Raw genomic sequence first — 55,165 nt, forward strand, 5'->3', positions numbered from 1 at the left:
CTGAGTTCGGCCCAGATACGTTCCTGCGGCCAGGCGGCCGGGTCCGTTCCGGGCTCGCACTGGAGGTAGTAGCGGGTGATCCGGTCGGTGCGGGCCATGTGCCCGGCGAAGCCGTGGGGGTGGACGGCGTAGCCGACGGCGTCCAGGCTCGGCGGGGCCTCGGCGAGCAGGGCCAGCCAGCTGACGCCGTGGTCGCGGCGATGGTGCCGGACGGTGGGGCCGAGCGCCCGGCGCCCGGCCCCGTGCCGGCCGTCGCAGGCGGCCACGTACCGACCCTGCCAGCGCACCGGCCGGCCCTCGGCGGCCCGGGCGGTGACGGTGGGGGCGTCGGTGTCCGTACCGTGTACGGCCAGCGCCTCGGTGTCGAAGGCGATCCGGCCGCCCGCCGCCAGGTAGGTGTCGAGCAGGTCGGCGACCAGTTGCTGCTGCGGGTAGACGGTGTGCGCCTCGCCTCGGCCGAGCTGGTCGTAGTCGAGCCGGAACCGGCCGTCCTCGGTGCGGAACTCGCAGCTGCCGTGCGAGCTGCCGCCGCGTGACAGGCCCTCGGCCAGGCCGTGCCGCTGCAGCGTGCGGACGGTGTCGGGGGCGAGGTAGCCGGCCCGGGCCCGGTCGGCCAGGGTGGCTCGGCCGGCTCGTTCCAGGATCACGCAGTCGATGCCCTCGCGGTGCAGCAGGTTGCCCAGGAGCAGGCCCGCCGGGCCCGCGCCGAGGATCAACACCTGGGCACTGCCGCCGTTCTGATCTTCTGTCACGAGTAGTGGATCTTAGACATGGTCCAGCTGCCGCCCCGGCCCGATTCACCCGTATGCACTAGATCTTGAGGTCGGTGTAACCGTGGGTACGCCAACGGCCCCCGGTGACCGTGGAGGTCACCGGGGGCCGCGGAGTGGGCAACCCGGGTGGGTCAGTGGGCCATCACCGGGATGGCGTCCTCGGCGGAGGCGTCGGCCGAGGTCTGGCTGGAGCCCTGGTGCGGGGCGTTGATCAGGACGGCCGCGACCAGGCCGGCCAGGATCAGGATGCCGAAGGACCACCAGATGGCCGTGGTGTAGCTGTGCACCATGACCTCCAGCTTGAAGAGGCCGATCTGCGCCTGCGAACCACCGGAGGGGTGGTGCGACTTGGCGAAGGCGGTGGCGGCGCTGTTGGCCACGGTGGCCAGCAGGGCGGTGCCGATCGCGCCGCCGACCTGCTGCGAGGTGTTGACCATCGCGGAGGCGACACCCGCGTCGCGCGGCTCGACCCCGTAGGTGGCCAGGCTCATGGCCGGCATGAAGGCGGTACCCATGCCGAGGCCCATCAGCACCAGGCCGGGCAGGATCAGCGTCGGGTAGTCGCCGTCCACCTTGATGTTGGTCAGGATCAGCAGGCCGAGCGAGGCGACCAGGAAGCCGGGGGCCATCAGGAAGCGGGCCGGGACCCGGGTCATCAGGCGGGCGCCGATCTGGGTCGAGCCGGTGATCATGCCCGCCACCATCGGCAGGAAGGCCAGGCCGGTCTTGACCGGGCTGTAGCCCAGCACGACCTGCAGGTAGTAGGTGAGGAAGAGGAACAGGCCGAACATGCCGATCACGGCGAGACCGAGCGAGAGGTAGACCCCGCCGCGGTTGCGGTTCCACAGCACGCGCAGCGGCAGCAGCGGCGCCTTGACCTTGCTCTCCACGATGCCGAAGGCGATCAGCAGCACGGCGGCGGCGGCGAACAGGCCGAGGGTGATGCCGGCCGTCCAGCCGTCGGTCTCGGCGCGGGTGAAGCCGTAGACCAGCGAGACCAGGCCGGTGGAGACCAGCAGCACGCCGGGGATGTCGAGCTTGTTGCGGTTGCGGCTGCCGGCCGGCTCCCGGATGACCAGGACGGCACCGGTGATCGCGACCACGGCGAACGGGATGTTGACGAAGAAGGTCCAGCGCCAGTTCATGTACTCGGTGAGCAGGCCGCCGAGGATCAGACCGATCGCGCCACCGCCACCGGCGATCGCACCGTAGATGCCGAAGGCCTTGGCCCGCTCCTTGGCCTCGGTGAACATCACCGCGAGCAGCGAGAGGGCGGCCGGGGCGAGCAGCGCGCCGAAGACGCCCTGGAGGGCGCGGGCGCCCAGCAGCATAGCGGTGTTGGCGGCGGCGCCACCCAGCGCCGAGGCGAGCGCGAAGCCGCTCAGGCCGACGATGAAGGTGCGCTTGCGGCCCCAGAGGTCGGCGATCCGGCCGCCGAAGAGCAGCAGGCCACCGAAGGCCAGCGCGTAGGCGGTGATGACCCACTGGCGGTTGGCGTCGGATATGCCGAGGTCGGCCTGGGCCGAGGGCAGGGCGATGTTCACGATGGTCGCGTCGAGCACGACCATCAGCTGGGCGAGGCCGATGAAGGCCAGGGCCTTCCAGCGCCGCGGATCGGGCAGCAGGGAGGTTTCGGACATGGGGATACCCACTAACGTGTGTTCAGGGCGTGCGTGGTCAGCTTCGTGGCGTCGTCGGTACTGCGTGAAGTCTCAGGTGGGACAGTCGTGGGGTGCGGCCGTCACAGGTGGCGGCGCAGGTCCTCCAGGGTGGTGGCCCGGCCGGGCAGTTCGGTGGCCGCCGGGGCCCGCAGGCCGTCCAGCAGCAGCTGGAGGTAGCGGTGGGCGTACGGTTCGAGGTCGAGGCAGGCGGAGCCCGGGAGCGGGCGGGTCAGCTGGGCGAGGGCGACCACCAGGTCACCGGCGCCCACGTCGGCCCGCAACTGCCCGCTGGCGTGGGCGCGCGAGACCAGCTCGGTGACCGCCGCGTCCAACCGGTCCTTGGCGGCCTGGATGTCGGGCGCCGAGTGGTCGACGTGGTCGTTGATCATCGGGCAGAGCGCGCCGATCCGCTCGTCGGCGGCGGCGTGCACGAAGCGGCTGAGCGCCGCGAAGCTGTCGGGCTCCTCGGCTGCCGCCTTGTCGGCCTGGTCGGCGACACTGGTCATGACGGCCAGGGTCACGTGGTGGGCCAGGTCGCGGCGGTCCGCGAAGTTCCGGTACAGCGTCGCGTTGCCGACGCCGGCCCGGCGGGCGATCTCGTCGAAGGGCACCTCGGCGCCCTGCTCCACGAAGATCTCCCGGGCGGCGGTGATGATCCGCTCCCGGTTACGGCACGCGTCCGCGCGCAGCCGGGGGGTCTTGGCGGCCTTCGCCGCCTTGAGGTCCGTCTTGAGCCCCGCTTCAGCGGGGGCGGCAGCGCCTGCTTGAGTCGCCGTGGCGGTATCGGTGCTGGTCACTGGTGGTCTCCTCTCCGCCACGTACCGGGGAACCCTTCCCCGCTTAAGCCATAGTAGCTAAACGGACAGACTTTCCCCGGATATTTCTCGGGCCATGGTGACCTGGGTCACACCGTCTATGTCACCATGAGTGACATGACCACCACGTACCCACGGGCCGAGCGGGCCGCCCGGGCCCGGCTCGCCGCCGCCGAGCTGGCCGCCGACGGGATCGACGGGGTGGTGTTCGGCTGGGTCGACAACGCCGGGCTCACCCGGGTCAAGTCCGTCCCGCTGGCCCAGCTCGAGCACGCCGCCGAGTACGGGGTCGGCGCCGCCCCCTGCTTCGACGTCTTCCTGGTCGACGACTCGATCACCAGCGCCCCCGGCGGCACCGGCCCGGTCGGTGACCTGCGGCTCGTCCCCGACCTCGACCGGCTCACCCGGCTCGCCGCCCAGCCCGGCTGGGCCTGGGCCCCCGCCGACCGGTACACCCAGGCCGGCACCCCGCACCCCGGCTGCCAGCGCCGGTTCGCCCGCCGGGCCACCGACGCGCTGGCCCGGCGCGGGCTGACCGTGCGGGCCGGCATCGAGGTGGAGTGGGTGGTGGCCCGGGCGGACGGTACACCGGCCACCACCGGGCCCGCGTACGGGATGACCCGGTTCGTCGAGCACTCCGACTACCTGCGGGAGGTGCTGCGCGCCCTCACCGCCCAGGGCCTGGCCGTGCTCCAGCTCCACCCCGAGTACGCCGCCGGGCAGTTCGAGGTCTCGGTGGCCCCCGAGGGCCCGGTCGAGGCGGCCGACACCGCCCTCCTGGTCCGCCACACCATCCGGGCCGTCTCGGCCCGGCACGGCCTGCGGGTCTCCTATGCCCCCGTCTTCACCGAGGGCTCGGTCGGCAACGGCGGCCACCTCCACCTCAGCCTCTGGCGCGACGGCCTGGGCCTCGCCGCCGGCGGCCCCGGCCGGCACGGCCTGCACCCCGAGGCCGAGCACTTCCTGGCCGGCCTGCTCGCCGAACTCCCCGCCCTGCTGGCCCTCGGCGCCCCCAGCGTCGCCTCCTACCTGCGCCTGGTCCCCTCGCACTGGGCCGGCTCCTACCGCTGCTGGGGCCTGGAGAACCGCGAGGCGGCGCTGCGCCTGATCACCGGCTCCGCCGCCGGCCAGGCCAACGCCGAGCTCAAGTGCTTCGACGCCACCGCGAACCCCTACCTCGCCCTCGGCGGCGTCCTGGCCGCCGGCCTGGCCGGCCTCGACGCCGCCCACCCCCTCCCGCCCGAGACCACCACCGACCCCGCCGACCTCGATACCGCCGAACGCCTCCCCTCCTCCCTCGCCGAGGCCGTCGACGCCTTCGAGAAGTCCACCCTGCTGCGCGAGGCCCTCGGCCCCGAGCTGTACGAAGCCGTCCTCGCCGTCCGGCGGGCGGAGGCCGAGCTGTTCGCGATGCACACGGACGCGGAGGTGGTGGAGGCGGTGCGCTGGCGCTACTGACCTCCGGTCAGGAGCCGTAACCGGCCCGCCCGGCCCGCCCGGCCCGCCCGTCCGCCCGTCCGTCGCGCCCGTCCGGCCCGCCCGTAGGTTGGCCCGATGCAGCAGCTCGCGCTCTTCGACCTCGACAACACGCTCCTCGACCGGGACGCCGCCTTCGCCCGCTGGCTCGACGAGTTCGCCGCCGACCGCCGGCTCGACGACTCCGCCCGGGCCTGGCTGGCCGCCGCCGACCGGCTGCACAGCGGGCCGATGGAGGGTTGGTTCCGGCTGGTCCGGGCGGAGTTCGGGCTGGCCGAGCCGGTGGCGGAGCTCTGGGCGCAGTACCGGCGCCGGATGCCCAGGCTCGCGGTCTGCCGGGCGGAGGACCTGGCGGCGCTCGGCGCGCTGCGGGCGGCCGGCTGGCGGACGGCGATCGTCACCAACGGGATGACCGACAGCCAGCGGGCCAAGATCCGCCGCACGGGCCTCGCGGAGCTGGTCGACGGCTGGTGCATCTCCGCCGAGGTCGGCATCCGCAAGCCCGACCGGGGCATCTTCGAACTGGCCGCCCGCCGCTGCGGCGCCCGCCTCGCCGAAGGCGGCTGGATGACCGGTGACAACCTCCTCCAGGACATCGCCGGCGCCCGCTCGGCCGGGCTCCGCACGATCTGGCTCCACCACGGCCGCCCCCGGCCCGAGGCCGGTGCGGCTGCCCCGGACCACACCGTCTCCACCGTCGCCGAGGCCGTCTCCCTGCTGCTCGGCGCCCCGGCCGCCTGAACGCCGCTCGGCGCACTCCTCAGTGCACGGTGCCGGTCAGCTGCTGGGCGGCGACGTACGTGTCGAAGAAGGGCGTGCAGCGCAGCCTGGGGTAGGCGCCGGGGAGGGAGTCAGCGACGCCGCGCAGCACCGTCAGGTGGGTCTGGTCCTTGCTGCCCAGGGCCTTCAGCCGCGTCGCCGCGCCGTGGACCGCGTCTTCGAGGGGCTGGACCTGCTCCAGGCAGTGCGCCGCCAGCGCGGTCAGGGCCCGGTCGTAGGCGGCGACGGGCTCGGCCGCGCTGCTCGCCGCCTGGTCGTACGCGTACAGGTGCTGGGCGCCGGCGGAGACGGAGGCCGACGGGGCCGGCGGCGGGACGCTGACCTTGACCTGGTAGCCGTTGCCCTCGCTGCCGCACCCGGTCAGGAGCCACAGGGCGGCCAGCGCGGTCGCCGGCGCCAGGGCCAATCGCTGATGATTCGTCATGTCGGCTGACGCTAGCCCGTGTTGAAGCCGGCCGTAAGGGCGTCGGCTCAGCCGGATCTCAGCCGGATCTCAGCCGGATCGCCGGGCCGTCCGGTCCGGGACGTGCTGGAGCCAGGCCGGGCGGCCGGCGCGGGTGGCGGCGGCGCGTTCGGCGGCCTCGGCCTTGAGTTGGGCGGGGGAGGAGAAGTCGGCGGGGAGCCAGTGGGCGGAGCCGGCCGCGCGGGCGGCCAGGTGGTGGACGTACGCCTCGCGGACGTGCTCGACGGAGTCGAAGCCCGGTTCGTCGGCCAGCCAGGCGTCCGGGACGAGGGCGACCACCTCGCGCAGCAGCTCGGCCGTCACCTGCGGGGCCAGCTCGGCGTCGGCTGCGGCCACGTCGGGTGCGTAGCCGCCGAGCGCGTGGTCGCGCAGGTCGTAGGCCTTGAGCAGCGAGGCGTGGGCGCCGGACCAGCGGTGGTGGAAGATCAGGCCGGCGCCGTTGTCGATCAGCCAGAGCGCGCCGTGCCAGACCATCAGGTTCGGGTTGGCGCAGCTGCGGTCCACGTTGCCGGTCAGCGCGTCCAGCCAGACCACCCGCCCGGCCTCGGCCGGCGAGACCTCGATCATGCCCGCCTTGAAGTCCCGCGACCCCGGCAGGTAGTCCATCCCGAGGTTGACCCCGGCGCTGGCCCGCAGCAGGTCCTGGATCTCCTGGTCCGGCTCGTGCGCGGCGACCCCGGGGTCGAAGTCCACCAGCACCAGCTCCGGCACCCGCAGCCCCAGCCGCCGCCCCAGCTCCCCGACCACCACCTCGGCGATCAACGCCTTGTGCCCCTGCGCGGCCCCGGTGAACTTCACCACGTACGTCCCCAGATCGTCCGCCTCGACGATCCCGGGCACCGACCCACCCGCCCGCAGCGGGTCCACATACCTGAGAGCCCTCACCTCGTTCAGCACACCGGCCACCCTAATCCGTCACCCAGTCAACCGTTCGGTTGAACCGCGGTTACCACTCCAGCCCGTCCCCCGCGCCGGCAGGAGGACGCGAGCGCCCGTCAGTGGCGGCCAGGATGCGTACATCACTCCCCGTCAGAGAGGCCTCCGCTTCATGTCCAGCTTCCTCAGCAGGCGACGCGTCCTCACCGCCGGCGCCGCCGCAGGCGCCGCCATCGGGATCGGCGCGCTGGGCGCCGGCCCCGCGCAGGCCACCACCGGGTCCGAGGAGACCAGGACCCTCGACGAGCTGTACCGGGCCGCCCTCGCCGAGGGCGGGAGGCTCGTCGTCTACGCCGGTGGGGACACCCCGACCCAGCAGGACTCCACCAAGGCGGCGTTCCTCGAGCGTTTCCCGCTCATCGACCTGACCCTGGTCGTGGACTACAGCAAGTACCACGATGTCCGCGTCGACAACCAGCTCGCCACCGGCACCCTCGTCCCCGACGTCGTGCAGCTCCAGACCCTCCAGGACTTCACGCGCTGGGGGCAGCAGGGGCAGCTGCTGCGGTACAAGCCGGCCGGATTCTCCAAGGTGTACGACAAGTTCAAGGACCCGGAGGGTGCGTGGGTCGCCATCGGAGCGATCGGCTTCAGCTTCATGTACGGCCCGGCCGCGGTAGGCTCCGAGGCTCCGCGGACTCCGCTGGACCTGGTCGACCCGAAGTGGAGGGGGAAGATCGCCTCCTCCTACCCGCACGACGACGACGCGGTCCTCTACCTCTACTCGCTCTACGTGCAGAAGTACGGCTGGGAGTGGGTGGCCGGGCTCGCCGCCCAGGACGTGCGATTCGCGCGCGGCAGCAACTCCCCCGGCGACGCGGTCCGGGGCGGCACCCACGCGATCGGCGTCGGCGGCTCGGGCGCGCCGCTCTCCACCGGGCCCGTGCGGTGGGTCGTCCCCTACAGCGCCCCGTTCATGGCCTGGGGTCAGCGCGCCGCGATCCTGGAGCAGGCCGCGAACAAGACCGCTGCCAAGCTGTACCTCAACTGGCAGCTGTCGCTCGCCACGCAGCAGAGGTCCTTCAACGGCTGGTCCGTCCGCACCGACGCCACGCCCCCGACGGGCCTGAAGCCGGTCTGGGAGTACCCCAACGCGCACCTCGACGGCTTCCCCCGCTTCATGGCCGACCGTGCGGCGATCGAGCGCTGGAAGCAGACCTTCGCCCTGTACTTCGGCGAGGTGAAGGGTGACCCCACGCCCGGCTGGCTGGGGCTGCACCCGGGCGCGTAGCGCACGGTTCCTCATCCAGGTCATACCGAGACCCCGATAGACTCGGACGCTTCCAAGTGGATCAGTCCGTCCAAGGGGATCTGCCGTGACCGACCGCGCTCCCGCCCACGGCGTCCGACGTGCCCTGGAGCACGCCCCGCACTACGTGTTCTTCCTGGTCGTCGGTGCCGCCGTCGTCCGGCTCGTGGCACTGGACAGCCCGCTCTGCTGGCACATGGTCGGCGTCAGCGGGCTGTTGGCCGTGGTGTACGGGGCCGGTCTGGGGCTGTGGAGCCGGCTCGGTCCGGCCGTCCGGCTCGGCTGGATCACCACGCTGGTGGGTCTCTGGGGCGTCCTCGTGCTCCTCGCTCCGGCGCCGCTGACCTCGGCGTACGCCTGGTGCGGGGTGCCGCTCGCCTGCGCGGCCCTGCGGGCTCTCGGACGGTGGGCGGCGCTGGTCGCGGTGGGGGCGATCTCCGTGGTGCTGGGCTGGCGGCTGGTCGGCTCCACCGGCCGGCTCGACCTGGAGATGACGCTGATCCCGGTCGCGGCCGTCTGGGGCACCGCGGCCCTCTACCGGGCCCAGCAGCGGGAGGCCGCCGAACGCCAGCGTCTCCTGGAGGAGTTGCGGAGCACCCGGGACGATCTGGCGGAACAGCGGCTCCGGGCCGGTGTGTCGGCCGAGCGCACCCGGATCGCCCGCGACCTGCACGACACGCTGGCCCAGGAGCTCGCGGGCAGCCTGATGCTGCTCCAGGCGGCCGAGCGGGACTGGGACCAGCGGCCGGACGCGGCCCGCACCAGAGTCCGCGCGGTGGCCGACGGCCTGGACGGCAATCTCGCCGAGACCCGCCGGATCATCCACGACCTCACACCGTCCGCCGTCGCCGAGGCCGGGCTGGAGGGCTCGCTGCGGCTGCTGTGCGCGCAGGTGGAGCGGGAGGGGGCCGCGGCCCGGGTGAGGTTCCGCTCCGTCGGGGAGCCCCGTCCCGTCCTGGACGAGCAGGCGGCGGCCACCCTGTTCCGCCTCGCGCAGGGCATCCTGGCGAACGTGCGCGAGCACGCCCGCGCGGTGAACGTGCTGGTCACCCTCCGCCATGAGGAGGACCGGATCGAACTCGACGTCCAGGACGACGGGGTGGGCTTCGAACCGACCGGGACCACCCCTCGGCAGAGTCGCGGCTTCGGCCTCCCGGCGGCCCGTGCCCGGCTCCGCGAGTGCGGCGGCGACCTGTGGCTGACCAGCGCACCGGGTCGGGGCACCCGGGTGCGGGCCGTGCTCCCGGCGACGGCCCCCCGGCTGACCTCTGCGACCGTTGGATGACCGTACGTCTGTTGGTCGCGGACGACCACGCCCTCGTACGGGCCGGCTTGCGGGCCCTGCTGGCGGGGGAACCGGACCTCGAGGTGGTCGGGGAGGCGGGCAGCGGCGAGGAGGCTGTGCGGCTCGCCGTCCGGCTGGAGCCCGATGTCGTCCTGATGGACCTCCGGTTCGCCGGGGCCGGCATCGACGGTGTCGAGGCCGTCCGCCGGCTCGCCGTCGAGGCCCCGGCCGTGCCGGTGCTGATGCTGACGAGCTTCTCCGGGCGGGCCGACATCGTGCGGGCGCTGGCGGCGGGAGCCCGCGGATACGCGCTGAAGGCGGGGCCGCCCGAGGAGCTCTTCCGGGCCGTCCGTGGCGCCGCCGCCGGTGCCACGGCCCTCGCCCCCGAGGTCGTCGGGGAGCTGGTCGGCCAAGTGGTGCGCCCCGACGCGGACCTGACCGAGCGCGAGGTCGAGGTCATCCGGCTGGCGGCCGAGGGCTTGGGCAACCGGGCGATCGCGGAGGCGCTGTTCCTCAGCGAGGCGACGGTGAAGACCCACCTCGTGCGCATCTACCGCAAGCTGAAGGCCGAGAACCGCGCAGCCGCCGTGGCGGAGGCGGCGCGCCGGGGGCTCATCCGGCTCGACCACTCAGGCTGAACCCGCTCCGGACCACCGGTGGCGGGAGTACGGCCCCGGGGGCCGGTTTGGCCCGGGTGTAAGGCGGTGGTTGGCTTGGGGGACACGGCTGCGCAGGTAGCTGTACGTACTTCGAGGAGAGTCACCATGGGACAGGTCCACGCTGCCACCGAGCGGGATTACCAGGCGAGCCCGCAGCGGGTGTTCGAGGCGCTGGCCGACTATGCGGTGACCCGGCCGAAGCTGCTGCCGGCGCAGTACAGCGAGTACGAGGTGCGGGCCGGTGGGGTGGGGGCCGGGACGCAGGTGCACTGGAAGCTCCAGGCCACCGAGAAGCGGACCCGGGACTGCCTCTTCACCGTCACCTCGCCGAGCCCGCTCACGCTGGTCGAGACGGACGCCAACTCCTCGATGGTGATCACCTGGACGGTGAGCGGGAGCGGCGAGCAGGCCAAGGTGGTCATCGAGACCACCTGGCAGGGCGCGACCGGCATCGGCGGCTTCTTCGAGCGCACCTTCGCCCCCAAGGGCCTCAACCGGATCCACGACGCGGTGCTCGCCCGCCTCGCCGACGAGCTCTGACCCGAGAGCAGCTCTGACCCGAGCAGCTCTGACCCGGCCGGCCCTGCCCAGGGCCGTCCGCGCCCCTCGAACGAGTGACAGAGCTCCCCGGGGCGAGTGAAAGCGCGCCTTCCACGGCCGCGGGCCGACCTAGGCTCGCGGCCGTGCGCATGACGATCCTTCACGTCTCCCAGCCCGTCGACGGCGGCGTCGCCCGCGTCGTGGTGGACCTCGTCCGGGGCCAGCGGGAGGCCGGCTGCCGGGTGCTGGTGGCCTGCCCGCAGGGCGGCAGGCTGGCCGAGGAGGCCGCCACCGCCGGGGCGCTGGTGCTGGACTGGCCGGCCACCAGGTCGCCGGGCGGCGGGACGGTCGCGGAGGCGTACCGGCTGCGCCGGATCGTGCGGGCGGCCAAGCCGGACGTGCTGCACCTGCACAGCGCGAAGGCGGGCCTGGCCGGCCGGCTGGCGGTGCGGGGCAAGCTGCCGACGGTGTTCCAGCCGCACGCCTGGTCCTTCGCGGCCGTCGAGGGCCCGGTCGCGGCGGCGACCCTGCGCTGGGAGCGGTACGCGACGCGCTGGGCGAAGGCGGTGCTCTGCGTCAGCGAGCAGGAGCGCCGGGACGGCGAGGAGCTGGGGCTGCGCGCCGCCTGGCACGTGGTGCCGAACGGGGTGGACGTGCGCCACCACGCCCCGGCGGATTCGGCGGCCCGCCGGGCGGCCCGGATGTCGCTGGGCCTGGAGCTGGACGCGCCGCTGGCGGTCTGCGTCGGGCGGCTCTGCCGGCAGAAGGGGCAGGACGTGCTGCTGGACGCCTGGGCCGAAGTGCTGGCGGAGCTGCCGCAGGCCAGGCTGGCGCTGGTCGGCGACGGGCCGGACGCGCACGCGGTGGCCGACCGGGTGCGGGAGCTGCCGGAGCCGGCCCGGGTGCGGCTGGCGGGGGACGTGGCCGATCCGCGGCCCTGGCTGGCGGCGGCCGACCTGGTGGTGCTGCCCTCGCGCTGGGAGGGGATGGCGCTGGCCCCGCTGGAGGCGATGGCCACCGCCCGGCCGGTGCTGCTCTCGGACGTGCCGGGGGCCCGGGAATGCCTGCCGCCGGGGCAGGCCGCGCACTCCTTGGTGGAGCCGGAGAATCCCGCCCGGCTGGCCCGGGCGCTGATCGCGGCGCTGTCGGATCCGATCGAATGCGAACGTCGCGGAGCGGCGGCCCGCGAACACCTGATCGGGCGACATGACGTTCGGAACACGGTCGCCCAGGTGGACGCGGTCTATCGAAATCTCCTGCGAACGGAGGGCTCGGCGCGACCGCCCCGACAGCGGGGGGTGCACCGCCGGAGCCGTGTCCCTGGGCGGCTCTGATCGTTTCTCAGACCGTGAATGCTCGCCGCGAGGGTGCTGCCGTGTTCGCATCTGGACCGGTGCCAGCTGAGGATTCAAAATCCGAAAGTCTGATTAATGGGCAGGTGGAATGAAATGGCAAGTCAGCTTCCTGGAATCAAGCCGGCGTTCGGTATTGTCTGATTTTACCTGCTTCTTCACTATTTCCGGTCAGGGGAGTGCCATAACCCTTTCCGGGGAATGTTCGAATGCCACTCACGGCATGCCACTCACGGCAGCAGGTGCCACCTGGACCGCAGCCACCGGGCCGGGTCGCAGGGTCGGCTCGCCCCGGCCCCCGGCGGCCCGGTGCGGGGGCTACCCAGCAGGGGAGTTCGCGCGCTGATGACCATTGACCACGAGAGTGTGCCTCGGCCGGGCCGACCTCTGCCGCCCTCCCGGCGGTTCGCCACGGGTCTGCTCGACCGTCCCGCCGCCGCGGCGCAGAGCCGGCCCTCACCGCCGGTCGGCCGCCACCGCCGGGGCCTGAGCTCCCGGGTGGCGCTGCCGGCCGCCCTGGTCAGCACCGATGCGCTCGCCGTCTTCGTCGCCGCCGCGTTCACCACCCTGGCCACCGAGGGCCGCCCGCACTCCCTGCTCGGCTCGGCCGCCGTGCTGCCGCTGCTGCTGCCGCTCAACCTGGCCGGCGGCCTCTACCGCACCCGCCTCACCCCCTCCGCCCTGGACGAGGTGCCCGCCCTCGCCGCCCGCGCCGCCGTGGCCACCGCCTTCGCCGTCACCCTGGCCGCCTGCCTCGGCGCCTGGCCGGTCGGCGCCCCCGAGACCCCGCTACGGCTGGCCGCCCAACTGACCCTCTTCCTGCTGCTCGCCGCCACCGGCCGGGCCCTCTGCTACCGCGCGCTGCGCCGGGCCCGCCGCCGCCGTCCGAGCCCGGTGCTGGTGCTCGGCGCCGGCCGGCTCGGCCAGCGGGTGGCCGCCGCGCTGACGGAGCGCCGCGAGTACGGGCTGCGCCCGGTCGGCTTCCTCGACCCGCACCCGGTGCTGATCGGCGAGGGCACCCGCCTCCCGGTGCTCGGCGGGCGCGACGTGCTGGAGCGCGAGGTGCGCCGCCACCGCGTTCACCACGTGCTCGCCACCGAGGGCGCCGCCGACGAGAGCGAGACCGCCGAGGCCCTGCGCGAGGCCAGCCGGCTCGGCTGCCAGGTCTGGCTGGTGCCCGCGCTGCGCGAGTACGGCTCGGTGGGCGGCCCGGCCGCCCGCGACCACCTGTTCGGCTTCCCCTGCGTGCGGCTCGGCCGCCCCGCGATGCGCCGGCCCGGCTGGGCCGCCAAGCGCGCGCTGGACGTGGTGGCCGCCGGGCTCGGCCTGGTCGCGCTCTCCCCGGTGCTGGCGCTCTGCGCGCTGGCCGTCCGCTTCGACACCGGCCCCGGCGTGCTCTTCCGCCAGCAGCGCACCGGCCTGGACGGGAAGGTCTTCACCGTCCTCAAGTTCCGCACCCTGCGCCCGGCCAACGAGCACGAGTCCGCCACCCACTGGAACATCGCCCAGGACCACCGGATGAGCCGGATCGGCCACCTGATGCGCTGCTCCTCGCTCGACGAGCTGCCCCAGCTGTGGAACGTGCTGCGCGGCGACATGAGCCTGGTCGGCCCCCGCCCCGAGCGCCCGTACTTCGTGATGCGCTTCGGCCAGGCCTACCCCGAGTACGCCGACCGCCACCGCGTCCCGGTCGGCCTGACCGGTCTGGCCCAGGTCAACGGCCTGCGCGGCGACACCTCGATCGAGGCCCGGGCCCGCTTCGACAACCGCTACATCGAGAGCTGGAGCCTCTGGCAGGACGTCAAGCTGCTGCTCCGCACCGCCGCCCTGATGCTCCACCCGGACGGGAGCTGACCCCACCGATGGCCCTCGACTCCGCCCCGGCCGGGCCGGCCACCGCCCTGGCCGCAGCCGCGACCCCGGCTGCGGCCGCGACCCCGGCTGCGGCCGCCCGTCCGGCCCCCGCCCCGGGCACCGGCTCGGCCGCCCCGCTCGGCCGCGCCTTACGCGCCGTCACCGACCGCCCCAGCCTGCTCGCCGCCACCACCGTGCTGCTGGTCTGCGTGCCCACCGGCGAGAAGGACGTCGCGGCGGCCGTGCACGTCACGGCCGCCGACCTGGCCTCCCTCGCCCTGGTCGGGCTCACCGCCCTCGACCTGCTGCGCGGCCGGACCCCGCCGCTGCCCCGCACGGCGGCCGCGCTGTTCGGCGGCATCGTGCTGGCGGCCGCCGCCGCGACCGTGGGCTCCATCGACCCGGCCACCAGCCTGACCGGCTTCGTCCGGTTGGTGCAGGTCTTCGTGCTGGTGCCCGCCGCCGTGGTCTGCGCGCTGCGCGACCGCACCGACCAGCGCCTGGTGCTCGGCTCCTTCGTCACCGCCGCGCTGATCCAGGGCGTGGTGGGGGCCGACCAGTACCTGACCAGGACCGGCGCCTCGTACACCGGCCAGCCGATCCGGGCCGTCGGCACCTTCGGCGCGCTGGACATCATGGCGATGTCCACCGTGGTCAGCTTCGGCCTGCTGGCCGCCCTCGCGCTGGGCCTGGCCGAGCGCGGCCCCGGCGGCCACCCCGGCCTGCGCCGGGCGATGTTCGCCGCCGCGGCCTTCCTCACCTTCCCGCTGGCCGTCTCGTTCAGCCGGGGCAGCTGGATCGCCTGCGCGGTGGCCGCCACCGTGCTGCTGCTGCGGGCCGACGCCCGGCTGCTGGTGCGCAGCGTGGTGCTCGGCGCCGCCGCCCTGGTGGTGCTGGTCGGCGGGGTGGGCATCGGCTCGGACGGCGTCACCGAGCGGCTCAGCAGCATCGGCTCGGTGGAGGCCGCCCCCGACCAGTCGGTCAGCGACCGCTACGACCTGTGGGCCACCGCCGGCCGGATCTGGCAGGACCACCCGCTCACCGGCGCCGGCCCCAAGTCCTTCCAGCAGCTGCGCGACAGCCACGCCCCGCTGCGGCTCTCCTCGGGCAGCGACGCGGCCGACTCCACCATCGGCTTCCAGCGCGAGCCGCTGCTCTCCCCGCACAACATGTACTTCCTGGTGCTCAGCGAGCAGGGCCTGGTCGGCGCGGTGGCCTACCTGGCGCTCTTCCTCGCCCTGCTGCTCGGCACCCTGCGCCGCGCGGCCGGCCCGGGCCTGGCCGCGCTGGCCCTGCTCACCTGGGTGCTCGTCGACTTCCTGTACGGCGACATCGGCGGCACCACCACCGTGCTCACCTCCATCGTCCTCGGCCTCGCCACCAAGGCGGCCCTGCCGGGCACCGGCCCCGCCGCCGCGGTGCCCGCGACCGGCCCCGCCACGCCGGCGACCGCGACCGGACCCGCCGCCCGGACGGCGCCCGCCGGACCCGTCGCGGCCCCCACCGACCCTGGAGCCCGCCCCGCATGACGACCGATCAGCCCGGCGTGGTCGCTCCCCTGATCCCGGCGGCCCGCACCCCGGCCCCCGCCGAGGAAGCCCCGGCCCGCCGGGGCTTCCTCGCGCGGGCGTTCGGGGTGACGGCACTGCTCAGCGCGGCCGGCTCGGGCCTCGGGCTGCTCCGCGACCTGCTGCTGGCCCGGTACTTCGGAGCGAACCAGGGCACCGACGCCTTCCTGGTCTCCTGGACGGTGCCCGAGACGGCGGCCCCGCTGCTGATCGAGGACGCCATGGCCTTCCTCATGGTGCCCGCCTTCAGCCTGGCCCTGGTGCTCCGCGAGGAGCGCCCGCACGGGCCCGACCCGGTCCGCCAGCTCGTCCGGGCCACCCTGCCCTGGCTGCTGCTGGCGCTCTGCGCGCTCTCCGCCGCCGTCGCCCTCGGCGCCCCCCAGCTGGTCGAGGTGCTCGCCCCGGGCCTGGCAGACCCGGGCCTGGCGGTCACCTGCACCCGGATCACCGCGATCACCATCCTGCCGTTCGGCGTCGCGGGCTACCTCGGCTCCGCGCTGCGGGCGCACCACCGCTTCACCGCCCCCGCCGCCATCTACGTGGTCTACAACGCGGCGATCCTCACCCTGCTGCTCACCGGCCACGGCCTGCTCGGAGTGCGCTCGGCCGCCGTCGGGGTGGCGCTCGGCAGCGCCCTGATGACCGCCCTCCTGATCGGCCCGTTCGTCCGCAGCCTGCGCGAGGGCCGCCCGGGCCGGGGCCGGCGCTCCCGGCAGTCGCTGGTGCTGATGCCGCTGGCGATGCTCCCGGTGGCGGCCTTCACGCTCACCCGGCAGGCCCAGGTCTTCATCGAGCGCTTCCTCGGCTCGGCCCTGCCCCCGGGCACCATCTCGCACCTCAACTACGCCGCCAAGGTCTCCCAACTCGCCATGACGGCGGCCCTGTTGATCTGTACGGTGACCTTCCCGCTGGTGGCCAGGGCGCTCGCCGCCGGCGATCTGACGGCGGCCCGGGACAGGGTGGAGAAGGACCTCGGCCAGGCCGCCGCCGTGGTGCTGGCCGGCACCGCCTTCCTGATGGCCTGCGCCCCCCAGGTGGTCTCGCTGCTCTTCGAGCGCGGCGCCTTCGGCCCGCAGGACACCGCCGCGACCGCCGCCGTGATCCGGGTCTACAGCTTCGGCCTGCCCGCCCAGGCGCTGATCGGCGTGATGGTCCGCCCGTACTTCTCGGTCCGCCCGGTGGTCCGCCGGGCCGACCAGCCGGCCGGGCAGCGCACCGCGCTGCTCGACTGGTACCCGGTGGCCGCGATGGCGGTGGGCCTGGTGGTCACCGTCGGCGTCGGCCTGGCCGCGCTGCCGCACTTCGGCGCCCTCGGCCTCGCCGCCGGCAACGCGGCCGGCATCACCACCACCGCCGCGCTGCTCATGCGCGGCCTGCTGCTGCGCGGCATCGCGCTGCGGGTGCCCAAGGTGCTGGGCGGCCAGGCCCGGCTGCTGGCCGCCGCCGTCGGCGCGGCGCTGACCGGCCTGCCGGCCGGGTACCCCGTCCGCGACCCGCTGCTGGCCACCGTGCTGGGCGGGCTCTGCGTGCTCCTCGTCTTCGCCGCCCTCGGCACCGCGCTCGGCGCACCCGAGGTCCGCGGCCCCGTGCTCGCCCTGGTACGGGCCCTGAACCCACCGGCCCCCGAAGGGAAGCTGCCCGATGGAACCTGAACCCCAGAAGCCCCGCCTGCCGTCCCAGGCGACCGAGAGCCGGGCCGCCCCGTGGATCCTGATGTACCACTCGGTCGCGGACGAGGAGGACGACCCGTACCTCCTCACCGTCAGCCCGCGCCGGTTCGCCGCCCAGATGGACTGGCTGCGCCGCACCGGCCGACGCGGCGTCAGCATCCGCGAGCTGCTGGCCGCCCGCGCCGAGGGCCGGGCCGACCACCTGGTCGGCCTGACCTTCGACGACGGCTACGCCGACTTCGCCCGGCACGCCGTGCCGGTGCTGCACCGGCACGGCTTCACCGCCACCGCCTACGTGGTGCCGGACCTGCTCGGCAGTGACAACGGCTGGGACGTGATGGGCCCGCGCAAGCGGCTGCTCACCACCGAGCAGGTGCCCGAACTCGCCGCCGCCGGCTGGGAGATCGGCTCGCACGGGCTCGGCCACCAGGCCCTGCCCGGGCTGCCGCCCGAGGTGCTGGCCACCCAGACCAGGGAGAGCCGTCGGGCCCTGGAGGAGCTGGTCGGCGGCCCGGTCACCGGCTTCTGCTACCCGTACGGCGCGGTCGACCTGCCGGCCACCCTGGCCGTCCAGGAGGCCGGCTACGAGTACGCCTGCGCGATCGACCACGGCGAGCTCACCGGCCGCTTCGCGCTGCCCCGCTGCTACGTCGGCGACCGCGACGGCGCGCTGCGGCTCACCGCCAAGCGCGGCCGCCACCGCCTCCGCGACGCCCTCACCGGCCTGCGCCAGGCCCGCCCCCGCAAACCCTCCTGACGACCCCTCACCCGAGGCCGGCCACCCGGCCGGCCCCCGTGCCGCCACCCGGTGGCCCTCCACCAGCCCACCGCCCGCCCCGAACGGTCAACCCCATGAAGATCCTGCACGTCATCACCGGCCTCGCGGCCGGCGGCGCCGAACGGCAGCTCCAGCTGCTGCTGCGGCACCTGCCGGAGCGTCACCACTGCGAGGTGGCCACCCTCACCAACCCCGGCGCGGTGGCCGCCGCGCTGCGGGCCGACGGCGTCACCGTGCACGACCTGCGGATGCGCGGCAACCGCGACCTGGCCGTGCTGCCCCGGCTCACCCGGCTGGTCCGCACCGGCGGCTACGACCTGGTGCACACCCATCTCTACCGGGCCGGGCTCTACGGCCGGCTGGCCGCCCGGCTCGGCGGGGTGCGGGCGGTGGTGGCCACCGAGCACTCGCTGCACCCCGGGGTGATCGAGGGCCGGGCCGTCACCCCCGGCGTCAAGGCGCTCTACCTCGCCGCCGAGCGGCTCGGCTCCACCACTGTCGCGGTCTCCCGCCAGGTGGCCGGCACCCTCGACACCTGGGGCGTGCGGCGGGTCGACCTGCTGCCCAACGGCGTGGACGCCGCCCGCTACGCGCTGCCCACCGCCTCCCGGGCGGCGCTGCGGCAGACGGTGCGGGCCGAGCTGGGCCTGCCGCAGCAGGCCTGGGTGATCGGCGCGGTCGGCCGGCTGGTGCCGGGCAAGCGGTTCGAGATCCTGATCGACACCCTGGCCGAGCTGACCGCCCTGGCGGAGCAGCACCCCGCCCTGCGCGAGCCCTGGCTGCTGCTGGTCGGCGCCGGCCCGCAGCAGCCGGAGCTGCTGCGCCGGGCCACCCTGCGCGGCGTCCGGTCCCGGGTGCTCTGCACCGGCGAGCGGGACGACATCCCCGAGCTGCTGGCCGCGATGGACGTGCTGGCCGCTCCCTCCACCGAGGAGACCTTCGGCCTGACCGTCCTGGAGGCGCTGGCCGCCGGCCTGCCGGTACGGCACAGCGCCTGCCCGGCCCTGGACGAGTTGCCCGCCGAGGCCGCCCCCGGCGCCGAGCGGATCGACTCCGACACCGCCGCGTACACCGCCGCGCTCTGCGAACTCTGGAGCCGCCGCTCCACCCCGCTGCCCCAGCCGCCCGCCGTGGCCCATTACGACATCGCCCGGATCGCCGACGGCCTCGCCCAGCTCTACGACCGGCTGCGGCCGGTCGCCCCCCGCCCCGTCGTCCGGGCCTGAGCCCCCGTCCCCCGTGTCCCCCCGACGAATAGCCCGTGGCACCGCGCTCCCGCGGCCACCCCGACCGAGCCTAGGAGCCCCCTGATGTCCGAACTGCGCCGCACCGTGCGCACCCTGTCCCGCCGCTGGTGGCCGGTGGCGGTCGCCGTCCCGCTCGGCGCGGTGGCCGGCGCGGGCTACGCCGCCGTCGCCCACCCCAGCTACGCCGCCAACTCCTACGTGGTGGTCGTCCCGCAGACGGCCGGCGAGGCCGCCACCGCCGTCAACTTCGCCCAGGCCTACGGCCGCCTGGCCGGCCAGCCCCAGGTGCTCGCCGCCGCCGCCGCGGAGACCGGCCACTCCGTGGCGACCCTGGCCGGGCTGGTCAGCGGCACCACCTCCCCGGACGCCCCGGTCATCGACATCACCGGCACCAGCCGCCGCCCCGAGGACGCCGTCCGCAACGCCGACGCCGTGGCCCGCTCCCTGGTCGCCTTCGCCAACACCAGCAGCAAGGAGACCGGCGTGCGCCTCGTCCCCCTCGCCGCCGCCGCCGAACCCGACGCCCCCACCACCCCCTCCGCCGCCCTCGACACCGCAGTCGGCGCCGCCGCCGGCGTCCTCCTCGGCACCCTCACCGTCCTCACCCGCCGCCGCCCCACCCCCGACACCCCCGAGACCACCCCCGCCCCGCCCCGCCCCCGCACCGAAGAGCCCGCCACCGAGGAGCCCAATACCCCGCAGGAATCGGGGAGCCGGCGATGACGAGCGACAACCAGCCCCGACCCGCCGCCAACAGCCCGGCCCGCCAGCCCGCCACGGGCACCCCCGCCCCGGCGAGCCGCGCAGCTGGCTCGGCAACGGAGACCGCCTCGGTCAGCCCGGTGCCGGCGCAGCCCGGTGCCGGCGCGGGGGGTGCTGGTGCGCCGGGCGCGGCCCCGGCGCATCCTGCCTCGGCCGCCGTCCCCTCCCAAGGGGCTGCTCCCGAGGTCTGGAGCGCCGAAGTGCTCCGCTCGGACGACGCCCTCGACACGCTTGCCGACGAGTGGGACGACCTGGCCGGGCGATGTGCCACGGCCACCTCGTTCCAGGCGGCCGCCTGGGTGCGGTCCTGGTGGCGGCAGTACGGGCGGCCGGGTGGGCTGGTGGTGGTGACGGTGCGGCGGGACGGGCGGCTGGTCGGGGCGGCGGCGCTGCGGCGGCGGGGGCCGTTCGGGGGGCTGACCAATCTCGGGGCCGGCCTGGTGGACTTCACCGACGTGCTGCTGGACGACGGCTGTGCCGACCGGGCCGCCGCCGAGCTGGCCGCCGCGCTGCCGCTGCGGCGGCCCTGGCACAGCCTGGAGCTCCGCGAGGTCCACCCCGAGGCCGCCGTCCAGCGGGTCTTCGAGGCCTGGCCGGGCCGTCGGCACCGGCTGGCCGACTCCCTCTGCCAGTACCTCCCGGCCGTCCCGATGGACGAGCTGCTCAAGCGCCTGCCGGGCAGGACGGCCCAGCGCAGCCGCGTCAAGCAGCGCAAGATCGCCGAATCCGGCGTCCGGGTCAGCTCGGCCACGCCCGAGCAGGTGCCCGAGGCCGTCCGGGAGCTGCTCGCGCTGCACTTCCTCCAGTGGCAGGAGCGCGGCGTCACCGCCGAACACCGCACCGAGCGCTTCGCCGCCCACCTGATCGAGTCCACCACCGGCCTGGTGGCCACCGGCCGGGCCGCCGTGCACCGCTACGAGCTGGACGGCGAGCCGGTGGCGGTCAACCTGCTGCTGCTCTGCCCGTCCTTCGGCGGCCTCTACATGTACGGCGCGCACCCGAAGCTGCGCGAGCGGCTCGACATCGCGGGCCTGCTGTTCGGCGTGGCGCTGGACGAGGTGCGCGGCCGGGGGATCCCGGTGCTGAGCCTGCTACGCGGCCAGGAGCCGTACAAGCAGCGCTGGCGCCCGGACCAGCTGCCCAACCAGCGCCTGGTGCTGGGCCCGGGTCGACTCGCCCCGGCCGCCGCGGCCCGGGCCTGCCGGGTGCGGGTCCGCCAGACGGCGGCCCGGCTGATCAGCACCCGGCTGCCCCGCCTGAAGGAGGCCCTACTGGCCCGCCGCCGCAGCTGAGGGCGCGGCCGGCCCCACCACCCCGGCCGGGAGGTTCACGGCCGGGGGGTTCACGGCGGACCACGGGTTGGCCGCGCCCTTCGAACCGGACATCAGCTGCTTGAAGACGGCGCTGGAGCGCGGATTGCGGTCGCACCCCCAGAAGCCGTGCGGGCAGTAGTCGGTGAGGGTCTGGTAGCTGGTGTCGTGGGTGCGCATCCACTCGACCATCCGGCGGACGAACTCGGGGTTGTCCCCGTTGCGGAACAGCCCCCACTCCGGGTACGAGACGGGCTTGCCGCGCTTGGCGGCGAACTCGACCTGGTCCTGCAGCCCGTACGGCTCGGATACGTACTGGTCGAAGGTGGCGCCGGCCGGCTGGTCGTAGCTGTCCATGCCGATGATGTCGACCACGTCGTCGCCGGGGTAGCAGCGCGTCCAGGGGATGGCGTCCAGCCCCCGGGTGGGGTCGAAGTCGAAGCGGAAGTGCTGGCCGGGCACCGAGCGCATCACGCCTACGATCCGCCGCCAGTACGCCTTCCAGGCCGCCGGATCGGGCCGGCAGCGGCTGGTGTAGGTGGTGCCGTTCATCTCCCAGCCGAGGGTGATGATCGTGTCGCCGCCGCCGAAGGCGACCAGCTTGCGTGCCAGCTTGAGGAAGTGCCGGTCGAACTCGCCCTGGTTGCCCCGGGCGAGCAGCTTGGCCACCTCGGGGTCGGGGATGTTCCCCTCGTTCGGCACCAGCATCGGCACGCCGAGCACGAGCTTGCGCCCGGGGTCGGCCAGCCGCCACTGCGACCAGAGGCCGAGCACCACCGGATCGCCCTCGATGTCGCCCCAGCCGTTCCCGGCCAGGTAGGTGTGGCCGACCTGCATGTTGGCGCCGTTCAGCCACTGGGACATCCGCCGGATCTGCGGGATGTAGTTGTCCCAGCTGCCGACGAAGGCCCCGAACGGCGCCTCGTGCCGGGCCCGCTGCACGGCGGGCCGCGGCGCGGCACCCCGCAGCTGCCCGCCGTCCGCGGCCAGCGCGTCGGAGGAGAGGGCGGCCCGCCGCTCGCCCTGGTCCACCGGAGCACCCGGGGGCACGCTCGCGGTGGTGACCAGCAGCAGCAACGAGGCAGCGGCCAGGGTGAGCCGGGCCAAGCGCATGGTGCCTCTCCTCGCGGTGATGGGACGTCACCACGACGGTAAGCCCACACACCGTCAGAAAAGCTGCATGTCACTCAAAAGAGGACAAGCCGGCCGTCAGCCGAAGGTATTGCACTGAGCCATGTCCCCGCTCCGGTACCCGGTGGTGAACCACTGCTGCCGCTGCGCCGCCGAGCCGTGCGTCCAGCTCTCCGGGTTGACCCGGCCGGTGGCGGCCTTCTGGATCCGGTCGTCGCCGACGGCGGCGGCCGCGTCCAGGCCCTGGGCGATGTCCGCGTCCGTCAACTTGGCGATCAGCGGCCGGCCGGTCGAGGGCTGCGGCGTCTTGACGGCGTTGTTGGCCCAGACGCCCGCGTAGCAGTCGGCCTGGAGCTCCAGCTTGACCGAGCCGCTGTCGGCCCCGGCCCGGGAGTTGCCCACCTTCGCCGTCTGCCCGGTGAGCGACTGGATGTGGTGCCCGTACTCGTGCGCGATCACGTACGCCTCGGCGAACGGCCCGCCCTTGGCGCCGAACTTGCTGCTCAGCTCGGAGAAGAAGCCGAGGTCCACGTAGGCCTTGTGGTCACCGGGGCAGTAGAACGGCCCGACGGCCGAGCTGGCCGAGCCGCAGGCGGTGGAGACCCGGTTGGTGAAGAGCACGGTGTCGGCGGGGGAGTACCGCACCCCGCGCCGCGGCAGCTCCCCGCTCCAGTAGGTCTGCACGCTGTTGACCACCGCGACGATCCGGCAGTCCTGCCGCTGGTTGGCGTCGGCCCCGGTCTTGCAGGTCTGCTGCACCTGCCCGGCCGTGCTCGGCCCCGCCGAGGTGCTCCCGCCGCCGGAGAGCCCGAGCAGCTGCGGGTCGAGCCCGAACACCAGCGCGAGCAGTAGACCGATCACGCCCACCCCGCCGCCGATCGCCATCTTCCCGCCCGGCAGACCCCGCCGGTCCTCCACCTGGGAGGTGTCCAGATCCGCCTGATCGTCGAACTGCATGCTGTCCCGCCTCTGTAACAGTCCTGCCCCCGTCGCAGTCGCAACATAGCGGCCCGGGCCCGCCGGAGCCCAGTGGAACCCGCAGGTGGGGGCCGTCAATCGGCCGCTCCCGGTCACCCCGTCCGTCCGGTGGTCAAGCCGTGTCCATCAGACGGACAGCTCGTTCGGGCGGTACGCTCCCGCCGTGTCCCGGAACCCGCTGCGTGCCCTGACCCGCCGTTCCCTGCTCCCCACCCTGGCCGTCGTGCTGGTGCTCGGAGCGGGAGCCGCCGCACACGCGAACCGTCCGGTGCCCTTCGGCGACCGGGTCGCCGAGCCCGGTGCGGCCGACGCCAGCCCGGTGGGCGCGCAGTCGCTGGACACCGGCTCGCTGGAGCTCAAGGTCGGCCCCGGCCTGGAGGCGTACGACCGCTCCGGCACCCACCTCTGGTCCTACCGCCGCGAGGGCGCGACCGCGCTGCACCTGGCGATGGCCGGCCAGAGCGCGGTGGTGGTCTGGGACGACGGCATGGTCACCTCCGTCCGCCCCGAGGACCACACCGTGCGGTGGCACCGGGCCGTGCCCGGCCTGAGCGAGTGGCTGCACGGCGAGGACGAGCCCGGCGCCGACACCCGGACGGCCGAGCAGAAGCAGGAGATCGCCGTCGAGCGGGCCGCCGCCGCCCTGCAGACCGCCACCGAGGACGAGCCCTGGGTGGCCGTGGTGACCCCGGGCCTGACCATGGGCTTCCGCGACCGCGACGGCGACCTGCGCTTCAACGCCCGCCCGCTGAGCGGCTGCCTCTACGACCCGCTGCGGGCCGTGCACACCGAGGACGCCGTCCTGGTGCCCCGCACCTGCACCGGCACCAACGGCTCCGGCCACCCCCTCCCCGGCGGCATCACCGGCTTCCGCCTCAGCCGCCCCGGCTGGCAGCTCCCGGCCGGCCCCGCCGTCAAGCTCCAGCGCCAGGACACCCACCGCGTCCTGATCGACGACGGCCCCGTGGTCGGCCGCCGCACCTTCGACACCCAGCTCGGCGCCGCCGTCACCCCCTGCGGCGTCCCGGCCCTGCCCTTCGCTGCCGCAGCCAGTTGCACGCTCTAGGGGCGCGGGGAACTGCGCGCCCGACCCCGTGTGAAGCTGCACGGTTGCGCGCGCCGTTCCCCGCGCCCCTGAAGTGGTTGCTCTGAGTGCAGCCCCTCTCCCCTCCCGGAAAACCCCGACCGGGTCTCTCAGGGCGCCCGGTAGACTGGGCCGTATGGCTGTTATCCCCGGGCATTAGCGCCGAGCGCCGCGCCCCTCACGACACGCCGCCCGCTCTCTGCCCAGGAGTCCTCACAGCCATGATTTCCGTCAACGCGCTCGAACTGCGCGCCGGTGCCCGCATCCTCATCGAGTCCGCCAGCTTCCGCGTCACCCCGGGCGACCGGATCGGCCTGGTCGGCCGCAACGGTGCCGGCAAGACCACCCTCACCAAGGTGCTCGCGGGCGAGGGCCTGCCCGCCGGCGGCACGGTGACCCGCTCCGGCGAGGTCGGCTACCTCCCGCAGGACCCGCGGACCGGCGACCTGGACGTGCTGGCCCGCGACCGCATCCTCTCCGCCCGCGGCCTCGACTCCGTGCTCAAGAAGATGCGCGAGAACGAGCAGCGGATCGCCACCGGCACCGGCGCGACCCGCGACAAGGCGATGAAGAAGTACGCCAACCTGGAGACGGAGTTCCTCACCAAGGGCGGCTACGCCGCCGAGGCCGAGGCCGCCACCATCGCGGCCGCCCTCGGCCTGCCGGACCGCATCCTGGGCCAGCCGCTGCACACCCTCTCGGGTGGTCAGCGCCGTCGCGTGGAGCTGGCCCGGATCCTCTTCTCCGACGCCGACGTGCTGCTCCTCGACGAGCCCACCAACCACCTCGACGCCGACTCGATCGCCTGGCTGCGGGACTTCCTGAAGACCTACAAGGGCGGCTTCATCGTGATCTCCCACGATGTCGAGCTGGTCGAGACGGTGGTCAACAAGGTCTTCTACCTGGACGCCAACCGGTCGCAGATCGACGTCTACAACATGGGCTGGAAGCAGTACCAGCAGCAGCGCGAGGACGACGAGAAGCGCCGCAAGCGCGAGCGCGCCAACGCCGAGAAGAAGGCCGCCACCCTCAACGCCCAGGCCGACAAGATGCGCGCCAAGGCCACCAAGACGGTCGCCGCGCAGAACATGGCCCGCCGCGCCGAGAAGCTGCTCTCCGGCCTGGAGCAGAGCCGGGTCTCCGACAAGGTCGCCAAGCTGCGCTTCCCGGACCCGGCCCCCTGCGGCAAGACCCCGCTCACGGCCGAGGGCCTCTCCAAGTCCTACGGCTCGCTGGAGATCTTCACCGACGTGGGCCTGGCCATCGACAAGGGCTCCCGGGTGGTCATCCTGGGCCTGAACGGTGCGGGCAAGACCACCCTGCTGCGGATGCTCGCGGGCGTGGAGCAGCCGGACACCGGCGAGGTCATCGCCGGGCACGGCCTGAAGATCGGGTACTACGCCCAGGAGCACGAGACGCTCGACCCCGAGCGCAGCGTGCTGGAGAACATGCGCTCGGCCGCGCCCGACACCGACCTGGTGCAGATCCGGAAGATCCTCGGGTCCTTCCTGTTCTCCGGCGACGACGTGGACAAGCCGGCCGGGGTGCTCTCCGGTGGTGAGAAGACCCGCCTCGCGCTGGCCTCGCTGGTGGTCTCCAGCGCCAACGTGCTGCTGCTCGACGAGCCCACCAACAACCTCGACCCGGCCAGCCGCGAGGAGATCCTGGGCGCGCTGCGCTCCTTCGCCGGCGCGGTCGTGCTGGTCACCCACGACGAGGGCGCGGTGGACGCGCTCCAGCCGGAGCGGATCATCCTGCTGCCGGACGGCGTGGAGGACCTGTGGAGCCCGGCCTACCACGACCTGGTCTCGCTGGCCTGATCCCTCCCGCGCGACCGCCTCACGTAGACGTATGCTCCGCCGTCCGTCGTAGAAAACCTCAGCTCCCGCAGAGATCGGGAATGGGAGACTGCGAGATTCCGTTTTCGCGTCTCCAGCACCGCCCCGCCCGCGATTTCGCGGCGGGGCGGTGCTGCTGATCAGCCCTTTCGCCGCGCCGGGCCCGGGGGCGCGGGGGCGCGTGTCTCTGAGTGAGCGCCCTTGTGCGCCGTGAGCACCACCGGCAGACTGCGCTTTCCCGGTATCGACCTTGTCGAATGGGTGGCCAGGACGCTGGCTATGGGTGATCATGGGAATCTGACCGAGCACAGCTATGAGGAGGCACGGGTGGCCGAGACTCTGAAAAAGGGCAGCCGGGTAACCGGGGCCGCGCGTGAGAAGCTCGCGGCCGATCTGAAGAAGAAATACGACTCCGGTGCGTCCATCCGCGCCCTCGCGGAGGAGACCGGCCGCTCCTATGGCTTCGTGCACCGCATGCTGAGCGAGTCCGGAGTGATCCTCCGAGGCCGCGGCGGTGCCACGCGGGGCAAGAACAAGGCCACGGCGGGAGCCGGTTCCTGACAGTTCGCCGAGTGGCGGTCGGCAATTCTGCGTGAACACTTCCGTCGGGACTTCATTGCACCAAATGCTCCAGACGATTCGGCGGCCGGGCGACCGGGCCGCCGATCGTCATTTCATGGCACTTTTAACCGCGCAGTGAGACAACCGGCCCGGACAAGTAGGCCGGACAACTCCTTCGGGCGGACCTCGACAACGCTGTTACTCTCCAGTAGCTTCACGTTGTCCTAGCTTCGCGTGTCCGCGCAGTCCCGCGCCCGCTGGAGGTACATCCATGACCACCCCCGTCCTCGAAGACCAGCAGCTCTGGGAGCAGGCCGGCGTCCGGCTCGAGCTCGACGGCGAGACGGCCACCGTCACGCTCTGCCGCCCCGAGCGCCGCAACGCCCAGTCGCCCGCGATGTGGCGCGCGCTGGCCGGCATCGGCCGGGCGCTGCCGGGCACCGTGCGGGTGGTCCTGCTGCGGGCGGAGGGCGTCTCCTTCTCGGCCGGCCTCGACCGGGCCATGTTCACCCCCGAGGGCATCCCCGGCGAGCCGAACTTCATCGCCCTGGCCCACGCCGAGGACAAGGAGCTGGACGAGACCATCGCCTTCTACCAGGAGGCGTTCACCTGGTGGCGCCGCCCGGACCTGATCAGCATCGCCGCCGTCCAGGGCCACGCGGTGGGCGCCGGCTTCCAGCTGGCCCTCGCCTGCGACCTGCGGATCGTCGCCGAGGACGTGCAGTTCGCGATGAAGGAGACCTCGCTCGGCCTGGTCCCCGACCTCACCGGCACCAAGCCGCTGACCGACCTGGTCGGCTACGCCCGCGCGCTGGAGATCTGCGCCACCGGCCGCTGGGTCGGCGCCGAGGAGTCGGTGGCCAACGGCCTGGCCAACCTGGCCGTCCCCGCCGCCGAGCTGGACGCCGCCGCCCGCGACCTGGCCGCCGCCCTGCTCGCCGCCCCGCGCAACGCGGTCAACGAGACCAAGGCCCTGCTCCAGGGCGCCGGCGACCGCAGCTACGAGGAGCAGCGCGCCGCCGAGCGGGCCGCCCAGGCCCGCCGCCTGCGCGACCTCGCCGGCCTCGGCGACTGACCCGCCCCCAGCTCGTCGAGCTCCCCTCCCCGAACGCCGCAGGTGCCCCGCGCCCTGCGGCGTTTGCCGTACCCGCCGTGCGCGGTTCGTGGCGGAGTGTCACAGTTGGGCTGGTTTGCGATATAGCTGGACAGGACACCCCAGGAGACCACCGTGCCTGACACCCCGACGCCCGCCGACCTGCACAAGAACGACCCGCACCGCTCCCCGGACCCGACCGACGAGCGGGGCAAGACCGCGCTCGCCGTCGGCGTGGTGGAGAAGATCGCCGGGATGGCCGCCCGGGAGGTCGCGGGCATCCACGCCCTCGGCTCCGGGCTCGCCCGGACCTTCGGCGCGATGCGGGACAGGGTGCCGGGCGGCCGCTCCAGCGTGGGCCGGGGCATCAAGGCCGAGGTCGGCGAGAAGCAGACCGCGATCGACATCGCCCTGGTGGTCGAGTACGGCGTCGTCATCCCGGTGCTCGCGGCCGAGGTGCGGCAGAACATCATCACTGCCGTGGAGCGGATGACCGGCCTCGAAGTGGTCGAGGTCAACATCGCGGTCAACGACGTCCACCTGCCGGACGAGCCGGACGTGGACGAGGACGAGGAACCGAGCCGAGGCCAGCGCCCCCGGGTGCAGTAGGCCGCGACGCAAGAGGAGAGTGCGGATGAATCTCGCCCTGACGGGCCTGCTGGTCGGCATGGCCCTGGGTTTCGCCGGATACTTCGGCGGGTTCGCCGCCTTCCTCCTGGTCGCCGTGCTCGGCGCCGCCGGCTTCGTGGTCGGCCGGCTCCTGGAGGGTGACATCGGGCTCGGCGAGCTGGGTGATCTGCTGCGCAGCCGCGACCGGCGCCGGTGAGGGGCGCCCGGCCGGCGGCCGTCCTGCTGCTGCCCGCCACCGAGGCCGCCCCCCGCCCGGCCCGCCGGGCCCCCGCCGACCGCGGCCACCTCCGGGTCGCCGACCGCGTACTGGCCCAACTGGCCGCCCGCGCCGTCCGCGAGGCCCTGACCCCCCTGGTCCCGGGCGCCCGCCGCCCCAAGGTCACCGCCACCACCTCCCACGGCACCGCCCGCCTCACCCTCCGCCTCTCCCTCCCCTTCCCCGCCGACCTGGCCACCCTCACCACCACCGCCCGCCAGGCCGCCACCACCCAGGTCGAGTCCTTCACCGGCACCCCCGTCCGCCGCATTACCATCCTGATCGACCACCTCCACCCGAACGGCCCCACCCGATGAGCCCCCGGGAGTCCCCGGAGCCCCTGGACCCCCGCGGTCGCCCCGGCTCCGCCCCCGGCTCGGCGGGTTCCGCCTCGGGCGGCCGGTCGGCCGCAGGCCTACCTGGCCCCGACGCCGGCTCCGGCTCCGACCGGCTGGTACCCGGTCCGAAGGGCGCGGCCGCCGCAGGCCCGCCCGACGCCGACCCTGGCCCTGGCTCCGGCTCCGACCGGCCGGAACCCGGCCCGGAGGGCGCGGCGGCCGGACCCGTTCTCCCGGCTCTCCCTGGTTCGGCCCGCGCCCTCCCAGAGCCTTCTTCGCCTTCTCCTCTCCCCGAATCCCATGGGCCGGACGCTCCGGCGAGTGCGCCCGCCCCCGGCCCCCGGCTGCGGTCCACTCGGGCCGGGGCGGCCGGGGTCGTGGTGCTCGTGGTGCTGGTGGTGGCGGGCGGGCTGCTGTACGACGTGGTGGCGGTCCGGACGGGGCATCAGGCGAGGCGGTGGCGGGCCGAGGCCGCGCACCAGGTGGCGGTCCGTCAGCTGCAGGACACCTGGGTGCTGGTCGGGGCCGGGGCGGCGGTCCTCCTCGGAGCGCTCCTGACCGCCCTCGCCTTCACCCCCGGTCTGCGCCGCTGGCTCCCACTCAGCTCGCCCGACGGCACGGCGGCGATCGACCGAGCCGGCGTGGCCGCCCTGCTCCGCGTCCGCACCCGCGAACAGCCGGACGTCACCGCCGCCACCGTCCGCGTCCGCCCCACCCGCACCACCGTCACCATCCGCGGCACCGCCGACCCGGCCGCCGTCCAACGCGAACTTCGCACCGAACTCGCCCGAGTCCCGCTGGCCCGCCCGCACCGCCTCGACGTCCGTACCCACCGCGCCGACCGCGGTGCCCACCAGGGCGAGCTCCGTTGACCCACCGCGCCGAACCGGTCCGCCCACCGGGGCAGCCCCCGGCGACCCCCACCCACCCCGCGGAGCGCCGATGACCCGCAGTGCCCTCAACCGGACCGTTCTGGCCGTGGTCGGCCTCGCGCTGTTCCTCGGCGGCGCCCTGCTGCTGTTCGGCGGCCTCGACGGCTACGCCCGGCTGCACCTGCACCCGCCGTCCTGGTGGCCGCTGACCTCGCCGGAGCAGCCCGTGGTCTCCACCACCTCCCGGACGCGCTGGGTGGACCGTTCCTGGTGGTGGCCCGCGGTGATCGCCGCGCTGAGCCTGCTGGTGGTCGGCTGTCTGGCCTGGCTGGCCGGTCAGCTGCGCCGCAGCGGCCCGGCCACGCTCCGCCTGCCGACCGCCCCCGAGGTGCACGTCCGCGGCCGGGCCGTCGAGGACGCGGTGGAGACCCTGACCATCGCCCTGCCCGCCGTCACCCGCGCCCGCACCCGTCTCGGCGGCTCACCCCGCCGACCCCGGCTGCGCACCAGCCTCCGGCTCCGCCCGGACGCCGCCCCCGGCCCGCTGCTCACCGACTACCGCAGCGGCCCCCTCGCGGACGCCCGCACCACCCTCGCCCGCCCCGACCTCCCCTCGGAGATCCGTCTGACGGTCCGGCCGTAGTGCCGGGCGGTCTTCGCCGGCCTACGTGCCCGCCTCATGAGGCGTACCTTGCCGCCGCCCGCCATCCGACGCGACTCCTCCGGGCCGGGCCCGCCGGTCGCGCCGGGTGTACCTGCCCGCCTCATCCGCCCACGGGACAGGAAGGGCACCTCGCCCCCGCCCGCCATCCGACGCGACCCGGAAGGCCGGTTCCGGCGCGGGAGTGCGCTGCTATCGTCGGGCGGCATGACAATCACCAGCACCGGATGGGGCCCTGACATCACGTCGCCCGGGATCCGACCGCGCCGGCTGGCGCTCGCCCTGCTGGCGGCGGCCGCCGTGCTGTGGGGTGGCCTCTCCGGCGGCTTCGCCTGGTGGCCCACCCACGACGGGTCGGCCTCGCACACCGACCTGCTGGCCTTCGGTTGGCTGACCGTCTCCACCGCCGTGGTGGCCCTGCTCTGGCTGCTCGCCCTGGTCGGCCTGGCCTGCGGCCCGGACCGGCTCGGTGCCCGGGTGGCCGCAGTCCCGGCGGTGCTGGCCGCCGTGCTGTCCCTGCCGGTGGCCTTCCTCCTGCTGTTCCTGGGCGGCGCCCTGGCCGGCGGTCTCGGCTACGTGGCCCTCGCAGTCGCGGCCCTCACCGCCGTGAGCGTGGCCGCGATCGCCGGCCTGATCGCCGCCTGGCCCCGCCGAAGCTGACCCGCCCGGCCCGACCCGCTCCGGCCGAAACCTGATCGCACCGCCGGTCCAGTCCGAGCCGAGCGGCCTGGGGCAACGCCTTCCGGATCGCGCCGGGCGATCGCCGTCGGGGGCACGTGTCCTCCAGGGCCGGCAACGGCCGGCAGCTGCCCACCACCGACACTCGCCCCCCGGCGTCAGCCCCCGACGTCACGGCCGACGTGATCCAGAAGCCGCGCCCAGCTCGGGCCGCCCGCAGCAGTGCCCTCGGCCGGGCCGGAGCACCTGAGCCCGGCCGGCTCAGAGGCCGCGCAGGGCGCCGCCGTCCACCGGCACCATCACACCCGTGAGGTACGAGGCGGCGGGCGAGAGCAGGAAGGCCGCGGTGCGGCCGAACTCCTCCGGGGTGCCGTAGCGCCGCAGCGGGATGGCCTGGCTGTGCCGCTCACGCGCGGCGGCGGCGTCGCCGCTCAGCGCGTCGAGCTCCCGCACCCGGTCGGTGTCGATCCGGGCCGGCAGCAGGCCGACCACGCGGATGCCGCGCGGACCGAGCTCGTCGGCCAGCGACTTGGCGGCCATCGCGAGGCCGGGGCGCAGGCCGTTGGAGACGCCGAGGCCCGCGATCGGCTCGCGGACCGAGCCGGAGAGCACGAACCCGATCACCCCGCCCTCGCCGAGCTGCTCGGCCGCCGTCCGGGCGATCCGCAGCGCGCCGAGGAAGACCGACTCGAACGCGCCCCGCCAGACCTCGTCCCCGGCCCCGGTGACCGGCCCGGCGGCCGGGCCGCCGACGCTGATCAGCACCCCGTCCACCCTCCCGAACCGTTCCCGCGCCGCCGCGAACAGCCGCTCGGCCGTGGCCGGGTCCCCGTTGTCCGCCACCACCCCGTGCACCAGGTCGGCCGCCCCGAGCTCACTCAGGGCCGCCGCCACCGACTCCTCGGTCCGCCCGCTCAACACCAATCGCGCCCCGTCCGCCACCAACTCCCGCGCCGAGGCGAACCCGAGCCCCCGCGTCGCGCCGGTCACCACGTACACCCTGTCCCGCAACCCAAGATCCATGGCCCAACTCTATGCAGCGCATGACGAGAGGCCCGGTCATTCGCCGCTCTGGGTCACCGGTCCAGTCGGTGCCGGAGGTACTCCGGACGGGCCGTTCCGACCTCGATGAGGTTCTCGTCGAGGTCGAGAGGTTGTCGAGCTGCCGGTGGCAGACCTCCAGCTGGAGACCGTCGAAGTCCAGCACCACCGGGCAGTCGGCGAACCACTCCCCGTCCTCGGCGAACCGCACCAGCGCGAACCCGGTCAGCTGCCGGCCGGCGAGCCTCGCCAGGCGTGCCCCGTGCGCCCGCCCGACCGGCCTGCACCGGTCGACCAGGACCGCCGGGAGGTCGCCTTCCGACGGTCGGCGCCTCAGCCGAAGTCGGGGATCGGGTGGTCGGGGGAGAGGGCGGCGGCGATGCGTTGGGCGATGGTGTGGGCGGTGTGGCCGCCGGGGGCGGTGGGGTTGTTGGTGGTGGCCACGGCGATGGCGAGGTGGTCGCAGGGGAGGTAGTCCTGGGAGGCGGAGTAGCCGAAGAAGAGGGGGTGCTGGGAGACCCAGTCGCCGAGGGTGAGGATGCCCAGGCCGTAGTGGGTGGCCTCGGTCTGGGGGATGCAGAGGGTGGCCGGGCAGTCCTTGGTGGGGTGGCCGAGGCCCACCGTGCCGGGGTCGAGGAAGGTGCGCAGGCCCGCCGGGGAGAGCAGCTCGCCGGAGCCGATGCCGACGGCCGAGCGGGCCAGGTCGCAGATGTCGGTGGTCTCCACGGCGCCCGGGGCGGTGGTCCAGGAGGGGTTCCAGAAGGTGGACTCCTCGTAGGTGCCGCGTTCGGCGGTGAAGGCGTGCAGCACCGGGGTGGGGATGTCGGGCGTGTAGCTGTTGGCGGTCTCGTGCAGGCCCAGCGGGTCGAGCACCTGCTCCTTGATCAGCTCGTCCAGCCGCAGCCCGGTCTGCGCCTCCAGGGCTTCGCCCAGCAGCACGAAGTTGGCGTGCGAGTAGCTCCAGTTGCTGCCCGGCGGGTAGAGCAGGTCGGCCTCGGTGGAGATGCTGGTCAGCTCGTCGGCGGTCCACTGGCGGAACGGGTCGGCGTAGACCGCCGGGCCGAAGGCCGGGTCCTTGACGTAGTCGATCAGGCCGGTGGTCGAGGCGGCGAGCATCCGCAGGGTGAAGCGCTCGCCGAGGGCGGGCGGCAGGTCGGGCAGCCACCGGCCGACGGGGGCGTCCAGGTCGACCCTGCCCTGTTCGGCCAGGCGCACCAGGGCGGTGCCCAGGTAGCTGATCGCGATGTTGCCGTTGCGGAAGTGCATCGCCGGCTGGGCCGGCACCCCGGTCATCGACTCGCCGAGCGCCGTGGTGAGCAGCTCCTGGCCGTCCCGGGTGACCCGCAGCACCACCGACTTGAGCCCCAGCTCCGCCTTGGCCTGCTCGGCGATCCGCAGCACCTCGGCGCCCGGCCCGTCGGCGGGCCGGGCCGAGCCGACGCAGGGCCGGCGATGGCCGGCGGCTCCGGCGGTCGCACCGTCACCCGTCGCGGAGGCGGTGCCGGCCGGGACGGCGAGGGCGAGCAGCGCGGTGGCGGTGACCAGCCGGAGCAGGGACTTCGGGAGCGAGCGCGTCATGCCCGCAGTATCGGCACGAGGACCCGCCGCGCCCGGCCCGCCGGCACCCGACCCGCACGGACATTCACCCGTCGAGCCCGCACGGCCGGCTCAGCCCACCGGCGTGGGTGCTTCTTCCGTAGCCGCGGCAGCCGCGGCCTTGGCGGCGGCGGCCCGCCGGTCCCGCGCCTCGCGGCGGGCCAGCACGATCAGCCCGACCGGGATCAGCGTGGTGAACAGCCACCACTGGATCGCGTAGGCCATGTGCGGGCCGATGTCGGAGTGCTCCGGGTCGGGCAGCACCTCCGGGGTGTTGCCGGCCGGCGGGACGGCGGAGGCGAGCTCCAGGTAGCCGCCGAGGACGGTGGCGCCGGTCTCCTTGGCCTGGGCCTCGCTGTTGATCAGCTTGTACTGCCGCGGGGGCAGGCCGCCCCGGTCCGGGATGCCGGTGGAGGCGTGGGTCTCGTCGGCGCGCAGCCGGCCGGTGACGGTCACGGTGCCGCTCGGCGGGGCGGGCACGGCGGGGTAGCTGGTGGCGTCGCCGGGGGAGTCGACCCAGCCCCGGTTGACCAGCACGGAGCCCTTGCCGTCGGCCAGCACCAGCGGGGTGATCACGAAGAAGCCGATGCTGCTGCCGCCGGGCTCGGTGCGCTGGCGGATCACGAACTCGTGCGCCGCGTCGTACCGGCCGGTGGCCGTCACCGCCCGCCAGACCAGGCCGGGCGGCACGCCGCGCCCGGGTGCGTTCAGCGAGTCGAACGGCACGGGGGCGTGCTGGAGGTTGGCCCCGATGAGGCTGTTCCGGGCGACCCGGGCCTCGTGGCGGTGGTACTGCCAGAAGCCCAGCCGGATCATCGTGGGGACCAGCAGCAGGGCGACCACGAAGATGGCCGCCCAGCGCCGGGAGAGCAGAAATCGGTACACAACCGCACGCTACGCCCACTTACGCGGGCGCCCGGACACCGGGGTCAGGCCCCGGGGTGCGCGGCGACCTCGCGCAGCAGCTGGAGGAAGGCGTCCTCCCCGACCACGGGGGTGCCGAACTCGCGGGCCTTGCGGGCCTTGCCGCTCCAGCTGTCCGGCTGGTTGGTGACCAGCAGGCTGGTGAGGCGGCTCACCGAGGAGGCGATGTGCAGACCGGCCTCGATCGCCCGGTCCTCCAGCAGCTCGCGGTCGGTGGCGGTGTCGCCGGTGATGGCCACCCGCATGCCCTGGAGCAGCGGGGTGCCGTCCTGCCAGCGCCCCGGGTTCGGGTACGGGCAGGCGGGGCGCTTGCGGGAGGGGCGGTAGGAGGAGGACCAGCCGCGCGCGGCGGCGGCCGGGGCGGCGGCCTCCAGCTCGCCGATGTCGGTGACGGCCACGCAGCTGGTCAGCGGCAGCGGCACCCCGACCTGGCGGGCCAGCTGCAGGCTGGGCCGGAAGGCCTCGGCGAGCACCCGGGCGTCGTCCAGCGCGTTGTGCGCCTGGCGCTGCTCCACGCCGAAGTAGGCGGCCAGGGTGGCCAGCTTGCCGTTGGCCAGCGGGAGGCCGAGGTCGCGGGAGAGCACCATGGTGCAGAGCCGCTGCTCGACCGGGGCGCGCAGCCCGGCCCGGGCGTACTCGCGGGAGATCATGTTCCAGTCGAAGAGCGCGTTGTGCGCGACCATCACCCGGCCGTCGAGCCGGGCGGCGAGCTCCCCGGCGATCTCCGGGAAGGTCGGGGCGCCGGCCAGCACCGCGCTGGTCAGGCCGTGGATCCAGACCGGGCCCGGGTCGCGCTCGGGGTTGACCAGCGTGTACCAGTGGTCGGTGACCTCACCCTGCGCGTCCAGCTGGTAGACACCGGCGGAGATGACCCGGTCGGTGCGGCCGAGGCCGGTGGTCTCGACGTCGACCACGGCGAAGCCGGGCTCCTGGGCGGCGCCGGAGCGCTGCGCGGGCAGGGCTACGGACCACGGGGAGTCGTCGCTCGGTGACTGGATCGCGTGCATGGTCAACCAGCTTAAGGGCGCGCACCCACACCGGGGCCCGCGCGGGGGCCCCGCAGTGGCGTACGCGACATTTCGTCCTGGTGTGCCCGGAGGCGGAATAGGCCGGAAAGTCCGATGGTCGTAATGGGGGTTAGGCACCATCTGTCGAAGGAAGACCCACATGCGCGCCACCGTCATCCACGGCCCGAACGACATCCGGATCGAGGAGGTCCCCGACCCGGTCATCCAGCGGCCGACCGACGCGGTGGTCCGCGTGGTCAACGCCTGCATCTGCGGCAGTGACCTGTGGGCCTACCGCGGCGTCGCGGCCCGCCAGGCCGGCCAGCGGATCGGCCACGAGTTCCTCGGCGTGGTCGAGCAGGTCGGCGCCGAGGTCACCGGCGTGAAGCCGGGCGACTTCGTGGTGGCCCCCTTCGTCTGGTCCGACGGCACCTGCGACTACTGCAAGGACGGCCTGCAGACCTCCTGCCCGCACGGCGGCTTCTGGGGCGAGATCGGCTCCGACGGCGGCCAGGGCGAGGCCGTCCGCGTGCCGCACGCCGACGGCACCCTCGTGCAGCTGCCCAAGGAGGCGCAGACCGACCAGGCCCTGCTGCCGCACCTGCTGGCGCTCTCCGACGTGATGGCCACCGGCCACCACGCCGCCGTCTCGGCCGGGGTGCGCCCCGGCGCCACCGTGGCGGTGGTGGGCGACGGCGCGGTGGGCCTGTGCGGGGTGCTCGCCGCGCAGCGCCTGGGCGCGGGCCGGATCATCGCGCTGGGCCGGCACGAGGCCCGCACCGCGATCGCCCGCCGCTTCGGCGCCACCGACGTGGTGGCCGAGCGCGGCGAGGCCGCGATCGAGGCCGTCCGCGAGCTGACCGGCGGCCAGGGCGCGCACGCCGTGCTGGAGGCCGTGGGCACCGAGGAGTCCATGCGCACCGCGATCTCGATCACCCGCGACGGCGGCGCGGTCGGCTACGTCGGCGTGCCGCACGGCGGCAGCGCGGGCGTGGACATCTCCCAGATGTTCAACCGCAACATCGCCCTCGGCGGCGGCGTGGCCCCGGCCCGGGCGTACATCCCCGAGCTGCTCGCCGACGTGCTCGCCGGCACCATCGAGCCCGGCCTGGTCTTCGACCGTACGGTCGACCTGGACGGCGTCCCGGCGGGTTACCGGGCGATGGACGACCGATCGGCCCTGAAAGTCCGGATCGCGTTCTGACGCGCGTTCAGATGTGACGTTTCATCAGCGAGGGCGGCACCCGTGGCGGGTGTCGCCCTTGTGGCGTAATCGGATCAGTTTTCGGCCAAGTCGCACGGCTCCGCCGGTCGGGTGCTTTCTGTAAACCTCCGACCGCTCTACCATGCAGCGGCACCCTCTGCCTGTGACGTCCCTCACGTCCGGCAACCGTCTGCGTACCCCGAAGGCGACAGGAGACCTCGAGTGGACACCCCGCCAGCTGCCGAGACACTGCCCCCGGAGCTCCCTCCGGATGCTCAACGGATCGACCAGACCGAAGAGTTCCGCACCCTGCGGCAGTCCTTCCGGGGCTTCGCCTTCCCGGTCACGGCCGGCTTCGTGCTCTGGTACCTGCTGTACGCGCTGCTCTCCGTCTACGCGCCGTCCTTCATGGCCACCAAGCTCTTCGGGCACATCAACCTCGCCCTGGTGCTCGGCCTGCTCCAGTTCGCCAGCACCTTCGCGATCGCCGCCTGGTACGCCCGGTACGCCGGCCGCCGGCTCGACCCGCCGGCCGCGGCCATCCGCGCGCAGTACGCGCCCACCAACCTCGTGGCTCCCCGGGAGGCCGGCGAATGAACTCCCCCCTCGGCACGACCGCTGCGCACGGCGTGCAGCTGGCCAGCTCGGCGAGCGACCACCGCAGCCTGACCCTGGCGCTGTTCGGCGTCTTCGTGATCGCCACCCTCGGCATCACCCTCTGGGCCGGGCGGCAGACCAAGGACGCCTCCGACTTCTACGCCGGCGGGCGCGGCTTCACCGGCTTCCAGAACGGCCTGGCGCTCTCCGGCGACTACATGTCCGCTGCCTCCTTCCTCGGCATCGCGGGCGTGATCGCGCTCGCCGGCTACGACGGCTTCCTCTACTCGATCGGCTTCCTGGTGGCCTGGCTGGTCGCCCTGCTGCTGGTCGCCGAGCCGCTGCGCAACTCCGGCCGGTACACCATGGCCGACGTGCTGGCCTTCCGGATGCGGCAGCGGCCCGTGCGCACCGCCGCGGGCATCTCCACCATCGTCGTCTCGATCTTCTACCTGCTGGCCCAGATGGTCGGCGCGGGCTCGCTGGTCGCCCTGCTGCTGGGCGTCAGCGGCGACAGCGCCAAGCGCTGGACGGTGGTCGCGGTCGGCGCGCTGATGGTGGTCTACGTGGTGGTCGGCGGCATGAAGGGCACCACCTGGGTGCAGATCATCAAGGCCGGGCTGCTGATCATCGGCGCCGGCGTGATGACCGTCCTGGTGCTGGCCAAGTACCACTTCAACCTCTCCAGCCTGCTCGGCGCCGCCGCCGCGGCCAGCGGCAAGGGCAACCACTTCCTGGAGCCCGGCCTCAAGTACGGCCTGACCGGCACCACCAAGCTGGACTTCATCAGCCTCGCACTGGCCCTGCTGCTCGGCACCGCCGGCCTGCCGCACATCCTGGTCCGCTTCTACACCGTGCCCACCGCCAAGGCGGCCCGGAAGTCGGTGTTCTGGGCGATCGGCATCATCGGCGTCTTCTACCTGATGACGCTGGCCCTCGGCTTCGGCGCCGCCGCGCTGGTCGGCCCCAAGACCATCAAGGCCTCCAACGTCGCGGGCAACACGGCCGCCCCCCTGCTCGCCGAGCACCTGGGCGGCGGGGCCGGCACCACCGGCGGCGCGGCGCTGCTGGCGATCATCTCGGCCGTCGCCTTTGCCACCATCCTGGCCGTGGTCGCCGGGCTCACCCTGGCCTCCTCGTCCTCCTTCGCCCACGACCTCTACGCCAACGTGATCCGGCGCGGCAAGGCCACCGAGCGCGAGGAGGTCGGCGCCGCCAAGCTCGCCGCCGTCGCGATCGGCGCGATCGCGATCGTGCTCAGCATCTTCGCCGACAAGCTCAACACCGCCGCGCTGGTCGCCCTGGCCTTCGCGGTGGCCGCCTCGGCCAACCTGCCGACCATCCTGTACTCGCTGTTCTGGAAGCGCTTCAACACCACCGGCGCGGTCAGCTCGGTCTACGCCGGCCTGATCAGCTCGGTCGGGCTGGTCTTCTTCTCGCCGGTCGGCTCCGGGGCCAAGGACTCGCTCTTCCCGCACGCCGACTTCCACTGGTTCCCGCTCTCCAACCCCGGGCTGATCTCCATCCCGATCGGTTTCCTCGCCGGAGTCATCGGCACGCTGCTCTCCAAGGAACAGGCCGACCCGGAGAAGTACGCTGAATTGGAGGTCAGGTCGCTCACCGGGCTCGGCGCCCACTGACGTCCGCACCCGGTGCCGCTCGACACTGCGGCTAAGCTGGCCCGGCCCCACCTGGCTCCGACGGACGGGCCGGGCCAGCCCCTCCTGGAAGGAGGCCGCCGTGCTCCTCGACACCTACGGTCGTCAGGCTGTCGACCTCCGGGTCTCGCTCACCGACCGGTGCAACCTGCGCTGCACCTACTGCATGCCCGAGGAGGGCCTGAGCTGGCTCGGCAAGCCCGAGCTGCTCACCGACGAGGAGATCGTCCGCCTGGTCTCGCTGGCCGTCCGCGAGCTGGGCGTCACCGAGGTCCGCTTCACCGGCGGCGAGCCGATGCTGCGCCCCGGGCTGGTCTCGATCGTCGAGGCGTGCGCCGCCCTGGAGCCCCGCCCCGAGCTCTCCCTCACCACCAACGGCGTGGGCCTGGCCCGTACGGCCGCCGCCCTGCACGCGGCCGGCCTCGACCGGGTCAACGTCTCCCTCGACACGCTCGATCCGGACACCTTCTTCACCCTCACCCGCCGCCACCGCCACGAGGACGTCCTCGCCGGCCTGGCCGCCGCCGAGGCCGCCGGCCTCACCCCGGTCAAGCTCAACGCCGTGCTGATGCGGGGCGTCAACGACCACGAGGCCGCCGACCTGCTCGCCTGGTGCCTGGACCACGGCTACCAGCTCCGCTTCATCGAGCAGATGCCGCTGGACGCCCAACACGGCTGGGACCGCTCCCGGATGGTCACCGCCGAGGAGATCCTCGAGCGGCTCTCGGCCCGCTTCGCCCTGAGCCCCGAGCCCTCCGCCGCCCGCGGCGCCGCCCCCGCCGAACGCTGGCTGATCGACGGCGGCCCCGCCACCGTCGGCGTGATCGCCTCCGTCACCCGCCCGTTCTGCCGCGCCTGCGACCGCACCCGCCTCACCGCCGACGGCCAGGTCCGCAACTGCCTCTTCGCCACCGGAGAAACGGACCTGCGCACCGCCCTCCGCTCCGGCGCCCCCGACGCCGACCTCGCCGCCCTCTGGCGCACCGCCATGTGGGGCAAGAAGGCCGGCGCCGGCATCGACAACCCCGAGTTCCACCAGCCCGACCGCCCCATGTCCGCCATCGGCGGCTGAGCCGGCCGGCTTGCCGGCGCAAGTCCGTGCAAGTCCCTGGGACGCGGGGCGGCTGGTGGTGCAAGCTCTGTCGCAGCGCTCTTCCTCCGCAGCGAAGGAGCCCCACCATGGCACTGCACAGGCTCGGCAAAGACCCGGAGTCTCCGGTCAACAACTCGCCGACCGTGTACTACGACGACGTGACGGACAATTACGTACTCCAGGGCTGGAGGATCACCGACGCCGAGCGGTTGGCCCAGCTGGACATCCCCGAGCACGAGACCGTGATCGAGTTCCCGAAGCGCATGATGCAGTTCTTCCCGGAGGTGAACCGTGCCGCTGGACCCGAGCAGGTTCGGTGAGCTGCTGAAGCACTGTCAGCGGTCTGCGGTGCACCTGGAGATGCGCGACGGGTCCATGCGCTCGGACCCGACGTTCATTGCCTGGAAGGCGGGCGCGCGGCTTGAGCCGGCCACTCGTTGGCCCGACTGGTTCGCGATGCTCGCCGAAGCGCGCGGTCGGGGCGTCTCCTTCCGTCGGGCCCGGATCGTCTCGGAACCGGTCAGCGACTACGTGCGCTTCGAGTACGAGATCACCGCCGGACTGAACCTGGCGGCCGGCGAGGAGGTCCGATGGCTTCCCCGCAGGCGGGCGACCGATCTGGCCCTGCCGGGGAACGACTTCTGGCTCTTCGATGACCAGTTGCTCCTGGTGAACCACTTCGACGGCGACGGCGAGGCCACGGCACCGGAGGACCTGGGCCGGCGCCTGCGCGAGATCCGGAAGGACTCTGGGCTCACCGCGCGGGCGCTGGCCGCTCTGGCCGGGTGGCACGAGTCGAAGTGCTCACGCATCGAGCGCGGCGGTGGAGTGCAGCGGGGTGGGCAGGCCGGGGAGCCGGGCGTGTTCGCTCGGCGGCGGCGGGGGCGCGAGCGGGCGGTCAGAAGCCGGTGGTGTCGAGAGTCAGGCCGAACGGCTCGGGCAGGCGGATCGGCGTGCCGAAGGGGTGCGGGCCGTCCACGACGGCGTAGCCGAGGTCGTGCGGCTCGGCGAAGAGGGTGCACTCGCGGCGCTGCCGGTCGGCGAGCAGGTAGAGCGGGGCGCCGTACTGGGCGTAGCGCTTGCGCTTGGTGACGCGGTCGGTGTCACCGTTCGACTCGGAGGTGACTTCGACGACCAGCAGGGTCTGGTCGGGGGTGAGGGCGGCCGCGCCCAGCGCGAGGGCTTCGGGGATGACGGCCAAGTCGGGCATGTACCAGTTCGGCGAACCGGGCAGGTCGAGGTTGCCGGAGCCGGTGAGGCAGTCGAGTTCGTCCACGCGCTGGTCGAGCTGGCGACGGATGCGGGCCGCGATCCGCTCGTGGTCCCACAGGGGTGACATCAGCACGATCCGCCCCTCGATGACCTGGGCCCACCGGTGGTCGATGAGCTGCACGGCGTATTTCAGTGCGGCCTCGTGGTCCACGTCGCCGTACGCGATGGGCTGCGCGCTCATGCTTGGCTCCCGGGTGTCGTGCCTGCGTTACCCAGCGTACTGGCTGCTACTCCGTGAACTCGGCGAGCGAGACGGTCTCCTTCAGGAAGCCGCGGACGCTGAGGAACTGGGAGAGGTGCTCGCGGTGGTCCTCGCAGGCGAGCCAGGTCTTGCGGCGGTCGGGAGTGTGGAGCTTGGGGTTGTTCCAGACCAGGACCCAGACGGCGGGGAGGCGGCAGCCCTTGCCGGAGCAGATCGGGGGGCCGTCGGGGCCGTCGGAAGTGGGGCCGAAGAGGTTCATCGTGGGGCCGTCCTGGGGAGATTCGGTGAGGAGAGCGGCCGGCACGGAATGACGACGACGCCGGGCAGCCACGGGGGGAGCCGCCCGGCGTCGGTCTGTCGCTCCGACGGGGGATGCGGAGCGCGTACGCAGTATGTCACGGCTTGCCCCCCTGCTGGCTAGGTCTTCCATGATTAATCTGAGGTTGTTTTGAGCTTTCCGGCCGTCAGAGGCCAGCATAGCGGGGCGAAACGGACATGAGATTTGAGCATGCTTCTAGCCGCGGCCCCGGTGGGACGCTACCGCTCGGCCGGGGCGCCGCCCCCGCCGCCGGTGCCGCCAGGGCCGAGCATGAGCGGGGTCTCGGGGGAGACGGCGAAGGTGCTCGGCAGGCCGGGGGCCCGCTCCCGGCCGGCGTTGGCGATCAGCACGGCGAAGTACGGCATCAGGACGGCGCAGATCAGCGCGGCGATCGCGCAGTACCGCTGCACGTCCCAGAGCGCGACGCCGGCCAGCACGCAGACGGTACGGATCAGCATCGACACCACGTACCGCCGCTGCCGGCCCCGCACGTCCTCGGTCAGGCCCGTCCGCGCCCCGGTGATCCGGAACACCTCGGTGCTCTTGTCGCCCATGCCATACCGCCCTCGTCCGTGCCCGGCGCCCGTTTGCGGGACCGCTCGCTTCACGGTACGCCGCATGACGCCGGGCGGGTGGCCCGGGGTGCGGGTGGGTCGTACAGGGCAAAAACTGGTCTCCGAGAGGGGAGCGGCGCCGAAGGGCGGTGGCCGCGGCCCCGAGGGAGCACCGCATGTGGGCAATCATCTCGGCCCTGATCGAGGGCCTGATCCTCGGTGGGATCGCACGGCTGTTGATCCCCGGCAAGCAGAGCATCCCGCTCTGGCTGACCATGCTGCTCGGCATGGCCGGGGCGATCGTGGGCAACCTGATCGCCCATGTCTTCGGGGTGGCGGACACCCGGGGCATCGACTGGTGGCGGCACCTCTTCCAGGTCGCCGCCGCCGTGGTGATCATCATGCTGGCCGAGCCGATGTGGAGCGCCCGGAAGAAAGCGTGAGCCGGAGGAAAGCGGGAGGCGGCGGCCTAGCCCTCGGTGAGGTAGGCCGGGGGCACCGCGTCGGTGAGCCAGACGCCGTTCTCGCTGAGCCGGAAGACGTGGCCCGCGGCGGCCATCGCCGCGGTGTCCACCAGCAGGACCACCGGGCGGCCGTGGCGGGAGCCGACCCGGACGGCCGTCTCGCGGTCGGCCGAGAGGTGCACGTCCTGGCGGCTCATCGGGCGCAGGCCCTCGGTGTAGATCGAGGCCAGCGAGCGGCCGGTGGTGCCGTGGTAGAGCACCGGCGGGGGAGTGGCGGCGGCCAGGCCGAGGTCGACCTCCAGGGTGTGCCCCTGGCTGGCGCGGATCCGCAGGCCGTCCGCCGAGAAGGCGAACCGCTTCTTGTTGTTGGTGGCCACCACGTGGTCGAGCTCCGCCCGCGCCAGCCCGAGGGCGGCGAGCAGCTCGGCGACCGGCACCCAGCCGGCCTCGTCCAGGGTGAGACCGACGGAGCCCGGGTCGTGCCGCAGCACCTTGGCCATCCGCTTGGAGACCTTGACGGTCCGTTTCTCGTCGAGCAAGTAGGGGGTTCCTTTCGGATTTCGGAGGGGAGGGGCGCGCAGCGCCAAGGCTGCGCGCCCGCCGAGAACGGCTACGAGGCCTGGCTGACCGAACTCATGTTGAAGTCCGGCACCCGGACCGGCGGCATGGCCGCCCGGGTGAACCAGTCGCCCCACTCGCGGGGCAGGCACTGCTGGGTCTTGCCGACCTCGGTGATCCGGCCGAGCAGGTCGACCGGGGACTCGTTGAAGCGGAAGTTGTTGACGGCGCCGACCACCTCGCCGTTCTCGATCAGGTAGACGCCGTCCCGGGTGAGGCCGGTGAGCAGCAGGGCCGCCGGGTCCACCTCGCGGATGTACCAGAGGCAGGTGAGCAGCAGGCCGCGCTCGGTGCCGGCGATCATCTCGTCCAGGGTCGGCGCGGCCTCCTGGTCGGCCGTCTCCATGATCAGGTTGTCCACCGGCGGGCGGACCGGCAGGCCGGTCAGCCCCGCGGTGTGGCGGGTGGTGAAGAGGCCGGTGAGCTCGCCGTCGCGGAGCCAGTCGGTGGCGGCGATCGGCAGGCCGTTGTCGAAGACCGACATGTCGTTCGAGCTGTGGGTCAGCACGAAGGGCGCGGCCTCCAGGCCCGGCGCGGCCGGGTCGGAGCGCAGGGTGAGCGGCAGCGGGCTGAGCTTCTCGCCCACCCGGGTCGAGCCTCCGGCCTTGGAGAAGACCGTCTGCCCCTCGGCCGCGTCCCGGCCGCTGGAGTGCCAGGACTGGACGACGAACAGGTCGGAGACGGCCGAGGGCGGCAGCAGGGTCTCGTACCGGCCGGCCGGGAGGTCGATCCGGCGGGCGCCCCAGCCGAGGCGGCGGGTCAGCTCGGTGTGCAGGGCGGCCAGGTCCACGTCGGTGAAGTCGCGGGTGGCCGCGCCGACCCAGGCCGAGGCGGTGAGGTCGGCCGTCTTGGCGTTGAGCTCCACGGTGCCGGTGGGCTGGTCGTGGCGCAGCCGCAGGCCGGTGGAGGTGCCCAGGTAGCTGCTCTCCACCACGTGGTTGGCGAAGCCGTAGAGCAGCTGCCCGGCCTCGCGGGCCCGGGCGAAGGCGGCGCCCAGCGCCGGGGCGAACTCGGCGTAGACCTCGATCGAGGTGGTGGCCGGCGGCGCGGTGAAGTCGGCCGAGGCCGGGCCGGCCGGCACCAGCGGCTGGGCGTCCTCGGCGGGGCCGGCCGCGCGGGCGGCCGCCTCGGCGTCCCGGACCAGGCCCTCGACCTCGGCCAGCGTGACGGCCTCCCGGGAGACCACACCGGAGGCGGTGCCCTCGGGGAGCTCCACGGTGGCGATCACGGTGAGGCTGCGGCCCCGGGTGACGCCGTTGGTGGTGAGCGCGTTGCCCGCCCAGCGCAGGTTGGCGGTGGAGGACTCGGTGGCGATGACCACGCAGCCGTCGGTCTGCGAGAGGGCCAGCGCGGCTTCGACGAGTTCGTGCGGCTGAGTGGTCATCAGTGACCCGCCTCCTGCTGGGTGTTGAGCACGTTGACGCCCCGGAAGAGCGCCGAGGGGCAGCCGTGCGAGACGGCGGCGACCTGGCCGGGCTGGGCCTTGCCGCAGTTGAAGGCACCGCCGAGCACGTAGGTCTGCGGGCCGCCGACGGCGCTCATCGAGCCCCAGAAGTCGGTGGTGGTGGCCTGGTAGGCGAAGTCCTTGACCTGGCCCGCCAGCTTGCCGTTGCGAATCGCGTACGCGCGCTGGCCGGTGAACTGGAAGTTGTAGCGCTGCATGTCGATCGACCAGGACCGGTCGCCGACGATGTACAGGCCCTTCTCCACGCCCTCGAACAGCCCGGCCGTGTCGGGGCCGCCGGCCACCGGCTGGAGCGAGACGTTGGCCATCCGCTGCACCGGCACGTGGCCGGGCGCGTCGGCGAAGGCGCAGCCGTTGGAGCGGCCCAGGCCCTGGAGCTTTGCCATCGCCCGGTCGAGCTGGTACCCGACCAGCACGCCGTCCTTGACCAGGTCCCAGGACTGCGCGGCCACGCCCTCGTCGTCGTAGCCGACGGTGGAGAGGCCGTGCTCGGCGGTGCGGTCACCGGTGACGTGCATCAGCTCGGAGCCGTACTGCAGCTTGCCGAGCTGGTCGAAGGTGGCGAAGGAGGTGCCCGCGTAGGCCGCCTCGTAGCCCAGTGCCCGGTCCAGCTCGGTGGCGTGGCCGATCGACTCGTGGATGGTCAGCCAGAGGTTGGACGGGTCGATCACCAGGTCGTAGCGGCCGGCCTCGACGCTCGGGGCCTTCATCTTCTCGGCCAGCAGGGTGGGCAGCTCGGCCAGCTCCGCGTCCCAGTCCCAGCCGGTGCCCAGCAGGTACTCCCAGCCGCGGCCGACCGGCGGCGCGATGGTGCGCATCGAGTCGAAGGCCCCGGTCTTCTCGTCCACCGAGGTGGCCTCCAGGTGCGGGTGCACCCGGACCCGCTGCTGGGTGGTGCGGGTGCCCGCCGTGTCGGCGTAGAACTTGTTCTCCTGCACCGCGAGCAGCTGCGCCTGGACGTGGCTCACGCCCTCGGCGGCCAGCAGCCGGCTGCTCCACTCGGCGAGCAGCGCCGTCTTCTCGGCCGGGGCGACCTCGAAGGGGTTCACCTCGTACGCGGAGACCCAGGTGGCGTCCTTGTGCACGGGCTCCTCGGCCAGCTCCACCGGGGGCGCCCCGGCGGCCCGGCTGATCCCGCCGGAGAGCCGCGCCACGGCGACGGCCTGCTCGGCCACCTTCGCCGCCGAGGCCGGGTCGAGGTCGACCCCGGCGGCGAAGCCCCAGGCCCCGTCCAGCAGCACCCGGACGGCGAAGCCGAGCTGCACGGTGTCCGAACTCCCGGCGAGGCGCGCGTCCCGCAGCCGCCAGGAGGCGCTGCGCACGCGCTCCAGCCGGAAGTCGGCGTGCGCGGCCCCGAGCTCCCGGGCGCGGGAGAGGGCCGCGTCGGCGAGGGCGTCGAGCGGGTAGGCGAGGAACAGCGGGTCGACGGCGCGGGCTGTCGGCGGCATCGGGCTCCCTGAAGTCGAGTACGGAATTCTCCGCCTCGCATCATCGCCTTTCGCAGGGGCAGACTGCCACCGAGTTGTCGCACCGTCACTCGCACCCCGCAGTTGCACTACCAGGGGCGCGGGGAACGGCGCGGGCATCCACGTACTGAGGAGAGTCCCGCTCAGCTCGAAAGCTCCCACCACCCGTCCGGCTCCACCGGCGAGTCCACGTCCACCCGCTCGCCGGGCCGCGGCACCGCGACCCGCACGTCCTGCGCCTTGGCCTCCGCCAGCAGCCGCTCCACCGGCTCGGCCCACGGGTGCAGCCCCAGGTTGAACGTGCACCAGTGCACCGGCACCAGCAGCCCCGCCTTGAGGTCCAGGTGGGCCCGGACGGCGTCCTCCGGCGTCATGTGGATGTCGGACCAGGCCTGGTCGTACGCCCCGATCTGCACCAGCGCCGCGTCGAACGGCCCGTGCTGCGCGCCGATCGCCGAGTAGCCCTCGAAGTACCCCGAGTCGCCGGTGTAGTAGACCTTGCGGGTCGGCCCGGCGATCACCCAGGAGCCCCAGAGCGTGGTGTTGCGGGTGGTGGCCCGGCCGGAGAAGTGGTGCGCCGAGGTGAGGGTGACGGTCAGTTCGCCCAGGGTGCAGGTCTCGTCCCAGTCCAGCTCGATGATCCGGTGCTCGGGCACGCCCCAGCGCCGCAGGTGGCCGCCGATGCCCAGCGGCACCGCGAACGGCGCCGACTGGCTGTCGGTCAGCCGGCGGACGGTCTCCATGTCGAGGTGGTCGTAGTGGTCGTGGGAGATGAGCACCACGTCCACCCGGGGCAGCTGGGCGAGCTCCACCGGCACCGGGTGCAGCCGCTTGGGGCCCAGGTGCGCGGAGGGCGAGCACCGGTCGCTCCAGACCGGGTCGAGCAGCACCCGGTTGCCCTCGATCTCCACCAGGGCCGAGGCGTGCCCGTACCAGATCACCTCGACGCCCTCGGCGGCCGGACCGGCGTGGCCGGGCCGGATCAGCGGCACCGGGTGGGCCGGCCGGCCCAGGTGGCGGTCGTTGACCAGCCGGCGCAGCGTCTCGCGGTCGAACGGCGGGGCGGCGGCTGGGCCGGCCAGCTCGGAGGGGGCGTTGTGGAAGACGCCGTCGCGGTACTGGGGCGAGTTGCGGATCCGGGCCGAGCGCCCGTCGGGGCGCCGGCCGAGGGCCGCGGGGACGTCCCGCAGGGCCCAGGCGGCGCCGCCGGCCGCGAGGGCGGCCAGGGCCAGGCGGGTCAGCCTCTTGCCGGATCGGTGCTCGCTCATCCGTCTCTTCGCTCTCGTCAGTCGTCCAACGGGGCCGGGCCGCCGGGCCTGCACGTGCGGATGCACGTGCCGCGCGGTCGCCCTGTGCGACACCGTCGCGCATCCGGGGCCCTGAAGGCAACGGCCTCGGCCGACGGGTTGTTCCCGCGACGGCAACCGGTCACGAGCCGGTCGCCGAGCGTTTCACCAGCGTGTCAAGCCGGGCACCGATTGTCGGGATGCGACAGATCGGGCTGTCCCGGCCTGTGGGAGCTGGACCCGCCGCAGTATGGACCGGACCGATAGCGTCACACTGCGTACGCGTATGCCGCGTGCCGTCGCGGCCTGGCCGGGCACACACCGTGTCCTCCGCCACGGCCGCCGTCAACCAGGAGAGAGGTGGATCGTTGAGCCGCTCGGTTCTCGTCACCGGAGGTAACCGGGGCATCGGCCTCGCGATCGCCCTGGCCTTCGCCGAGGCGGGGGACAAGGTCGCCATCACCAGCCGTTCGGGCGAGGTGCCCGCGGAGCTGGCCAAGTACGAGGTCATGGCCGTCCGCGCGGACATCAACGACACCGCGCAGGTGGACGCCGCCTTCACCGAGATCGAGGCCGCTCACGGCCCGGTCGAGGTGCTCGTCGCCAACGCCGGCATCACCAAGGACATGCTCCTGCTGCGGATGACCGAGGACGACTTCACCTCCGTCGTCGACACCAACCTCACCGGCGCCTTCCGCGTGGTCAAGCGGGCCTCCTCGAAGATGATGCGCGCCCGCAAGGGCCGCGTCGTGCTGATCTCCTCCGTGGTGGGTCTGCTGGGCTCGACCGGCCAGGCGAACTACGCCGCCTCCAAGGCCGGGCTGGTAGGTTTCGCCAGGTCGCTGGCGCGCGAGCTGGGGCAGCGCAACATCACGGTCAACGTGGTCGCCCCCGGCTTCGTGGCCACCGACATGACTGCGGTGCTCAGCGAGGAGCGCCGCACCGAGATCGTGTCGAGCGTGCCGCTCGGCCGGTACGCCGACCCCGCCGAGATCGCGTCCGTGGTGCGCTTCCTCTCGTCGGACGAGGCCGCATACATCACCGGAGCCGTCATTCCCGTGGACGGCGGATTGGGCATGGGTCACTGAGCATGAGCGGAATCCTCGAAGGCAAGCGCATCCTCATCACTGGGGTGCTCATCGAGTCCTCCATCGCCTTCCACGTCGCGAAGCTCGCGCAGGAGCAGGGCGCCGAGATCGTGCTCACCGGCTTCGGCCGTCTGAGCCTGGTCGAGCGGATCGCCAAGCGGCTCCCGAACCCGCCCGTCGTCCTGGAGCTCGACGTCACCAACGCCGAGCACCTGGACAGCCTGGCCGACCGCGTCCGCGAGCACCTGCCGACCCTGGACGGCGTGGTCCACTCGATCGGCTTCGCCCCGCAGGACGCCCTGGGCGGCAACTTCCTGAACACCCCGTGGGAGTCGGTCGCCACCGCGATGCACGTCTCCGCGTACTCGCTGAAGTCCCTCACCATGGCCTGCCTCCCGCTCATGCAGGACGGCGGCTCCGTGGTCGGCATGGACTTCGACGCGCAGGTCGCCTGGCCGCAGTACGACTGGATGGGCCCGGCCAAGGCCGCGCTGGAGTCCACCTCCCGCTACCTCGCCCGCCACCTGGGCGACCGCGACATCCGCTGCAACCTGATCTCCGCCGGCCCGCTCGGCTCGATGGCCGCCAAGTCCATCCCGGGCTTCGACAAGCTGGCCGAGACCTGGGAGCACCGCTCCCCGCTCAAGTGGGACCTCACCGACCCGGAGCCCGCCGCCCGCGGCGTCGTCGCGCTCCTCTCCGACTGGTTCCCCAAGACCACCGGCGAGATCATCCACGTCGACGGCGGCCTCCACGCAATGGGCGCCTGACGGCCAGTTGCACTATCAGGGGCGCGGGGAACGGCGCGGCCAACCCTGCACTCTGATCCCGTTTTACACAGATGCCCACTTGCACTATCCGTTGATGGTGCAGGTGGGCATCTGTGCATCAGTACGGCATGCCACCGGGCTGGGCGCGCAGTTCCCCGCGCCCCTATCCATCACCTTTGCAGTTCCCGATCGAGCGTCCCGCCTCATAGGACGCTGCGGCCGCGTCGCCGCGGCGGATCGCCTCCAGGATGCCGCCGTGGCCCAGGTACTTCTCGGCGATCAGCTCCGGCCCCACGTCGTGCCGCAGGTGCGCCCGCAGTACCTCGCCGAGGTCCGCGTAGACCGCCGCGATGACGTCGTTGTGGGCGGTGGCCACCACGGCCTGGTGGAAGGCGGCGTCGGCCTGGACGAAGTCCTCCGGGTCACCGGCCGTCCAGGCGGCCTCGCGGCGGGCCAGCGCTGTCTCCAGGAGTTCCAGGTCGCGGTCGGTGCGGCGGGCTGCCGCCAGGCCGGCCGCCGAGGTCTCCAGCATCGAGCGCAATTCGGCCACCTGCTCCTGGTCGGCGTCCGCGAAGCGGCGGTGCATCACCCCCGCCAGCTCGCTGGTGGCGAGCACGTAGGTGCCCGAGCCCTGCCGGATGTCCAGCAGCCCGTTGTGGGCGAGCGCCCGGACGGCCTCGCGGACGGTGTTGCGGGCCACCCCGAGCTGCTCGACCAGGGCGGCCTCGGTGGGGATCCGCGAGCCGACCGGCCACTCGCCCGAGGTGATCTGGGCCCGTAGCTGGGCGATCACCTGGTCGGACAGCGGCGTGCGGCGGGTCGTCGACAGCCCCATGGCTCCCTCTCCTGAACGAGTACTGACTGTGACCAGAATAGCGGGGTGCATTAATTCATCCCATGATTCTATGATGGGCGCTATGCCGACCACTGTCGAGACCACCACCCCAGAGCCGACCACCCCACCGACCACCGACCCCGCCCGGTCGGCCGAGTCCGCCCGGCCCGCCGGCAAGGCGGCCCGCCTCGGCTGGCTGCTGGCCTTCGCCATCGCCTTCGCCGCCCTCAACCTCCGCCCGGTGGTCACCAGCCTCGGCCCCATGCTCGACAAGGTCCGCACCGACCTCGGCATGAGCGCCACCGTGGCCGGGCTGCTCACCGCCGTGCCCTCGTTCTGCTTCGCCGTCTTCGGCCTGGCCGCCCCCGCGCTGGCCCGCCGGCTCGGCCCGATCCTGGTGGTCACCGCCGGCATGGGCGCCATCGCGCTCGGCGTGGTGGCCCGCTCCTTCGCGGGCGGCACCGCCGTCTTCCTGCTGCTCACCGCGCTGGCGCTGGCCGGGGTGGCCGTCTCCAACGTGCTGATCCCCGTGGTCATCAAGCGGTACTTCCCGGACCGGGTCGGCCCGATGATCGGCCTCTACTCGATGGCGCTCTCGGCCGGCACGGCCCTGGCCGCCGCCGTCACCGTGCCGCTCACCAGCGCCCTCGGCGGCAGCTGGCGGATCGGCCTCGGCGTCTGGGGCATCCTGGCCGCCGCCGCGCTGGTGGTCTGGCTGGTGGTCGCGGTGCTGCGCCGCGAGCGCGGCGACTCGGCCGGCTCCCGGGCGGCCGACAAGCTGCCGATCCTACGTAGCCGCACCGCCTGGGCCCTCGCCCTCTTCCTCGGCCTCCAGGCCACCAGCGCGTACGCCACCATGGGCTGGCTGCCGCAGATCTACCAGGACTCGGGCGTCTCGGCCGGCACCTCGGGCGTGCTGCTCGCGTACGTGATGGCGATCGGCATCCCGGCCTCGTTCATCCTCCCCAACCTCGCGGTGCGCCGCGGCGACCAGCGCCTGTTCGTGGTGGTCCTCGGGCTCTGCGGCATTGCCGGCTACACCGGTCTCGCTCTCGCGGCCGACCGCGCCCCCTGGGTCTGGGCCACCCTGGTCGGCCTCTCGATGTGCGCCTTCCCGCTGGCCCTGACCATGATCGGCCTGCGCGCCCGCACCCCGGGTGGGGTCGCCCAGCTCTCCGCCTTCGCCCAGGGCCTCGGCTACCTGATCTCCATCCCTGGCCCGATCATCATCGGCACCCTCTACCAGCACACCCACGCCTGGTACCTGCCGCTGGGCTTCCTGGCCCTGCTCCTCGTCCCCCAGATCCTCACCGGCGCCCGGGCCGCCCGCCCCCGCCACATCGAGGACGAGGCCTGACCCCACCGGGGCGCGCACCTCGGCCGCAGGGGGCGCCCGGCTCCGGCCGAGTGCATCCGGTGGCGGAGCGGGCTCCCGCATGTCCCGGGGGCGGGCCCGGGCGGTGCGGTCGAGAATTTCCGGCGAGGCGCGGGGACCGTCCCGCGCCTTTGACGGAGGTGCCCATGCTTCGCGACGACGACGTACACCGTCTGCCGTTGTCCGTACTCAAGCGCATCAACGCCCAGCACGAGTGGGACAGGTTCCTGCTCGCCCTGGGCCAGCGCTACCTGGTCCGGCCTCCCGGGGCGCCCGCGGGCCGGGCGCCCCGGCCGAGCCCAAGAGCTGGTCAAGGCCCGGGCCCCGGTTTCGTCCGGGGCTGTTCGGGGTGCGAGACTCACCGGCATGGGTGTCCTTGAACCGAATCCCCCGAACGGCCAGAAGAAGCTGCTCCAGCTGCTCGGTGCCATCGCCGCCGTCGTGGTCGTGGTCGCGATCGTCGCCTCCGTCGCGGCGAGCCTCGGCTAGTCAGCGGCTCCGCGCCGGCTCCTCGTGGACGAGGCCGAGGTGCTCCTCCAGGCGGGTGCCCTCGATGTCCGGGTCGGGGACGTAGCGGGCGAACCAGTCGGGGTGGTACCAGATCTTCGCGCCGATGATCGCCATCACGGCGGGCACCACAGTGAGCCGCACCACGAAGGCGTCCAGGAAGACGCCGGTGGCGAAGCTGAAGCCGATCGCCTTGATGATCGGGTCGCTGGTGAACATGAAGGCGACGAAGATCGAGAACATGATCAGCGCCGCCGCGGTGACCACCCGGGCCGAGCGGGCGGTGCCGTTCTCGACAGCCGCGCGGGCGTCGCCGTTCAGGGTGAAGTCCTCCTTGATCCGGGAGACCACGAAGACCTCGTAGTCGCTGGAGAGCCCGAAGATGATCGCCAGCATGATCAGCGGGAGGAAGCTGATCGTCTCGGTCGGCGTGATGTCGAAGATCCGCCGCCCCCAGCCCCACTGGAACATCGCCACCTGCGCGCCGAACGCGGCGGTCACCGACAGCAGGAAGCCGACGATCGACTTGATCGGCACCAGGATGGTCCGGAAGGCCAGCGTCAGCAGCACGAAGGCCAGCCCGACCACCACGACCAGAAAGACCGGCAGGGCATCGGAGAGCTTCTGCGAGACGTCGATGTTGGAGGCGGTGGTGCCGCCGATCAGCACCTGGGCGCCGCCCACGCTGGCCTCGATCGCCGCCCGGTTGTCCCGCAGCCCGTGTACCAGACCGGCCGTGGCCGGATCGTTCGGACCGCTCTTGGGCACCACCTGCACGATGGCCACCTGCGGGTTGGCCGCGAGCGGCAGCGCCACCGCGACGTCGGGCTGACCGGCCAGCGTGGTGGCCAGGCCCTGGACGGCGGCGGAGGGCACCCCGGTCTCGGTGACCACGAGCAGCGGGCCGTTGAAGCCGGGGCCGAAGTGCTCGCTGATCAGGTCGTAGGCCTTGCGCTGGGTCTTCGAGGTGGGCTGGGAGGCGCTGCTGGGCAGGCCGAGCTCCATCGAGAAGGCCGGCACGGCGAGCAGCACCAGCAGGCCCACCCCGCTCAGCGCCACCCAGACCCGGTGCCGCACCACGAACCGGGCCCACCGCGCGCCCAGGGTGTGCGGGGATTCGGCGGCCGAGGTCTTGGCCACCTGCTCGTGGTGGCCCGGCCGCAGCCGGGTGCTCACGAAGGAGGTGATCCGGGTGCCGGCGAAGCCGAGCAGCGCGGGCAGCAGGGTGATCGCGATCAGCAGCGCCATCAGCACCGCCCCGGCCCCGGCCAGGCCCATCACGGTCAGGAACGGGATGCCGACCACGGCCATGCCGCAGAGCGCGATGATCACGGTGAGCGCGGCGAAGACCACCGAGCCGCCCGCCGTGCCGACGGCCAGCGCCGCCGAGTCCTCCAGCGGCATCCCGCGCAGCACCTGGTTGCGGTGCCGGAACAGGATGAACAGGCCGTAGTCGATCCCGCAGGACAGGCCCAGCATCACCGCGACGGTGGTGGAGGTAGAGGCGATGTTGGTGACGGCCGCCAGCGCGGTGACCGTCATCAGGGTGACGGCCACGCCCAGGATCGCGGTGAGGATCGGCAGCCCGGCGGCCACCAGCGAGCCGAAGGTGACCAGCAGCACAAGGAAGGCCACCACCAGGCCGATGACCTCCGGCAGTTCGGAGGGCACCAGCCGCCAGCCGGGGAAGACGCTGCCGGAGTACTCCGTCTGCACCCCGGCCTGCCGGGCGGGCAGCACGGCCTGCTGCAGGTCGTCCAGCGAGGCGTCCTTCACGTCGGCCGGCTGCTCGGTCCACTGCACGGTGACCAGCGCCAGCTGCCCGTCGGGGGAGATGCCCGCCGGGTACGGGTCGGCGGCCGAGGCCACCTGCGGCACGCCCCGCACCTGCGCCAGCGCGGCCTCGACCCCGCCCTTGGGCCCGGCGTCGGTGATCTTCCCGCCGGCGGGGGCGGCGAAGACCAGCTGGGTCTGACCACCCGCCAGGGCCGGCATGGTGCGCTTGAGCAGATCGGCCGTCTGCTGCGACTCGGTGCCGGGGATGGTGAACGAGTCGTTGGTCTTGCCGCCGCTCACCGTGCCCAGCACCACCGCCAGCGCCGCCAGCAGCAGCCAGACCCCGAGCACCGTCCGCCGGTGCCCGAAGGACCACCGGCCGAGCCGGAAGAGATAAGTCGACACGTCGTTGCCTCCACCGCGCCCGAACGGGCCGCTCGCCCGATGCTCCTACGAGCATCGGGCGAGCCGGGCGGTGAGGCTCAGTTCTAGGCGGCCATCGGTGGCCCGGGCCGGGCACGCTCCGGAGCCGCCCCACTCCTGCGGGTGGTGCTCCCCGGGGGCGCCGCGCCCGGGGCGGGATTTTCTGGAAAGCTCTTGGAGTATGAGCGCCGACACCCCCCGAAGGATCATCGTTCTCCGTCACGCGAAGGCGGACTGGCCCGACCAGGTCGCCGACCACGAGCGCCCGCTCGCCGACCGCGGCCGCGTGCAGGCCGCGGAGGCCGGCCAGTGGCTCGCCGACTCCGG

At 73.6% G+C, this 55,165-nt stretch carries 55 protein-coding genes and 1 pseudogene (2 of these 56 running past the window's edge); 36 read left to right on the forward strand and 20 right to left on the reverse strand.

Annotated elements, in window-relative coordinates:
• The 3 genes from CFP65_RS28185 to CFP65_RS28195 all read right to left on the reverse strand — a co-directional run.
• Window positions 1-752, reverse strand: partial view of a 4-hydroxybenzoate 3-monooxygenase gene (locus CFP65_RS28185; protein WP_254552611.1) — the 5' portion only. The gene continues 430 nt to the left of window position 1, outside the view; 752 of the gene's 1,182 nt are visible here — the first part of the coding sequence; its start codon is at window positions 750-752; its stop codon lies beyond the left edge, outside the window.
• 152 nt (window positions 753-904) lie between these two features.
• Window positions 905-2,413 carry an MFS transporter gene (locus CFP65_RS28190; RefSeq protein ID WP_104818817.1) on the reverse strand — a complete coding sequence of 503 codons (1,509 nt, stop codon included), beginning with the start codon at window positions 2,411-2,413 and terminating at the stop codon, window positions 905-907.
• A gap of 101 nt (window positions 2,414-2,514) precedes the next feature.
• Window positions 2,515-3,123: a TetR/AcrR family transcriptional regulator gene (locus CFP65_RS28195; RefSeq protein ID WP_254553124.1), complete on the reverse strand. Its 609-nt coding sequence runs from the start codon at window positions 3,121-3,123 to the stop codon at window positions 2,515-2,517.
• A gap of 243 nt (window positions 3,124-3,366) precedes the next feature.
• Here CFP65_RS28195 and CFP65_RS28200 point away from each other — a divergent pair, with 243 nt between their 5' ends.
• Window positions 3,367-4,707 (forward strand): glutamine synthetase family protein, encoded by a 1,341-nt coding sequence (locus CFP65_RS28200; protein ID WP_104818819.1) that lies wholly within the window; start codon window positions 3,367-3,369, stop codon window positions 4,705-4,707.
• Window positions 4,708-4,803: 96 nt separating this feature from the next.
• Entirely contained in the window at window positions 4,804-5,466 is a 663-nt protein-coding gene (locus CFP65_RS28205; protein WP_104818820.1) for an HAD family hydrolase, read from the forward strand.
• Window positions 5,467-5,485: 19 nt separating this feature from the next.
• On the opposite strand, the gene CFP65_RS28210 is transcribed toward CFP65_RS28205, so the two are convergent.
• Both CFP65_RS28210 and CFP65_RS28215 read right to left on the reverse strand, forming a co-directional pair.
• Window positions 5,486-5,929: a hypothetical protein gene (locus CFP65_RS28210; protein ID WP_158702389.1), complete on the reverse strand. Its 444-nt coding sequence runs from the start codon at window positions 5,927-5,929 to the stop codon at window positions 5,486-5,488.
• A gap of 69 nt (window positions 5,930-5,998) precedes the next feature.
• Entirely contained in the window at window positions 5,999-6,865 is an 867-nt protein-coding gene (locus CFP65_RS28215; RefSeq protein ID WP_104821186.1) for a HipA family kinase, read from the reverse strand.
• A gap of 151 nt (window positions 6,866-7,016) precedes the next feature.
• Here CFP65_RS28215 and CFP65_RS28220 point away from each other — a divergent pair, with 151 nt between their 5' ends.
• From CFP65_RS28220 to CFP65_RS28270, 12 genes are all read left to right on the forward strand, one after another.
• On the forward strand, window positions 7,017-8,135 hold the full coding sequence (locus tag CFP65_RS28220; protein WP_104818822.1) for an ABC transporter substrate-binding protein: 1,119 nt from the start codon (window positions 7,017-7,019) through the stop codon (window positions 8,133-8,135).
• Window positions 8,136-8,220: 85 nt separating this feature from the next.
• The gene (locus CFP65_RS28225) at window positions 8,221-9,438 is read left to right on the forward strand and encodes a sensor histidine kinase (protein WP_254552612.1); all 1,218 of its coding nucleotides are present in this window, start codon (window positions 8,221-8,223) and stop codon (window positions 9,436-9,438) included.
• Entirely contained in the window at window positions 9,435-10,076 is a 642-nt protein-coding gene (locus tag CFP65_RS28230) for a response regulator transcription factor (protein ID WP_104818823.1), read from the forward strand. The genes CFP65_RS28225 and CFP65_RS28230 overlap by 4 nt, the downstream gene beginning before the upstream one ends.
• A 126-nt stretch (window positions 10,077-10,202) precedes the next feature.
• The gene (locus CFP65_RS28235) at window positions 10,203-10,637 is read left to right on the forward strand and encodes an SRPBCC family protein (protein ID WP_104818824.1); all 435 of its coding nucleotides are present in this window, start codon (window positions 10,203-10,205) and stop codon (window positions 10,635-10,637) included.
• A 149-nt stretch (window positions 10,638-10,786) separates the two neighbouring features.
• Window positions 10,787-11,971: a glycosyltransferase gene (locus tag CFP65_RS28240; protein ID WP_104818825.1), complete on the forward strand. Its 1,185-nt coding sequence runs from the start codon at window positions 10,787-10,789 to the stop codon at window positions 11,969-11,971.
• Window positions 11,972-12,334: 363 nt separating this feature from the next.
• Window positions 12,335-13,843 (forward strand): sugar transferase, encoded by a 1,509-nt coding sequence (locus tag CFP65_RS28245; protein ID WP_158702390.1) that lies wholly within the window; start codon window positions 12,335-12,337, stop codon window positions 13,841-13,843.
• Between the two features lie 8 nt (window positions 13,844-13,851).
• Window positions 13,852-15,372 (forward strand): O-antigen ligase, encoded by a 1,521-nt coding sequence (locus CFP65_RS28250; RefSeq protein WP_254552613.1) that lies wholly within the window; start codon window positions 13,852-13,854, stop codon window positions 15,370-15,372.
• Window positions 15,369-17,063: a lipid II flippase MurJ gene (locus CFP65_RS41265; RefSeq protein WP_254552614.1), complete on the forward strand. Its 1,695-nt coding sequence runs from the start codon at window positions 15,369-15,371 to the stop codon at window positions 17,061-17,063. The genes CFP65_RS28250 and CFP65_RS41265 overlap by 4 nt, the downstream gene beginning before the upstream one ends.
• On the forward strand, window positions 17,053-17,838 hold the full coding sequence (locus CFP65_RS28255; protein ID WP_254552615.1) for a polysaccharide deacetylase family protein: 786 nt from the start codon (window positions 17,053-17,055) through the stop codon (window positions 17,836-17,838). The genes CFP65_RS41265 and CFP65_RS28255 overlap by 11 nt, the downstream gene beginning before the upstream one ends.
• A 95-nt stretch (window positions 17,839-17,933) precedes the next feature.
• Window positions 17,934-19,085, forward strand: a complete 1,152-nt coding sequence (locus CFP65_RS28260; RefSeq protein ID WP_104818827.1) for a glycosyltransferase — start codon at window positions 17,934-17,936, stop codon at window positions 19,083-19,085.
• An 84-nt stretch (window positions 19,086-19,169) separates the two neighbouring features.
• Window positions 19,170-19,829 carry a Wzz/FepE/Etk N-terminal domain-containing protein gene (locus CFP65_RS41875; RefSeq protein ID WP_104818828.1) on the forward strand — a complete coding sequence of 220 codons (660 nt, stop codon included), beginning with the start codon at window positions 19,170-19,172 and terminating at the stop codon, window positions 19,827-19,829.
• A complete protein-coding gene (locus tag CFP65_RS28270; protein WP_158702391.1) occupies window positions 19,826-21,160 on the forward strand; it encodes a GNAT family N-acetyltransferase in 1,335 nt (444 codons plus the stop codon). Before CFP65_RS41875 ends, CFP65_RS28270 begins: the two co-directional genes overlap by 4 nt.
• On the opposite strand, the gene CFP65_RS28275 is transcribed toward CFP65_RS28270, so the two are convergent.
• On the reverse strand, window positions 21,137-22,291 hold the full coding sequence (locus CFP65_RS28275) for a glycoside hydrolase family 26 protein (protein WP_158702392.1): 1,155 nt from the start codon (window positions 22,289-22,291) through the stop codon (window positions 21,137-21,139). The genes CFP65_RS28270 and CFP65_RS28275 overlap by 24 nt on opposite strands.
• A 96-nt stretch (window positions 22,292-22,387) precedes the next feature.
• Window positions 22,388-23,266, reverse strand: coding sequence for a neutral zinc metallopeptidase (locus CFP65_RS28280; RefSeq protein ID WP_104818830.1), 879 nt, complete (start codon window positions 23,264-23,266; stop codon window positions 22,388-22,390).
• Window positions 23,267-23,450: 184 nt separating this feature from the next.
• On the opposite strand from CFP65_RS28280, the gene CFP65_RS28285 reads away from it, so the two are divergent.
• From CFP65_RS28285 to CFP65_RS28330, 10 genes are all read left to right on the forward strand, one after another.
• Window positions 23,451-24,353, forward strand: a complete 903-nt coding sequence (locus CFP65_RS28285; RefSeq protein ID WP_104818831.1) for a hypothetical protein — start codon at window positions 23,451-23,453, stop codon at window positions 24,351-24,353.
• 239 nt (window positions 24,354-24,592) lie between these two features.
• Window positions 24,593-26,191, forward strand: coding sequence for an ABC-F family ATP-binding cassette domain-containing protein (locus CFP65_RS28290; protein ID WP_104818832.1), 1,599 nt, complete (start codon window positions 24,593-24,595; stop codon window positions 26,189-26,191).
• 345 nt (window positions 26,192-26,536) lie between these two features.
• On the forward strand, window positions 26,537-26,770 hold the full coding sequence (locus CFP65_RS28295; RefSeq protein ID WP_030059940.1) for a helix-turn-helix domain-containing protein: 234 nt from the start codon (window positions 26,537-26,539) through the stop codon (window positions 26,768-26,770).
• A gap of 271 nt (window positions 26,771-27,041) precedes the next feature.
• Window positions 27,042-27,845 (forward strand): enoyl-CoA hydratase/isomerase family protein, encoded by an 804-nt coding sequence (locus CFP65_RS28300; protein WP_104818833.1) that lies wholly within the window; start codon window positions 27,042-27,044, stop codon window positions 27,843-27,845.
• A gap of 180 nt (window positions 27,846-28,025) precedes the next feature.
• Window positions 28,026-28,472: an Asp23/Gls24 family envelope stress response protein gene (locus CFP65_RS28305; RefSeq protein ID WP_254553126.1), complete on the forward strand. Its 447-nt coding sequence runs from the start codon at window positions 28,026-28,028 to the stop codon at window positions 28,470-28,472.
• Between the two features lie 25 nt (window positions 28,473-28,497).
• Complete coding sequence (locus tag CFP65_RS28310; protein ID WP_104818835.1) at window positions 28,498-28,689, forward strand: hypothetical protein; 192 nt, start codon at window positions 28,498-28,500, stop codon at window positions 28,687-28,689.
• The gene (locus CFP65_RS42200; protein ID WP_104818836.1) at window positions 28,686-29,066 is read left to right on the forward strand and encodes a hypothetical protein; all 381 of its coding nucleotides are present in this window, start codon (window positions 28,686-28,688) and stop codon (window positions 29,064-29,066) included. The genes CFP65_RS28310 and CFP65_RS42200 overlap by 4 nt, the downstream gene beginning before the upstream one ends.
• A gap of 398 nt (window positions 29,067-29,464) precedes the next feature.
• Window positions 29,465-29,959, forward strand: a complete 495-nt coding sequence (locus CFP65_RS28320; protein ID WP_104818837.1) for a DUF6286 domain-containing protein — start codon at window positions 29,465-29,467, stop codon at window positions 29,957-29,959.
• Between the two features lie 70 nt (window positions 29,960-30,029).
• Window positions 30,030-30,602 carry an alkaline shock response membrane anchor protein AmaP gene (locus CFP65_RS28325; protein ID WP_104818838.1) on the forward strand — a complete coding sequence of 191 codons (573 nt, stop codon included), beginning with the start codon at window positions 30,030-30,032 and terminating at the stop codon, window positions 30,600-30,602.
• 225 nt (window positions 30,603-30,827) lie between these two features.
• A complete protein-coding gene (locus CFP65_RS28330; RefSeq protein WP_104818839.1) occupies window positions 30,828-31,280 on the forward strand; it encodes a hypothetical protein in 453 nt (150 codons plus the stop codon).
• Between the two features lie 279 nt (window positions 31,281-31,559).
• Here the strand turns inward: CFP65_RS28330 and CFP65_RS28335 are convergent, their stop codons facing one another.
• From CFP65_RS28335 to CFP65_RS28355, 4 genes are all read right to left on the reverse strand, one after another.
• Window positions 31,560-32,321 (reverse strand): SDR family oxidoreductase, encoded by a 762-nt coding sequence (locus CFP65_RS28335; RefSeq protein WP_104818840.1) that lies wholly within the window; start codon window positions 32,319-32,321, stop codon window positions 31,560-31,562.
• A 351-nt stretch (window positions 32,322-32,672) separates the two neighbouring features.
• On the reverse strand, window positions 32,673-33,917 hold the full coding sequence (locus CFP65_RS28345; protein ID WP_104818841.1) for a serine hydrolase: 1,245 nt from the start codon (window positions 33,915-33,917) through the stop codon (window positions 32,673-32,675).
• Window positions 33,918-34,007: 90 nt separating this feature from the next.
• A complete protein-coding gene (locus tag CFP65_RS28350) occupies window positions 34,008-34,820 on the reverse strand; it encodes an SURF1 family protein (RefSeq protein WP_104818842.1) in 813 nt (270 codons plus the stop codon).
• A gap of 44 nt (window positions 34,821-34,864) precedes the next feature.
• Window positions 34,865-35,866, reverse strand: a complete 1,002-nt coding sequence (locus CFP65_RS28355; RefSeq protein ID WP_104818843.1) for a DEDDh family exonuclease — start codon at window positions 35,864-35,866, stop codon at window positions 34,865-34,867.
• A 160-nt stretch (window positions 35,867-36,026) separates the two neighbouring features.
• Between CFP65_RS28355 and CFP65_RS28360 the strand changes: the two genes are divergently transcribed.
• The 6 genes and pseudogenes from CFP65_RS28360 to CFP65_RS42205 form a co-directional block, all read left to right on the forward strand.
• On the forward strand, window positions 36,027-37,070 hold the full coding sequence (locus tag CFP65_RS28360; RefSeq protein ID WP_104818844.1) for a zinc-dependent alcohol dehydrogenase family protein: 1,044 nt from the start codon (window positions 36,027-36,029) through the stop codon (window positions 37,068-37,070).
• Between the two features lie 222 nt (window positions 37,071-37,292).
• Window positions 37,293-37,667, forward strand: a complete 375-nt coding sequence (locus CFP65_RS28365; protein WP_174805579.1) for a DUF485 domain-containing protein — start codon at window positions 37,293-37,295, stop codon at window positions 37,665-37,667.
• Complete coding sequence (locus tag CFP65_RS28370) at window positions 37,664-39,307, forward strand: cation acetate symporter (RefSeq protein ID WP_104818845.1); 1,644 nt, start codon at window positions 37,664-37,666, stop codon at window positions 39,305-39,307. Before CFP65_RS28365 ends, CFP65_RS28370 begins: the two co-directional genes overlap by 4 nt.
• A gap of 100 nt (window positions 39,308-39,407) precedes the next feature.
• The gene (gene moaA, locus CFP65_RS28375) at window positions 39,408-40,397 is read left to right on the forward strand and encodes a GTP 3',8-cyclase MoaA (RefSeq protein WP_217368191.1); all 990 of its coding nucleotides are present in this window, start codon (window positions 39,408-39,410) and stop codon (window positions 40,395-40,397) included.
• Between the two features lie 107 nt (window positions 40,398-40,504).
• On the forward strand, window positions 40,505-40,738 hold the full coding sequence (locus tag CFP65_RS28380) for a hypothetical protein (RefSeq protein WP_104818847.1): 234 nt from the start codon (window positions 40,505-40,507) through the stop codon (window positions 40,736-40,738).
• A gap of 40 nt (window positions 40,739-40,778) precedes the next feature.
• Window positions 40,779-41,234 (forward strand): annotated as a pseudogene (locus CFP65_RS42205) (DUF6879 family protein); the annotation flags it as partial.
• Between the two features lie 82 nt (window positions 41,235-41,316).
• On the opposite strand, the gene CFP65_RS28390 reads toward CFP65_RS42205, so the two are convergent.
• From CFP65_RS28390 to CFP65_RS28400, 3 genes are all read right to left on the reverse strand, one after another.
• Window positions 41,317-41,871: a Uma2 family endonuclease gene (locus CFP65_RS28390; RefSeq protein WP_104818848.1), complete on the reverse strand. Its 555-nt coding sequence runs from the start codon at window positions 41,869-41,871 to the stop codon at window positions 41,317-41,319.
• A gap of 46 nt (window positions 41,872-41,917) precedes the next feature.
• Complete coding sequence (locus CFP65_RS28395) at window positions 41,918-42,151, reverse strand: hypothetical protein (RefSeq protein ID WP_104818849.1); 234 nt, start codon at window positions 42,149-42,151, stop codon at window positions 41,918-41,920.
• A gap of 278 nt (window positions 42,152-42,429) precedes the next feature.
• Window positions 42,430-42,765, reverse strand: a complete 336-nt coding sequence (locus tag CFP65_RS28400) for a DUF3099 domain-containing protein (protein WP_168219637.1) — start codon at window positions 42,763-42,765, stop codon at window positions 42,430-42,432.
• A 176-nt stretch (window positions 42,766-42,941) separates the two neighbouring features.
• Here CFP65_RS28400 and CFP65_RS28405 point away from each other — a divergent pair, with 176 nt between their 5' ends.
• Window positions 42,942-43,208 (forward strand): GlsB/YeaQ/YmgE family stress response membrane protein, encoded by a 267-nt coding sequence (locus tag CFP65_RS28405; RefSeq protein WP_104818851.1) that lies wholly within the window; start codon window positions 42,942-42,944, stop codon window positions 43,206-43,208.
• 26 nt (window positions 43,209-43,234) lie between these two features.
• Here CFP65_RS28405 and CFP65_RS28410 read toward each other — a convergent pair whose 3' ends face one another.
• The 4 genes from CFP65_RS28410 to CFP65_RS28425 form a co-directional block, all read right to left on the reverse strand.
• Window positions 43,235-43,768 (reverse strand): RNA 2'-phosphotransferase, encoded by a 534-nt coding sequence (locus CFP65_RS28410; RefSeq protein ID WP_256387286.1) that lies wholly within the window; start codon window positions 43,766-43,768, stop codon window positions 43,235-43,237.
• Window positions 43,769-43,839: 71 nt separating this feature from the next.
• Window positions 43,840-45,231: a metallopeptidase TldD-related protein gene (locus CFP65_RS28415; RefSeq protein ID WP_104818852.1), complete on the reverse strand. Its 1,392-nt coding sequence runs from the start codon at window positions 45,229-45,231 to the stop codon at window positions 43,840-43,842.
• The gene (locus CFP65_RS28420; protein WP_104818853.1) at window positions 45,231-46,760 is read right to left on the reverse strand and encodes a TldD/PmbA family protein; all 1,530 of its coding nucleotides are present in this window, start codon (window positions 46,758-46,760) and stop codon (window positions 45,231-45,233) included. The genes CFP65_RS28415 and CFP65_RS28420 overlap by 1 nt, the downstream gene beginning before the upstream one ends.
• Window positions 46,761-46,921: 161 nt before the next feature.
• Window positions 46,922-48,046: an MBL fold metallo-hydrolase gene (locus CFP65_RS28425; RefSeq protein WP_104818854.1), complete on the reverse strand. Its 1,125-nt coding sequence runs from the start codon at window positions 48,044-48,046 to the stop codon at window positions 46,922-46,924.
• Window positions 48,047-48,432: 386 nt separating this feature from the next.
• On the opposite strand from CFP65_RS28425, the gene fabG reads away from it, so the two are divergent.
• Window positions 48,433-49,152, forward strand: coding sequence for a 3-oxoacyl-[acyl-carrier-protein] reductase (fabG, locus tag CFP65_RS28430; RefSeq protein ID WP_104818855.1), 720 nt, complete (start codon window positions 48,433-48,435; stop codon window positions 49,150-49,152).
• A gap of 2 nt (window positions 49,153-49,154) precedes the next feature.
• Window positions 49,155-49,922 carry an enoyl-ACP reductase FabI gene (gene fabI / locus CFP65_RS28435; RefSeq protein WP_104818856.1) on the forward strand — a complete coding sequence of 256 codons (768 nt, stop codon included), beginning with the start codon at window positions 49,155-49,157 and terminating at the stop codon, window positions 49,920-49,922.
• 163 nt (window positions 49,923-50,085) lie between these two features.
• Here the strand turns inward: fabI and CFP65_RS28440 are convergent, their stop codons facing one another.
• Window positions 50,086-50,757 (reverse strand): FadR/GntR family transcriptional regulator, encoded by a 672-nt coding sequence (locus CFP65_RS28440; RefSeq protein WP_104818857.1) that lies wholly within the window; start codon window positions 50,755-50,757, stop codon window positions 50,086-50,088.
• 82 nt (window positions 50,758-50,839) lie between these two features.
• Between CFP65_RS28440 and CFP65_RS28445 the strand changes: the two genes are divergently transcribed.
• On the forward strand, window positions 50,840-52,114 hold the full coding sequence (locus tag CFP65_RS28445) for an MFS transporter (RefSeq protein ID WP_254552616.1): 1,275 nt from the start codon (window positions 50,840-50,842) through the stop codon (window positions 52,112-52,114).
• Between the two features lie 384 nt (window positions 52,115-52,498).
• A complete protein-coding gene (locus CFP65_RS41280; protein ID WP_254552617.1) occupies window positions 52,499-52,621 on the forward strand; it encodes an SGM_5486 family transporter-associated protein in 123 nt (40 codons plus the stop codon).
• Here CFP65_RS41280 and CFP65_RS28450 read toward each other — a convergent pair whose 3' ends face one another.
• Window positions 52,622-54,820, reverse strand: a complete 2,199-nt coding sequence (locus CFP65_RS28450; RefSeq protein ID WP_104818859.1) for an MMPL family transporter — start codon at window positions 54,818-54,820, stop codon at window positions 52,622-52,624.
• A gap of 199 nt (window positions 54,821-55,019) precedes the next feature.
• Between CFP65_RS28450 and CFP65_RS28455 the strand changes: the two genes are divergently transcribed.
• Window positions 55,020-55,165: the 5' portion of a histidine phosphatase family protein gene (locus CFP65_RS28455; protein ID WP_104818860.1), read on the forward strand. The gene runs 382 nt beyond the window's last position; 146 of the gene's 528 nt are visible here — the first part of the coding sequence; the start codon lies at window positions 55,020-55,022; the stop codon falls past the right edge of the window.

The sequence above is a fragment of the Kitasatospora sp. MMS16-BH015 genome (genome assembly GCF_002943525.1).
Lineage (GTDB): Bacteria > Actinomycetota > Actinomycetes > Streptomycetales > Streptomycetaceae > Kitasatospora.

What these genes read in the sequence shown, in the direction of transcription:
- CFP65_RS28190 (WP_104818817.1), bottom strand. Translation starts at nt 2,413, where the DNA reads ATGTCCGAAACCTCCCTGCTGCCCGATCCGCGGCGCTGGAAGGCCCTG.
- CFP65_RS28200 (WP_104818819.1), top strand. Translation starts at nt 3,367, where the DNA reads ATGACCACCACGTACCCACGGGCCGAGCGGGCCGCCCGGGCCCGGCTC.
- CFP65_RS28205 (WP_104818820.1), top strand. Translation starts at nt 4,804, where the DNA reads ATGCAGCAGCTCGCGCTCTTCGACCTCGACAACACGCTCCTCGACCGG.
- CFP65_RS28210 (WP_158702389.1), bottom strand. Translation starts at nt 5,929, where the DNA reads ATGACGAATCATCAGCGATTGGCCCTGGCGCCGGCGACCGCGCTGGCC.
- CFP65_RS28220 (WP_104818822.1), top strand. Translation starts at nt 7,017, where the DNA reads ATGTCCAGCTTCCTCAGCAGGCGACGCGTCCTCACCGCCGGCGCCGCC.
- CFP65_RS28230 (WP_104818823.1), top strand. Translation starts at nt 9,435, where the DNA reads ATGACCGTACGTCTGTTGGTCGCGGACGACCACGCCCTCGTACGGGCC.
- CFP65_RS28235 (WP_104818824.1), top strand. Translation starts at nt 10,203, where the DNA reads ATGGGACAGGTCCACGCTGCCACCGAGCGGGATTACCAGGCGAGCCCG.
- CFP65_RS28240 (WP_104818825.1), top strand. Translation starts at nt 10,787, where the DNA reads ATGACGATCCTTCACGTCTCCCAGCCCGTCGACGGCGGCGTCGCCCGC.
- CFP65_RS28245 (WP_158702390.1), top strand. Translation starts at nt 12,335, where the DNA reads ATGACCATTGACCACGAGAGTGTGCCTCGGCCGGGCCGACCTCTGCCG.
- CFP65_RS28250 (WP_254552613.1), top strand. Translation starts at nt 13,852, where the DNA reads ATGGCCCTCGACTCCGCCCCGGCCGGGCCGGCCACCGCCCTGGCCGCA.
- CFP65_RS41265 (WP_254552614.1), top strand. Translation starts at nt 15,369, where the DNA reads ATGACGACCGATCAGCCCGGCGTGGTCGCTCCCCTGATCCCGGCGGCC.
- CFP65_RS28255 (WP_254552615.1), top strand. Translation starts at nt 17,053, where the DNA reads ATGGAACCTGAACCCCAGAAGCCCCGCCTGCCGTCCCAGGCGACCGAG.
- CFP65_RS28260 (WP_104818827.1), top strand. Translation starts at nt 17,934, where the DNA reads ATGAAGATCCTGCACGTCATCACCGGCCTCGCGGCCGGCGGCGCCGAA.
- CFP65_RS41875 (WP_104818828.1), top strand. Translation starts at nt 19,170, where the DNA reads ATGTCCGAACTGCGCCGCACCGTGCGCACCCTGTCCCGCCGCTGGTGG.
- CFP65_RS28270 (WP_158702391.1), top strand. Translation starts at nt 19,826, where the DNA reads ATGACGAGCGACAACCAGCCCCGACCCGCCGCCAACAGCCCGGCCCGC.
- CFP65_RS28275 (WP_158702392.1), bottom strand. Translation starts at nt 22,291, where the DNA reads ATGCGCTTGGCCCGGCTCACCCTGGCCGCTGCCTCGTTGCTGCTGCTG.
- CFP65_RS28280 (WP_104818830.1), bottom strand. Translation starts at nt 23,266, where the DNA reads ATGCAGTTCGACGATCAGGCGGATCTGGACACCTCCCAGGTGGAGGAC.
- CFP65_RS28290 (WP_104818832.1), top strand. Translation starts at nt 24,593, where the DNA reads ATGATTTCCGTCAACGCGCTCGAACTGCGCGCCGGTGCCCGCATCCTC.
- CFP65_RS28300 (WP_104818833.1), top strand. Translation starts at nt 27,042, where the DNA reads ATGACCACCCCCGTCCTCGAAGACCAGCAGCTCTGGGAGCAGGCCGGC.
- CFP65_RS28310 (WP_104818835.1), top strand. Translation starts at nt 28,498, where the DNA reads ATGAATCTCGCCCTGACGGGCCTGCTGGTCGGCATGGCCCTGGGTTTC.
- CFP65_RS28325 (WP_104818838.1), top strand. Translation starts at nt 30,030, where the DNA reads ATGACCCGCAGTGCCCTCAACCGGACCGTTCTGGCCGTGGTCGGCCTC.
- CFP65_RS28330 (WP_104818839.1), top strand. Translation starts at nt 30,828, where the DNA reads ATGACAATCACCAGCACCGGATGGGGCCCTGACATCACGTCGCCCGGG.
- CFP65_RS28335 (WP_104818840.1), bottom strand. Translation starts at nt 32,321, where the DNA reads ATGGATCTTGGGTTGCGGGACAGGGTGTACGTGGTGACCGGCGCGACG.
- CFP65_RS28345 (WP_104818841.1), bottom strand. Translation starts at nt 33,917, where the DNA reads ATGACGCGCTCGCTCCCGAAGTCCCTGCTCCGGCTGGTCACCGCCACC.
- CFP65_RS28355 (WP_104818843.1), bottom strand. Translation starts at nt 35,866, where the DNA reads ATGCACGCGATCCAGTCACCGAGCGACGACTCCCCGTGGTCCGTAGCC.
- CFP65_RS28360 (WP_104818844.1), top strand. Translation starts at nt 36,027, where the DNA reads ATGCGCGCCACCGTCATCCACGGCCCGAACGACATCCGGATCGAGGAG.
- CFP65_RS28370 (WP_104818845.1), top strand. Translation starts at nt 37,664, where the DNA reads ATGAACTCCCCCCTCGGCACGACCGCTGCGCACGGCGTGCAGCTGGCC.
- CFP65_RS28380 (WP_104818847.1), top strand. Translation starts at nt 40,505, where the DNA reads ATGGCACTGCACAGGCTCGGCAAAGACCCGGAGTCTCCGGTCAACAAC.
- CFP65_RS28390 (WP_104818848.1), bottom strand. Translation starts at nt 41,871, where the DNA reads ATGAGCGCGCAGCCCATCGCGTACGGCGACGTGGACCACGAGGCCGCA.
- CFP65_RS28395 (WP_104818849.1), bottom strand. Translation starts at nt 42,151, where the DNA reads ATGAACCTCTTCGGCCCCACTTCCGACGGCCCCGACGGCCCCCCGATC.
- CFP65_RS28400 (WP_168219637.1), bottom strand. Translation starts at nt 42,765, where the DNA reads ATGGGCGACAAGAGCACCGAGGTGTTCCGGATCACCGGGGCGCGGACG.
- CFP65_RS28405 (WP_104818851.1), top strand. Translation starts at nt 42,942, where the DNA reads ATGTGGGCAATCATCTCGGCCCTGATCGAGGGCCTGATCCTCGGTGGG.
- CFP65_RS28415 (WP_104818852.1), bottom strand. Translation starts at nt 45,231, where the DNA reads ATGACCACTCAGCCGCACGAACTCGTCGAAGCCGCGCTGGCCCTCTCG.
- CFP65_RS28420 (WP_104818853.1), bottom strand. Translation starts at nt 46,760, where the DNA reads ATGCCGCCGACAGCCCGCGCCGTCGACCCGCTGTTCCTCGCCTACCCG.
- CFP65_RS28425 (WP_104818854.1), bottom strand. Translation starts at nt 48,046, where the DNA reads ATGAGCGAGCACCGATCCGGCAAGAGGCTGACCCGCCTGGCCCTGGCC.
- fabI (WP_104818856.1), top strand. Translation starts at nt 49,155, where the DNA reads ATGAGCGGAATCCTCGAAGGCAAGCGCATCCTCATCACTGGGGTGCTC.
- CFP65_RS28440 (WP_104818857.1), bottom strand. Translation starts at nt 50,757, where the DNA reads ATGGGGCTGTCGACGACCCGCCGCACGCCGCTGTCCGACCAGGTGATC.
- CFP65_RS28445 (WP_254552616.1), top strand. Translation starts at nt 50,840, where the DNA reads ATGCCGACCACTGTCGAGACCACCACCCCAGAGCCGACCACCCCACCG.
- CFP65_RS41280 (WP_254552617.1), top strand. Translation starts at nt 52,499, where the DNA reads ATGGGTGTCCTTGAACCGAATCCCCCGAACGGCCAGAAGAAGCTGCTC.